Source organism: Aestuariibaculum lutulentum, assembly GCF_032926325.1.
Taxonomy (GTDB): domain Bacteria; phylum Bacteroidota; class Bacteroidia; order Flavobacteriales; family Flavobacteriaceae; genus Aestuariibaculum; species Aestuariibaculum lutulentum.
The window spans coordinates 1,306,274-1,363,944 of the sequence record NZ_CP136709.1 but is presented as its reverse complement, the minus strand read 5'-3'; the positions used below and the strand labels follow the sequence as shown (position 1 = coordinate 1,363,944).

Here is a 57,671-nt window from a genome sequence, read left to right as displayed (position 1 = left end):
TTTAATTGTTGAGGCTTTTTCGAAAATGTCAGATAAGACTTTGATTGTGATTGGAGACGGACCTGAGCTCAAAAAAATCCAATCAAAAATGTCTGCAAATATAATTTTAACTGGGCATATAGAATTGTCAGAGGTCATATCCTATTTCCAGAAAGCAAAAGCTTTTATTTTTGCAGCTGAAGAAGATTTTGGAATTGTTCCTGTTGAAGCTCAGGCTTGTGGAACCCCTGTATTGGCATATGGAAAAGGAGGGGCATTAGAAACTATAGAAGATGGCGTTAGTGGAACTTTTTTTTATGAACAATCTGTTGATGCGATTATAAATGGGGTTGCTAAAATGAATAGTATAAAGTTTGAACCTGAAAGGGTTAGAGATAATGCAGAAAAATTTAGTAAAGAACGATTTGAAAAAGAGTTTAAAGAAACTGTAGAAGAGTTGTATAAAGATTGGAAAGAGAAAAATGGGTAATTTAATTAAAGTAAAAAATATTTGCTGCATAGGAGCTGGTTATGTTGGAGGGCCAACAATGGCGGTTATTGCACAAAAATGCCCACATATAAAAGTTACGGTTGTAGATGTTAACTCATCTAGAATTTCAGCATGGAATGATGAAAATCTTGACAAATTACCGGTATTTGAGCCAGGGCTAGATGCTGTTGTTAGTGAGGCGCGTGGAAGAAATTTGTTTTTCTCTACTGATGTTGATCAAGCGATTGATGAGGCTGATATGATTTTTATTTCGGTTAATACGCCAACCAAAACCTATGGTAAAGGTAAGGGTATGGCTGCCGATTTAAAGTATATTGAATTATGTGCGCGCCAGATTGCTTCTGTTTCGAAATCGAACAAAATAGTCGTTGAGAAATCAACGTTACCAGTGCGTACAGCTTCAGCCATAAAGAATATTTTAGATAATACAGGTAATGGTGTTGAGTTTCAGATACTATCAAATCCGGAATTTTTAGCAGAAGGAACAGCAGTTGAAGATTTATTTGCTCCAGATCGTGTATTGATTGGTGGTGATACATCTGCTAAAGGTCAGGAAGCAATTCAGGCTTTAGTTGACGTTTACGCTAACTGGGTGCCTAAAGAACGCATTTTAACCACGAATGTGTGGTCTTCGGAGTTGTCTAAACTTACCGCAAACGCCTTTTTAGCGCAGCGTGTATCATCTATCAATTCTATGTCTGCCCTTTGTGAAAAAACCGGAGCTGACGTTAATGAAGTAGCCAAGGCCATCGGATTGGACTCTAGGATTGGTTCTAAGTTCTTAAAATCTTCAGTTGGGTTCGGAGGGTCTTGTTTTCAAAAGGATATCCTAAACCTTGTTTATATTGCTAAAACCTACGGCTTGAATGAGGTTGCCGATTATTGGGAACAGGTGATTATCATTAACGATTATCAAAAGAATCGTTTTTCAAATAATATTGTGAGTACGCTTTATAATACGGTTTCAGGAAAAAAAATTACATTTCTTGGTTGGGCATTTAAAAAGGATACGAATGATACGCGTGAATCTGCTGCGATTCAGGTTGCTGATAATTTATTGAATGAGCAAGCACAAATTGAGGTTTATGATCCTAAGGTTATTGAAGAGCGTATTTACGCTGATTTAGATTACCTGAATACACGATCTGAAGACGAAAACAGAAGCTTGTTAAAGGTTAAAAAGGATCCTTATGAGGCGTGTAAAGATAGTCATGCTATTGCTATATTAACCGAATGGGACGAGTTTAAAACTTATGACTGGCAACGTATTTACGATAATATGCTAAAGCCAGCTTTTGTGTTTGACGGACGAGGTATTTTAGACACAAAAGCTCTTGAAAACATTGGTTTCGTTTGCTATTCTATAGGAAAAGGGTCTAATAAATAAATTAAGGATGAAGAGGGTTTTAATAACTGGTGCTGCTGGATTTTTAGGGTCACATTTATGTGATCGGTTTATTAAAGAAGGCTTTTATGTTATTGGCATGGATAATTTTATTACCGGCGACCCAAAAAATCTTGCTCATTTAGAGAATCACTCGAATTTTGAGTTTATTGAACATGATGTTACCGAATTTGTTGAGATTGAAGGAGATTTAGATTACATCCTGCATTTTGCTTCGCCGGCCAGTCCTATAGATTATCTTAAAATTCCAATTCAAACGTTAAAGGTAGGCTCGTTAGGGACACATAATTTATTGGGATTGGCTAAAGCTAAAAAAGCAAGAATATTAATAGCTTCTACATCTGAAGTGTATGGAGATCCTTTAGTGCATCCACAGTCTGAAGATTATTATGGAAACGTCAACACTATTGGACCTCGAGGTGTCTATGATGAAGCAAAACGATTTCAGGAGTCAATTACTATGGCATATCATCGGTTTCATGGTTTAGAAACTCGCATTGTTCGCATATTTAACACCTATGGACCGAGAATGCGATTGAATGACGGACGCGTTATTCCTGCTTTTATGGGGCAGGCTCTTAGAGGGGAAGACCTTACGGTTTTTGGAGATGGTTCGCAAACCAGATCGTTTTGCTATGTTGATGATCAGGTAGAAGGAATTTATAGACTGTTGTTTAGCGATTATGCGTATCCGGTTAATATTGGTAATCCGCATGAAATTACGATTAGAGAGTTTGCAGAAGAAATTATAAAGTTAACAAACACTTCTCAAAAAGTAATATATAAGGAATTACCGGTTGATGACCCTTTACAACGTCAGCCAGATATAAGTTTAGCAAAAGAACTATTACATTGGGAACCGAAAGTAAGTCGCGAGCAGGGTATGAAATGGACGTTTGATTATTTTAAAACTCTATCGAAAGAGGAATTATTTGAGAGTGAACACAAAGATTTTAAACAACATATAAAGAGGTAAATTGAGTATAAAAAAACAAGGCAGATTTTCCAAATTTATCAACCCAATATCGAGGTGTATAGATGTCGGGCTTATTATAGGAACTATTTTCTTATTTCCAATAAACTTCAATCATGTTTATTTGTTCTTGCTATATTCTGTTGTTTTTTGGGAAGCTATAGCCTTTTATAATCATTTTTATGAGGTGCAAAGGCACACACGTTTATTTCAAATTGTGGCTTTGCTATTAAGACAATTTGTGTTGCTTGCTTTTGCTTTATATGCTTACATTGGGTTTTTTAAACAACCAAATATTAGTCGTTTGGCTTTAGGTGAGTATTTGATTTCGGTTTTTCTTTTGGTGTCCTTTTTTAAAATTTTGACGTTTTTTCTGCTAAATAGGTATCGTGCTGTTTTAGGTGGTAACTTAAGAAATGTTATTGTTTTAGGAAATACGGAAAAGTCTAGACAATTAATCAAAATTTTTAACACCAAACTTCATTTTGGTTATAGGTTTAAAAAGCAGTTTATTGTTAAAGATGATGAGTTTTCTCTTAAAAAGTGTTTCGATTATATTATTGAAAATGATATTAATGAGATTTATTTTTCTGTAGCAACATTAACTAATAAGCAGATAAATAAACTTATCGATTTTGCCGATAATAATTTAAGAGAGTTAAAGTTTATTCCCGATAATAAAGATATTTACTCAAGAAAACTTAAATACGAATATTACGATTATATTCCGATCCTTTCCATGAGGGATATCCCTATTCAGGAGCCTGTTAATAAATTTGCAAAGCGAGCTTTCGATATTATTTTTTCGTCCTGCGTTATTGTTTTCTTATTGTCTTGGTTAACACCGATTTTAGCTATTATCATTCGTTTGGAGTCTAAAGGTCCAATATTCTTTAAACAATCAAGAAATGGATTCAACTATAAAGAGTTTGATTGTTATAAATTTAGATCGATGATGCCTAATGAAAATGCTCATTTACATCAAGCAACTAAGGGGGATATGCGTATAACAAAAGTTGGGGCGTTTATTCGTAAAACAAGTATAGATGAGTTGCCACAGTTTTTCAATGTGCTTTTTGGAGATATGTCTGTTGTAGGACCGAGACCTCATATGGTTAGTCATACCAATATGTATGCTCAAAGAGTAGATAAATTTATGGTTCGTCATTTTGTGAAGCCTGGTATTACCGGCTTGGCACAAACCAGTGGTTTTAGAGGTGAGATTGAAACAGATAAGGATATAGTAAACCGCGTAAAGTATGATATTTTTTATATAGAAAACTGGTCGCTATTACTTGATTTAAAAATTGTGATTCAGACATTTCTAAACGCTGTTAAAGGCGAAGAAAAGGCGTACTAATGAATACAATGGTTTCAATAGTAACACCTGCATATAATTCGGAAAAATATATTATTGAAACCATTCAATCTGTTTTAAATCAAACTTATCAAAACTGGGAATGGATTATTGTAGATGATGGTTCGACTGATAATACGGTAAACATTGTAAAGGAATTTATTTCAAAAGATTCAAGAATCAAACTCTTTCAGTTGAAATCTAATTTAGGACCTGCGTTGGCGAGAAATAAAGGAATTGAAGAAGCCAAAGGTGATTTTATTGCTTTCTTAGATTCGGATGATATTTGGAAACCAGATAAATTGGAAAAACAAATTGCTTTTATGAAAACAGAAAAATGCGATGTTTGTTTTTCTTCTTACGATTTAATTGATGAGAAGGGTAGGTTAGTAAATAAGAGAGTTTGTGTTTTAAGCCAGGTGTCTTATAAGAAGCTTTTAAAAAGTAATTATATAGGCAACTTAACAGGGGTATATAATGCCCGAATTTTAGGAAAAATAGTCGTTCCTGATTTACGCAAAAGACAAGATTGGTTATTGTGGTTAGAAGCTTTAAAAAGATCTGGAAAAGATGCTAAAGGCATTAGTGAATCCTTGGCTTATTATAGAGTACATAAACGTGGAATATCGTCTAATAAAATGGCTTTACTAAAGTATAATTATTTGGTTTATAAAAAGGGTTTAGGCTTTTCTGTTTTAAAGTCATTGAAATACTTAGTTTTGTTTTTGTATGAACATTTTTTTGTAAAATCGAAACTAGTAATATCTACAGATAACTTTTAAACTGCTTCAATTTCCCGCTTTTTTCTCTATTTAAGCATTCTTTTCTTTCGAATTGGATATCGAGTCCAAATTCTAAATAGGTTTCGACAGCGGCTTTTATATTTGTTTTGTCTTTTTCATAAAGTGGCGTGTTACTAACATAACTTATTTTAAAGGTATTAATCTGGATTTGTTCAATAATGAATTCCTTTACATTTCCTGAATCTTCAATTACTGTTTTTGTGACGTAATAAAAGGTTAATCCTGCTGCTGTTTTTCCACTAGGAAGGGTAACCAGATCATTAGTACGACCAATTAAATGTTTCAAAACAGGTTTTTTTAAAGTGCTCGATTCAGATAATGTGCCAACATCACCTAAGTCATATCGAACAAAAGGATGTGCTTTGTTATATAGAGAGGTAATAACGATGCGTCCTTCTTTTCCGTAAGGGAGCACCTGATTGTTTTCATCTAAAATTTCAATAAATAGATCTTCACTATTTACTATCCATCTATTTTCTGAATTTTGAAAAGCAATGACACCTAATTCGGCAGCGCCATATTCGTTGATAACAGGAATGCCAAATTGCGTTTCTAAAAGCGTTCTGTCTTCTTGAAAAAGCATTTCCGAAGTCACTATGCAAACTTTCAGAGTAGGGCAAACATCTTTTAAAACAAGATTTTTATTTTTAAGAAACTTAGCAAACTGAACAATTGAACTTGTGTATCCGTTGAGATATTCAAATGTTGTGGATTTAAATTTAGTGATGCACTTTTCAAATTCAAAATCACTTAAATCAAAAACAGAGAATCGATATCTGTTACCTAAAGCATCTTTTAAGCGTTCTTTGTAATAGCCTTTTTTATCTAAAGGAATACCATAAAATCGGGCTTGTTTTGATGTGTTCAGGTTAATGTCATACCAACTATAGCGGTCAAAAATCCCCGACCAGGTTAGAGCATGACAAAATTTATCTTTGGCAAAAATAAAGGGATCTCCCGAAGAACCTGAGGTCTTATTTACAAACGAATTTTTTTTAGAAAATCCCTCAGAAAGCCTGTTTGATAAGGGTTGCTGTAAATCCCGTTTAGTCATCACTGGAATGCTATTCCAATTATTCGGATTGGCATTTTTAGCAAATGTCTTATAAAACGGATTATGTTTTAAATGGAAGGCAATAATCGCCTGTTTCTGTTCATTTAGATAATCAGCGTATTTATCCTCACTTATGCTTTGAATCTGATGTAAAAGACGGTTGGTTTCCTGGATTGGAAAGCCTTTTAGTTTTAGTGATAGGTTAAATAAATTCAACAAGAAGCATAATTTTTGTAAAGTAAATAAAAAAAAGTCGTGAATTCGAGGCATTAATTTTATTTTTGCAGACGGAAAAAACAGTTTTAGTGCTCGGCATTAAAAAACAATAAACTGAAATCCCCAAAAAGGGAAATCTAAAAATATCTAAACAATGAATATATTAGTTCTTGGTTCAGGAGGAAGAGAACATGCTTTCGCTTGGAAAATCGCTCAAAGCCCGTTATGTAATGAATTGTATGTAGCACCTGGAAACTCAGGTACTGCAAATGTAGCGACCAATGTAAATATTGGTGTAACCGATTTTGAAGCAATTAAAGAATTAGTATTAGAGAAAGGGATTGATTTGGTTGTAGTAGGGCCGGAAGATCCTTTAGTACAAGGGGTTCACGATTTCTTTTTAAAGGATGATGCTATTAAGCATGTTTCAGTTATCGGGCCACAAAAGGAGGCTGCTGAATTAGAAGGAAGTAAAGAATTCGCTAAAGAATTTTTATACCGTCATAACATTCCAACAGCTGCTTACGAAAGTTTTACTGCCGAAACTGTTGAGAAAGGATATGCGTTTTTAGAAACTTTGAATGCGCCGTATGTGCTTAAAGCCGATGGTTTAGCTGCTGGAAAAGGGGTTGTTATTTTAAATGATTTAGACGAAGCTAAAGCGGAATTAAAAAGCATGTTAGTCGATGCTAAATTCGGACAGGCGAGTACTAAAGTGGTGATTGAAGAGTTTTTAGATGGTATCGAGTTAAGCTGTTTCGTGTTAACCGATGGTGAAAACTATAAAATTTTACCAACCGCTAAAGATTACAAACGTATTGGAGAAGGTGATACCGGATTAAATACGGGTGGTATGGGAGCTGTTTCTCCAGTACCTTTCGCTACAGATGAGTTTTTAAATAAAATTGAAGAGCGTATTGTTAAGCCAACTATCGAAGGGTTTAAGAAAGATAAATTACCTTATGTAGGTTTCGTATTTATCGGGTTAATTAAAGTAGGTGACGACCCTAAAGTAATAGAATATAACGTACGTATGGGAGATCCGGAAACGGAAGTTGTTTTACCAAGATTGAAGAATGACTTTGTTGAGGTTCTTCAGGCTATGGCAAACGGAACACTTAACGAAATTAACATCGAAATCGATGAGCGTGCAGCTACAACCATTATGATGGTGTCTGGAGGTTATCCTGAAGCTTACGAAAAAGGTAAAGAAATTACAGGTTTAGATGCTGTGGAAGATTCTATTCCTTTTCATGCAGGGGCACAGTTAAAAGATGGGAAAGTGGTAACAACAGGAGGACGTGTTATTGCAATTACCTCTTACGGAGAAACCTACCAGGAGGCCATAAAAAAATCTTACCAAAGCATAGATAAACTAAACTTTGATAAGATGTATTATCGTAAAGATATAGGATTCGATTTATAAAAACGAGTGCGAAGAAACAGTTTTGTCTTCTTCGTTGTTGTCGTTAAACTTTTTAAGTTGTAACATCCAGTACACGATAGCTACTAGACAGATAACAACAAAAATCCAAGAAATGGCGCTTGCTGCGAACCAGTTTTCAAGTTCTAAAGCACGTAAAGCATCTAAAGGTTTAAAAAGAACATTAACGAATAAATCCTGTATCGCGTAAAAAAAGTCTTTCATGAGTGTGTTATATTAATTTTTAAAGGCTCATGTCACATTCAATATTTATAATTTCAAAAGAGAAATAAATAAATATATCAGTTTCATAGTTAGTATATTTACGTAGCAAAAATACAAAAACGGTTAATGATAGCAAGTCTTTTTAGTAAATCTAAGCCAATAAATTTCGTCGTAGTACTTTTTATTACGCTTTTGTCTTTTACTGTGGCTAGAATTCCGTTGTTTAATCAACCAATGACTGTGGCTTTAATTTTCAAGCAGTCATTGGTTTTTTTATTGTGTTGTATTACAATTTTGGTGGTCAATTTTATTATTTCAAAGAATAATTTAACCAAAAAAAACAACTACGATGTATTATTGTATAGTGTGTTTTTACTCACTTTTGTACAAACTACAGACGATGTCAATATACTGTTTGCTAATTTCTTTTTCCTTCTAGGATTGAGGCGAATAATGAGCTTACGAACAGAAAAGAGTATTAAAAAAAAACTGTTTGATGCTGCTTTTTGGATAGCCATTGCATCACTATTTTATTTTTGGGCAATTCTGTTTTTTGTGTTGATAATTGTGAGTTTGTTATTGTATTCCGATAACGATTTACGTCATTGGATAATACCTTATACAGGGGTAGCTACCGTGTTTATATTGTCGGTTTGCACATCCATAGTTGTTACCGGAGATTATTTCGATTTACTTCATATTAATCCACAAATAGGAGCTGATTTTACAGCATATAATTCGGTGAAATATTTAGTAGGAATTACGATGTTATTGTCTTTTGGAATCTGGGCCTCCATGTTCTATTTGAAGAATTTAAAAAGTAAAAAGAAGTCGTTTCGCGCGTCTTTTCAAATTATAATTATAGCCTTTTTGGTTGCCGCGTTAGTGATTGCCATGGCACCAAATAAAACAGGTAGTGAATTCTTATTTGCCTTTGCTCCTTTGGCTATTATCATTACCAATTACCTGGAAACCATCGATGAAAATTGGTTTAAAGAAGTATTTTTATCTATTCTCGTGGTGGTACCTTTTATTATGTTATTGCTGTAATTTTTGTCCGAAAGCTAAATCACCGGCATCACCTAATCCGGGAACGATATAGCTATTTTCGTCGAGTTTTTCATCAATAGTTGCAATCCATAAATGGGTGTTTTCATTAAAATGTTTGTCGACAAATTCTACGCCTTCAGGTGCACCTATTAAACTTACTAAATGTACTTCTTTTGGCGTTCCAAAGGGTTTTAACGCTTCGTAGGTTGCAATCATAGATTGTCCAGTGGCTAGCATAGGGTCCGCGAGAATTAGGGTTTTTCCTTCTAAACTAGGGCAGGCTAAATATTCAACAATAATCTCAAAACTTTCAGGGTTGTGTTTGTGATGTCTGTAAGCTGAAATAAAGGCATTTTCAGCTTTATCGAAATAATTTAATAAACCATTATGCAAAGGAACGCCGGCTCTTAAAATGGAGCATAAAACGATGTTGTTTTTAATTAAATTCATTTTACTTATGCCTAAAGGAGTGGTAATTTCCTGAGTTGAATAGTTTAGGGTTTTACTCATTTCGTAACCTAAAATTTCACCAATACGTTCAATATTTCGTCTGAAACGCATGCTGTCTTTTTGAATGTTTACATCTCGCATCTCGGCAATAAAGCTATTCAGGATTGAATTTTCAGTTGAGATATTGTGGATTTTCATGCGTTCAATTTTAGAATTCAACAATAAAGTTAATTAATTAGACTTATATTTGTGCTCCTAAATATTAATACATCATGTTTACAGATAAAGCCAATAAAATATTTCAAGAGGTTATTGCAAAATACCACGTTGTAGATTCAGTAGATCAACCATTCGAAAACGCTTATCCAGAGAGCGATTTAATCGAGCATTTATTATACAGAAAATGTTGGATTGATACCGTACAATGGCATTACGAAGATATTATTCGCGATCCGCAAATCGATCCGGTAGCGGCTTTAAAATTAAAACGTCAGATTGATGCTTCTAATCAGGACAGAACTGATATGGTGGAATACATTGATAGCTACTTTTTAGATACATATAAAGATGTTGAAGCTAAAGCTGAAGCGACAATCAATACGGAGAGTCCTGCTTGGGGTGTTGACAGATTATCAATTCTTGCTTTAAAAATTTACCACATGAATGAAGAAGCAACACGTACTGATGCATCAAATGAACACAGAGCGGCATGCCAAAAGAAATTAGACGTGTTATTAGAGCAACGTGTAGATTTAAGTACAGCTATTGATACTTTGCTAAACGATATCGAAAATGGCGATAAGTACATGAAAGTGTACAAACAAATGAAAATGTACAACGACGACGAGCTTAACCCGGTTTTAAGAGGTCAAAAGTAATCTGTTGTTTAAATAATTTACATGCCAAAATCACCTGAACATATTCTTGTTATTCGCCTTTCGGCAATGGGTGATGTGGCTATGACGGTGCCTGTGCTTCGGGCATTTACAAAACAATATCCTCTGGTTAAAGTCACGGTTTTAACCAGAGGTTTTTTTATGCCTTTTTTTAAAGGAATTTCTAATGTTAATGTGTTTCCTGCCGATTTAAAAGGAAAACATAAAGGTGTTTTCGGCTTGCATAAATTATCTAAAGAATTAAAAGCTTTAGGTGTTACTCAGGTTGCCGATTTACACAATGTGCTTAGAACAAATATTCTAAAAACTTTCTTTTTTGGAACCAAAGTTGTTCAGATTGATAAAGGTCGATCAGAGAAAAAAGCATTGGTTTCGGGAGACATTTTTCAGCAACTAAAAACCACGCATCAGCGTTATGCCGACGTGTTTAATGCTTTAGGTTATCCGGTAGATTTAAGCAATCCAATATTTCCAAAACCAAGTGAGTTAACTATAAATGGCTTTGAAAATAAATCTGAAAAATGGATTGGAATAGCGCCTTTCGCGGCGCATGAAGGAAAAATGTATCCTTTAGTGCTGATGAAAGAAGTTATCGCTGAATTATCAAATGATTATCGCATTATTTTATTTGGTGGTGGAACGGAAGAAGCTCAAATTCTTGATGGTATCGCTCAAAGTTTTGATAATGTAATTAATACAGCAGGACAGTTAAAATTTGACGAAGAATTAGCTGTAATTTCTAATTTAGATGTCATGTTGGCTATGGATTCCGGTAATGCACACATGGCTGCTATGCAAGGTGTAAAAGTGATTACCATTTGGGGAGTAACGCATCCTTATGCTGGTTTTGCACCGTTTAATCAACCTGAAGATTACGCTTTGGTGGCCGATAGAAATCAATTTCCTTTAGTGCCAACTTCTATTTACGGAAATAAATATCCAGAAGGTTATGAGAAGGCTTCAGCGAGTATTTCATCTCAAAGAATTATAGAAAAAATAAAGGCCGTCATCTAATTCGATAACAGCCTTTTTATATTTAAACTTCAAATTCAGTTTTTATTAAACGTCATCGTAGTCTACAGTAATGGTTGCTGTGGTTGGATGTGCCTGACAGGTTAATATTAAACCTTCAGCAACTTCCTGCTCGGTTAGAATGCTGTTTTGACGCATTGTGGCAGCACCTTCTTTTACGCGTGCCAAACAACTACTACAAATACCACCCTGACAAGAATATGGCGCATCTAAATCTTCATCGATAGCCGCTTCAAGAATGGTTTGTTTTTGAGACATTTCAATAACGGTTTCTTCATCGTCAACAATAATTGTAGCCTTAGTTATTCCGTTGGCAGTAGACGCAGCGGGAGTTACAATATCCTCAGTTTTTGCAGCTTTAAATAGTTCGTAATGAATGCGGTCTGCATCAGCACCATTAGCCGTTAAAACATCTTTAACCGTGTGAATCATGGCTTCGGGTCCACATAAGTAGTACGCATCAACATCAATATGTTTGTGCTTGTTTTTCATCACGTAGTTTACCGTGCTTTTCTCGATACGACCAAAAATAGCGTTGTCTTGGTCGGCCTGGCTAAATACAAACTGAATAGAGAAACGGTCTTTATATTCATGCTGAAGTTCTAAAAGTTCATTTAAGAACATGGTGTCTTCAGTGGTTTTGTTTCCGTATACTAAAATCACATGGCTGTGTACTTCTTCTTCCAATGCACATTTAATAATGCTTAAAACTGGTGTGATACCACTACCTGCTGCAAAAAGTGCTATGTTTTTAGTGATAGAATCGTTTGGTTCAAATGTAAAACGTCCCTTTGGAGGTGCAACTTCTAAAACATCACCTGCTCTTAATTCTGCATTCGCATATGCCGAAAACGTTCCGTCTTTAACTTCCTTAATAGCCACTTTTAATTCACCACTTTTTGGTGATGAACAAAGGGAGTAATCACGACGAACTTCATTTCCGTTAACGGTTGCTCTTAACGTAATGTATTGTCCGGCTTTAAATGAAAATGTATCGGTTAAAGCTTCAGGAACATCGAAAGTTATACTAATGGCTTTAGATGTCTCTCGCTCTATATTTTTAATGGTAAGATTGTGAAATGATGACATGTGTAAATTTTTGACAAAAATAGTGAACTTGACGTGGAAAAATTAAATTTGTTAGAAACAATTGGGCTAAAAAAAATATTAATTCGTAGAATTGTGTAAGAATAACCCTGAAATTAATTATCTAAAAATCAGTAAAAATGAAAAACCTTTTATTTGCTTGCTTATTTGTTGTGGGAACCGTGGGGCAGGTTTTTGCTCAAGACAATTCCGAATTTAAAAATGAAACCATCAATTTTATTAAACTTACAGGGTCTACAACGGCATTCGAAACGGCTATTTCTCAAATAGGAAGTATGGTTTCTGAAGATAAAAAGGAGGTTTATATGGAAGAAGCTAAAGGGACTTTAGATGGTTTGTACCAGAAAATGGCCGGGTTGTATATGGCTGAATTTACACGTGAGGAAATTCAGGAGTTAACCGCATTTTATAAAACCGATTTGGGTAAAAAACTTGCTAATAAACAATATGGTTTAGCTCAAAAAGCGATGATGTTTGGTCAGAGCTGGGGTATGGAAGTGCAGGCTATCGCTCAAAAATATATGTAAATACGTCTATTGGCTTTCTTAAAGCGAGTTTTGCAAGTCATTTCATCGCATAATCAAAAAAGATGTTTATTTTTACCTGCTTACATAATATAAGTAAGAGTTTATAGTTATTTAATTAGACTAAAAATACCAACATTGAAAGCATCATTTAAGGTTCCATCTGTCATTGCATGTTCCATTCTTTTGGTTGTAGGTTGTTCCAGAAAAAAGGACAAGTTTATCAGCCGAAATTTTCATGCTGTTACGGCAGAATTCAATACACTTTACAATGGTTACAATGCTTTAGAGCAGGGTCGAGCAAGTCTTAATGAAAGTTATACTGATAATTACTGGGATATACTGCCAATTGAACGCTTAGAAGTATTTGATGACGTGATACTTCCTGGGCAATCTAAAAATGAAAGTTTCGGAACGGCTGAAGAAAAAGCTGTAAAGGCTATTCAAAAGCACAGTATGAACATTGGCGGAAAGGAGAAAAACCCGCAAATGGATGAGGCTTACTTATTGTTAGGGAAAGCCCGTTACTTCGATCAGCGTTTTGTGCCGGCTTTAGAGGCTTTTAATTATATTCTTTATAAATACGCAGCCAGCGATAAAATAAATCAGGCAAGAATTTGGCGAGAGAAAACCAATATTCGTTTAGAGAATAATGAGCTTGCCATTAAAAATCTAAAACGTTTACTGGAGCAGGAAGAATTGGAAGATCAGGATTTAGCTGATGCGACATCTATGTTAGCCCAGGCATATTTGAATACAAAATCCATTGATAGTGCTATTACACAACTTGAAGTTGCTTCTAACGCTACAAAGAGTAACGATGAGCGTGGCAGGTATCGTTTTATCCAGGGACAGTTATATAATGAATTAGGCTATAAGGACAGTGCGAACATTGCTTTCGATAAGGTGATTGAGCTGAATAGAAAGACGCCAAGAATTTATATGATTAGCGCCCATCTCGAAAAGATGAAAAATTTCGATTACGAGCATGGCGATAAAATGGCGCAATTGGAATTGTTAACAGAGTTAGAAGAGAATCGTGAAAATCGTCCGTATCTCGATAAAATTTATTTCCAGAAAGGACAATATTATCAAAATACAAACGCTGAAGCTTTAGCTATTGAATATTACAATAAATCGCTTCGCACCAATTCCAGAGATCGTTTATTAAAAGCTAAAAATTACGAGATTTTAGGAGATATCGATTTCGATAATTCGGTGTATAAAGAAGCGGGAAATTATTATGATAGTACCTTAACCAATCTTGAAGAAAATTCGAAACCTTACCGTTTAATAAAACGTAAGCGCGATAATTTAGAAGATGTTATTTATTACGAGGGCATAGCAAAAACTAACGATAGTATTTTGCGACTGGTACGTTTACCGGAAGCAGAGCGCGTAGCTTATTTTCAGGAATTTATAGACGCTTTAAAGGTTAAAGCTGAAGAAGAAAAGGAAAAAGCTGAGGCTATAGAACGAAATAAAGGTATAGCTACGGTTAATGCGGGAAGTAGACAAGCGGCACCATTTCAAGGAGTAGGTGCACCGGCGCAGGCGACATTCTATTTTTACAACCCAACAACTGTGGCATATGGTAAAAATGAATTCATAAAAAAATGGGGTAACAGAGCTTTGGAAGATAACTGGCGTTGGTCTAGCAAAGGTATTGTAGGTAATGTTGGTGGTGCGGCAGGAACAGATATTGTAGCAGCTGCAACCGAAGAAGAATTATACGATCCGCAATACTACATCTCTAAAATTCCAACCGAACAGAAAGCCATTGATAGTATTTCTAAAGACAGAAACTATGCTTATTATCAATTAGGGTTGATTTATAAGGAGAAGTTCAAGGAATATGAGCTGGCAAAAGATAAATTTCAGGATTTGTTAGAGAGCAATCCTGAAGAGCGTTTAATATTACCTTCTAAATACAATCTTTATAAAATTTACGAGCTTTTAGGTGAAACTGGTGAAGCATCTATTGCTAAAAACGATATTATTACTAATTATCCAGATACACGTTACGCAACAATTTTGAGTAATCCGGATATGGTTTCTGAGGAAGATGAAAACAGTCCTGAAAATTTATATCAGGCGCTGTATGCGAAATATGAAAACCAAGAGTATGCAGAGGTTATTGCTAAAAGTGAAGATTATATTAATCGATTTGAAGGAGATGCCATTGTGCCGAAGTTCGAATTATTAAAAGCTACAGCGACTGGACGATTATATGGTTTCGATGCTTACAGCAAGGCCATCAATTTTATTAGCGTTACTTATGCGAATAAACCAGAAGGTAAGGAAGCACAACATATCGAAACCAATGTATTGCCTGTTTTGGCAAATAAAGATTTTGTTAAGGACAACGATAGTATTAGACAGCAATATAAAGTTGTCTATGCTTTTAAAGATGCAAAAAGAGAGCAATTAGAAGGATTTAAAACCGAATTAGATACCGTTTTAAGTCATATTAAATATTACAAACTTCAATCTTCAGTTGATGTTTACGACACAAATACTAATTTTGTAGTTGTTCATGGTTTAACCAATAAGCAGGTGGCTCATACTTTTGAACAGTTGTTTGCTAAAGAAGATAAAAAGAAAATTAAAGAACCCCATTTCGAAATATCGTCTGCGAATTATCAAATTATTCAGATTCACAAGAACCTAAACGATTTTTTAAACGTAGATACTAATTAAAATTAATAGCAATTATGTTTTCCGAAAACAAAAAAGAAAAAAAGATGACAGAAGGACCTACTAGTCAGAATATTTCTCAAGGCACCACATTAATTGGCGACATGAGTAGTGAAGGCGATTTTAGAATTGAAGGAACCGTTGAAGGTAATGTAGTTACCAAAGGTAAAGTTGTGGTTGGAAAAACCGGTTTTATAAAAGGAACATTACAAGGAACCGATGCGTATTTTGAAGGTAAATTTTCAGGTAAGTTAACCTTATCAGGAACCTTAACTTTAAAAGATTCTGCAGTTATAGAAGGCGAGGTTTCTGTAGCTAAGCTAGCTGTAGAGCCAGGGGCAGCATTCAACGTAACCTGTTTAATGAAAGGTGCTGTAAAAGAAATTAACAGTGGACAAAAATCAAAGACAGCTTAATAAGTATGTAAGGTTTACATCTATTGCACTTCAAATGGGGTTAACCATATATTTGGGGAGTAAATTAGGCGAGTGGTTAGATTATAAATTTGACAACTCCGATCAGTTATATTATAAAATAGTAACATTGCTAGCGGTTTTCCTGGCAATGTTTTCTGTTATTAGGCAAGTACTTAATATTACCAATAACGATAAAAATGATTAAAAGAATACTGGTTTTCACACTAGTTGTAGTTTTACTTTTTGCAATTGCTTTAACCATACATCAGCAATTTATTTCTCAGCCGCTATCATTTCCATTATGGCAGGTGTATTTATTTCACGCTATTGCATCTTTAATAGTGTATGCGAGTATTGAGGGTATTTGTAGCATTATGCCTAATAATGCGGGTTATGCTTATTTGGCATTTATGTTTTTAAAAATAGGTTTGTTCTTGTTGATTTTTAAAAATGCCGTGTTCGAAAATGACAGTTTAACTCAGGCAGAACGCTACGCTTTAGTGCTGCCATTATTCTTGTTTTTAACCACCGAAGCTATTGCTGTAGGAAAGTTGCTAAACAGCAAATAGTTAAAGAAAAATTTAGCTAAAATTTGATAATTCAGCATCATAAAAAAAACTAACTAAAAAAAGGGTTTGGGTTTTTAAATTATTGTGTACATTTGCACAAAATTTTAGAGAGCGTAATTTCATTAGTTTAGAAAATATGATGGTAGCAAAAAAATCTATCAAATTTATTGCAATTTTAGTTTTAATGATGACTTCGGTTTTTGCCTTTGCAAACGAAGGAGAGCATGATAATCAGCATCATGAAGGAGGAAATAAAATTGATACTCCAGAAGAGATTAAAGAATACATTGCACATCACTTAAAAGATTCTCACGATTTTCATTTATATACTAATAACGAAACAGGAACTCACGTAAGTTTCCCGTTACCTGTTATTGTATGGACTAGTGAAGGTTTAAGAACATTTATGTCTTCAGAATTTCACCACGACGATAACGGTCACGTTGTTGTAGAAAAGGGTGGTGTTAAGTTAACAAAGATTCACAGTAAAATATACGAATTAGAAGCTGGAGCAGATGAAGTTGTTTTTGACGATCACCACCACGCTGAAAATGCACACAAAGTATTAGACTTCTCTATTACTAAAAGTGTATTCGGTATGTTATTAGCAGGGCTTTTAATGATTTTAGGATTTGGAGCTTTAGCTAAAGGATACAAAAAAGGAGCAATTCCAACTGGTTTTGGTCGTGCTTTAGAGCCTTTAGTAATTTATGTGCGTGACGAAATTGCACGTCCGAATATTGGTGAGAAAAAATACAGAAAGTTCATGTCGTTCTTATTAACTGTATTCTTCTTTATTTGGATCTTAAACTTATTAGGTTTAACGCCACTTGGATTTAACGTAACAGGTCAGATTGCAGTAACCTTCTGTTTAGCAATTTTTACTGTTGTTATCTATTTATTTAGCGGAAGTAAAGATTTCTGGGGGCACACCTTATGGATGCCAGGAGTACCTTACATCTTAAGACCTATCTTAGCAGTAATAGAATTAATTGGTTTTGTATTAATTAAGCCATTCTCTCTGTTAGTGCGTTTATTTGCTAACATGACTGCAGGACACTTTGTGGTTATGAGCTTAATAGCATTAGTTATTACAATGAAAGAAGCCTTTGGTCCGGTAGCATCAACAGGTGTTTCATTAGCACTAGCATTATTTATCTCGGTTATCGAAATTCTGGTAGCCTTTTTACAAGCGTTTATTTTCACGATGTTATCATCGTTATTTATAGGAATGGCTGTTGAAGAACACGACCATCACTAATTAAGAATTTGTTTAATTAATATTTAAAATCAATTAGTATGTACAATTTAATTGGAGCAGGATTAATCGTAATCGGAGCTGGATTAGGTTTAGGTAAAATTGGTGGTAGCGCTATGGAAGCTATCGCTCGTCAACCAGAAGCTGCTGGAAAAATCCAAACAGCAATGATTATCATCGGAGCTTTATTAGAAGGTTTAGCATTCGGTGCATTAATCTTAGGAAAATAATTCCTAAAAGAAACAAAATAGAAATAGCATTCTGCAACGGTTGGTTGCAGAAGCTGTTTTTAAAAAATTAAACAAAACACAGAAGTAAAACTTATTATATAGTTACATATGGATCAGTTATTAAATGATTTTTCACCAGGATTGTTTTTTATGCAAGCCATCATCTTATTAATCTTAATTGTATTAATGAGAAAATTTGCTTGGAAACCTATTTTAGAGTCGTTACAAACTCGTGAAGACGGGATTAAAGATGCATTAGATTCAGCTGAAAAAGCAAGATTAGAAATGCAAAATCTTCAAGCAGATAATAAGAAATTATTAAACGAGGCTAGAGCAGAAAGAGAAGCGATGCTTAAAGAAGCACGTGAGATGAAGGATAAAATGATTGAAGCTGCAAAAACTGAAGCTGAGACACAAGCAAACACAATTATCGAGCAAGCGCACGCTGCTATCGAAAGCGAAAAGAAAGCTGCTATTGCAGAATTGAAAAGTCACGTTGCTGGTTTATCTATCGAAATCGCTGAGAAAGTGTTACGCGACGAACTTTCAGATAATAGTAAACAACAAAAATTAGTAGATTCTTTAATTGGAGAAGCTACATTAAGTTAATATTACTATGGCAGGAGAAAGAGCAGCAATACGTTACGCAAAAGCGGTTTTAAGTTTAGCATCAGATAAAAATGCAGCCGAGGCTGTTAATGCTGATATGACTTTAATTGCTAACACCATTGCAGAAAGTAAAGAATTAAACGGTGTGCTTCAAAATCCTATCGTAAGATCATCTATTAAAAAATCAGTAATCGAAGAAGTGTTTAAAAACACTAACGAATTAACTGGAAATTTAGTAGACACTTTAATTAGCAACAAAAGAATTGCTTTAATTGGCGAAGTAGCAAAACAATACAGTGTGTTATTCGACCAGTTAAAAGGAACTCAAATAGCTAAAGTAACTACCGCAGTGCCATTAACAGCAGAATTAAATGCTAAGGTATTAGCTAAGGTTAAAGAACTTACAGGAAAAGAAGTAGAAGTTCAAAACATTGTAGACGAAAACATCTTAGGAGGTTTCGTATTACGTGTTGGCGATGTGCAGTATGATGCAAGTATCGCTAACAAATTAAACAAGTTAAAAAGAGAATTTACATTAAACTAAAGATAGTTTTATCTTAAATAAACAATAAGATGGCAGAAGTTAAACCAGCTGAGATATCAGCAATCTTAAAACAACAACTTTCAGGTTTTGAAGCAGGAGCTTCATTAGACGAAGTAGGAACAGTATTAACTGTAGGTGATGGTATTGCACGTGCTTACGGACTTTCTAATGCACAATACGGTGAGTTAGTAGAGTTTGAAGGAGGATTAGAGGGTATCGTATTAAACCTTGAAGAAGATAACGTAGGTGTGGTATTATTAGGTCCTTCTAAAGAAGTAAAAGAAGGTTCTACAGTAAAACGTACAGGACGTATTGCTTCTATTAATGTAGGAGAAGGTATTGTTGGTCGTGTTGTTGATACTTTAGGTAACCCTATCGATGGTAAAGGTGCTATTGCAGGACAAACTTACCAAATGCCTTTAGAGCGTAAAGCTCCAGGTGTTGTTTTCCGTGAGCCTGTAACTGAGCCATTACAAACTGGTATCAAGTCTATCGACGCGATGATCCCTGTTGGTAGAGGACAACGTGAGTTGGTAATTGGAGACCGTCAAACTGGTAAAACTACCGTTTGTATCGATGCTATCTTAAATCAAAAAGAATTTTACGATGCTGGGAACCCAGTATACTGTATATATGTTGCTGTTGGACAAAAAGCTTCAACTGTAGCAAACATAGCTAAAACATTAGAAGAGAAAGGTGCTTTAGCTTATACAACTATCGTAGCTGCTAATGCTTCAGATCCAGCTCCAATGCAGGTTTACGCTCCTATGGCGGGTGCTGCAATTGGTGAGTACTTTAGAGATACTGGTCGTCCTGCTTTAATCGTATTCGATGATTTATCGAAACAAGCAGTTGCTTACCGTGAGGTATCTTTATTATTACGTCGTCCACCAGGACGTGAGGCGTACCCTGGAGACGTTTTCTACTTACACTCTCGTTTATTAGAGCGTTCTGCTAAAATCATCAACGATGATGAGATCGCAAAAGGAATGAACGACTTACCAGATTCATTAAAATCTGTTGTAAAAGGTGGTGGTTCGTTAACAGCTTTACCAATCATTGAAACTCAAGCAGGTGACGTATCGGCTTATATTCCAACAAACGTAATTTCTATTACAGACGGACAGATTTTCTTAGATGGTGATTTATTTAACTCTGGTGTACGTCCTGCAATTAACGTAGGTATTTCTGTATCTCGTGTTGGTGGTAACGCACAGATTAAATCAATGAAAAAAGTATCTGGTACTTTAAAATTAGACCAGGCTCAATTCCGTGAGTTAGAAGCATTCGCGAAATTCGGTTCAGATTTAGATGCTGTTACTTTAAACGTAATTGAGAAAGGTAAGCGTAACGTTGAGATCTTAAAGCAAGCTCAAAACGATCCATTTACTGTTGAAGATCAGGTTGCAATTATCTACGCTGGTTCTAAAAACTTATTAAAAGACGTTCCTGTAGAAAAAGTAAAAGAATTCGAAAGAGATTACTTAGAATTCTTAAGAGCAAAACACAGCGATGTATTAGCGACTTTAAAAGCAGGTAAATTAACTGATGAAGTTACAGATACATTAGCTACTGTAGCAAAAGAATTATCAGGAAAATATAGAGCATAATTAATATTCCTGCTTCGGCAGGAGTCTTATTTCATATTTTAAAATATGGCGAATTTAAAAGAAATACGTAACAGAATAACATCGGTATCTTCAACGATGCAGATTACCAGTGCCATGAAAATGGTATCTGCTGCAAAGTTAAAGAAGGCACAAGATGCTATTACAGCAATGCGTCCTTATGCAGATAAGTTAACTGAGCTTCTACAAAGCTTAAGTGCAACTTTAGACGAAAATACAGGAAGCAAATACTCTACACAACGTGAGGTAAACAAAGTACTTATTGTAGCTATTACTTCAAACAGAGGTTTATGTGGGGCATTTAATTCTAACATCATTAAGGCTGTAAATAGATTAACTACTGAGACGTATGCTAATCAGGAAGTATCTTATTTAGTTATTGGTAAAAAAGCAAATGACGCTTTTAAGAAGACCAATAAAATTATTGCTAATAAGAGTGCAATCTTTGATGACTTAACTTTTGATAATGTTGCTGAAGTAGCCCAAATGTTAATGGATAAGTTTGTTGCCGGGGAGTTCGATAAAATTGAAATCGTATACAACAAATTTAAAAATGCTGCGACTCAGGAAGTAATGACTGAGCAGTTTTTACCAATCGTTCCAGTTTCAACTGAAGCGAATGTAAACTTAGATTATATTTTCGAACCTTCGAAAGTTGAAATCGTTGAAGCATTAATTCCTAAGTCATTAAAAACGCAACTGTATAAAGGTATTAGAGATTCTTATGCTTCTGAGCACGGTGCCCGTATGACGGCTATGCACAAAGCAACAGATAATGCTAAAGAATTAAGAGATCAGCTTAAATTAACTTACAACAAAGCACGTCAGGCTGCTATTACCAATGAAATCCTTGAGATCGTTGGTGGAGCCGAGGCTTTAAATAGCTAAGTTTCGATTTAGATTTCTTAAAATCATAATATTTAAAACCTCTCAAATTTTGAGAGGTTTTTTTATGCGCTAATAAATTATCTTGGTAGGGGACAAGACCACGAGGAATTTAAGGGAATAAAGTTTGATTTCGATGTATATCTCGGAGCATTTTTTAAATCTCGATTATCGAGTAAAGTGCTAAAACTATATTAAAAGCTTTAGGAAGGCTTAAGGTTTTCATAATTTTCGGGAATATTAAAACTCAATCAATGAAAAAACTATTAATCATCCTGTTATGTCTGCAAGCATTCGGATGTAAAACATCTCAACAAGAAAGTCAGTCAACAGAGCGGCAAATTTTCGACCAAATTATTTTCTATAATGGCTACGGAAAAACGGTTGATGAACCAGTTGATGAATATGTTATAAGACTAAAGAATTCTAGCTATGTAAAACAACTTACTGAAGACGATTTAAATGCCATTAGCGACAGGTTGAATCTTCAAGTCACCCTTCATGCCAGATGTGATAATTATGACCGTTTAGGTCACGTTGCGCTTAATTTTGTAAAAAAGGGAAAGCCTTATGTCGAAAAAAATGTGGTTATATCACAGGAAATAGCACGTTTCGTTACTCCCTTTATGAATAAAAATAAGATGCCTAATAGTGTCGATTATTTGTATGAAATAAACAACATAGGACGCTTGTTAAACAATAAGGAACTTCGAAAAACCTACGATTTCTGGATTCAGTTTGATTTGTTTGGCACGCCGGATGCTGCACAAAAACAGGTTGAAGGTTGCGAAGGTCGCGGTGATGTTTATGGAGGAAGTATTAAGCTTATTTCTTCATCTAAGCCATATTCGAACAAAGTTGACAAATTAGTACACTTATATTCTCGTGATAAGCTTGATAATTATAAACATACCAATGTTGAAGGGGAAACGATTAAGTTTAATGAGTTTGTTTTAGACAGGCCATTAAAAAATGCTAGATTGTATGTTATAACCTCAAATCATGGTGCTAATAAAGGAGGTGAAGAATACATTCGTCGTGAGCATGTGGTGTATTTTGACGGAGAAGAGATAGCTAAATATACACCGGGTGGTGAAAGCTGCGAAGAGTATCGTGTTCTAAATACACAGAGTAACGGTATATATGGTAAAAAAACTAAGAAACCAGAAGACTGGGCACGTTGGAACAATTGGTGCCCAGGGAATAAAATTCCCATTAGAATTTATGATTTAGGTGATTTGAAAACTGGAAAACATCAGTTTAAAATGGACGTACCAGAGGCCGAATTTAAAGATCAAAAAGGATATATTCCTTTAACGGCGTATATTCAAGGGGAAGAATAGTAAATTTCAAAAGCCTCATATTGTTATTAGGCTTGTTTATGGCATCAATTTTGAAAATACTTATTTAAATAACAGTAAAATTGAAATCAAATGAATGCTTTAAAACATATAATATACCCTATTATGTCGATGCTATTAGCTTTAAGTTTATATCAATGTGCAGGAGCTAAGCAATCTGAATTAATGAAACCTTTAGATATTGAAGCCGTTTATTATAAAGAATTAGATTCTATAAATAGGGAAATATATGTTGTTGTTAAATTGAATTCTATTCCATTAGACCATATGTATTTTCATGGGAAAAAAATTAGTTTAAGTAAGCAAAATGATATTTTGTATTCGGGTGTTTATCAAAAGAAAGAGTTGGTAAAAGAAGATTTTATTATGAGTGATAAACCTTTTGCTTAATATGGGAATAAGCTACCTGTTTTAACAGAAAAAATACCTTTCATTTTAAAAGAAAATGAATGTATGATTGGTTATAAACTAGATGATGAGTACCAGTATTTTAAGTATTCGAAAGTGATACGTAAATAGAATTTATAACAAATTAAGCTTCAAACAGGTTTCTTTGGTTTGCGTTGGGTAAAAGCGTATTTTTAGCCATAAATTTTAAGGATTGGGTACATTAAAAAGATTTTTTAAAGACACCATTATTTACGGGATTGCAGCTATCCTGCCAAGGGCTATAAATATTTTTTTAGTACGCCTACATACAGATGTGTTTGGTGCAGAAAAATATGCAATAAACACAGACTATTATGTATATGCAGCTTATTTAAATGCCATACTTACTTATGGACTAGAGACTGCTTTTTTTAGATTTTTTAGCAAGGAAAAGGAAAAAGGAAAGGTTGTCTCTACATCTTTTATATCCCTTTTAATAACAACATGTTTATTTTTAGTTGTTGCTTTATTCTTTGCAGATAACATTGCCAGTATCTTTGGTTTTGAAAGCATTTTGCACGTAAAAATATTAATCTGGACTGTTTTTTTTGATACAATTGTTGTTATACCATTTGCTTATTTGAGAGTAACAAATCAGCCCATAAAATTTACGGGTATTAAGATTTTTAATATTTCTGTATTTGCGATTTTAAATGTTCTGTTTTTGTGGATTATACCAAATGGAATATTATCAGAAGACATTTTACCTAAAATATTGCATTTCTATGAAGCCGGTCAACCTCAGGTTATTTATATCTTCTTAGCAAATGTTATTGCGAGTTTTTTCACGTTCGTATTACTGATTCCTATTTTATTTAAAATGAAATGGACTTTAAACCCTGAAATTTTAAAAAAACTTTTAATGTATGGACTTCCTATTATGGTTGGCAGTTTAGCTTATGTAACTAATGAAAATGTAGATAAGTTGTTTTTAGGGGATTTAATAGGTAAGAAGGAAATGGGTATTTATGCAGCTTGTTACAAATTGGGCGTATTTATGACGCTTTATATTTTTGCTTTTCGCTTAGGAGCAGAGCCTTTCTTTTTTAATCATGCGAAAGAGGTTAATGCAAAAGAAAATTATGCCACAATACTTAAATGGTTTACCATTTTGGGAGCTATTTTTATGCTGATTGTGGTTTGTTATATCGATTTATTCTCTAGTATTTTATTAGGTCAAAAAGAATATTTTGAAGCGCTGAGTATTGTCCCCATTATTTTATTGGCCAACCTGTGTTTAGGTATATACAATAATTTAGCAATATGGTACAAACTTACCGATAGAACTAGTTATGGTATGTATATTTCAATATTAGGGGCAATAATTACTGTTGTTTTTAATTTGACTATGATTCCAAAAATTGGGTTTATGGCATCAGCTTGGGCAACATTAGCGGCTTATGGAACCATGATGTTAATATCATATTTTATAGGGAAAAAATATTACCCTGTACCTTATGATTTAAAACGTATAGGTGGTTATCTGATTTTGTCAACTTTAATAAGTTTTATTTCTTTTCAACAAGGATTAAGGGGCGATTATTTAATAAATACAGGCCTAGTTTTAGTATTTTTGACCATCATTTATATTTCAGAGAAAAAACAAATCAAACAGCTTTTAAAAAGATAATATGCAAATTAAAATCATCAATAAATCCAGTCACGACTTACCTAACTACGAAACGATTGCTTCCGCAGGTATGGATTTACGAGCTAATTTATCAGAACCACGAATTTTAAAACCATTAGAACGTAGTATTGTTGGTACGGGGTTATTCATAGAATTACCAATTGGTTATGAAGCTCAGGTACGCCCAAGAAGTGGTCTCGCAGCAAAAAAAGGAATAACTGTTTTAAATGCTCCGGGAACTGTAGATGCCGATTATAGAGGAGAAGTGGGAGTAATTTTAGTCAACTTGTCTAACGAGGAGTTTGTAATTAATAATGGCGAGCGTATTGCTCAGTTAGTTATTGCTAAACACGAACGTGCAGAGTGGGTTGAAGTTGAAGCTTTATCAGAAACCGATAGAGGAGAAGGTGGTTTTGGAAGCACCGGTGTAAAATAAATAGTATAATGAAAAAAGATACCCGTTTTCGCGGGCAGTGATATGAAAATTATAGTACCCATGGCAGGTCGAGGTTCTCGTCTGCGTCCACATAGTTTAACAGTACCTAAACCGTTAATTCCTGTTGCTGGTCAGCCTATTGTTCACCGATTGGTTAAAGACATCGCAAAGGTGTTAAAGCAACCAATTGAAGAAGTGGCTTTTGTATTAGGAGATCCGGCTTGGTTTGGTGACGACGTTGTAGAAAGTTTAGAAGCACTTGCCCAAAGTTTAGGAGCTAAAGCATCTATTTATCGTCAGGATTTACCTTTAGGTACGGGGCACGCCATTATGTGTGCCAAAGAGTCGCTTTCAGGTCCGGCAGTAATTGCCTATGCCGATACGTTAATTCGTGCTGAATTTGATTTGGACCCAACTGCAGATAGTGTTATTTGGACTAAAGAAGTTGAAAATCCAGAGGCTTACGGCGTAGTAAAACTTAATGATAAACAAGAGATTGTTGAGTTGGTTGAGAAACCACAAACCTTTGTGAGTAATCAGGCGGTAATTGGTATTTATTACTTTAAAGATGTAGCTATATTAAAAGATAAATTACAGGAAGTTTTAGATGAAAACGTAACCAATGGTGGTGAGTACCAGATAAACGATGGTATTAAACGCATGATGGCAGACGGCAAAATATTTAAAACAGGAACGGTTGATGAATGGATGGACTGCGGAAACAAAGCCATAACCGTCGAAACCAATGGTAAAATGCTTCAGTTTTTAAAAGCCGATGGCGATGAGCAAATGGTAGCATCATCAGTAAAATTAGAAAATGCAGAAATTATAGAACCGTGTTTTATTGGTGAGAACGTTATCATTACAGATTCTATTATCGGTCCTAATGTATCTATAGGGAACGATTGTATTGTAGATAATTCAATTATTAAAAATAGCTTAATACAAAACCATACAAGCATAAAAAATGCTAATTTAGATGAAGCTATGATAGGTAACCATGTAAAATATAATGGTAACTTTACAAGTGTGAGTATTGGTGATTATGCCGTTTTGGAATAGAACTAAAAGATAATTGTAGCCGGATAAAAATGTATATTGTGTTGTATTCGTTTGAAGTTAAGCAAGATCAGGAAGCTGAATTTATAACAGCCTGGACTAACTTAACCAATTTAATTTACGAGTACGAAGGTAGTTTAGGTTCAAAATTACATAAAGGTGAAGGGCAGTCATTTATTGCTTATGCACAGTGGCCAAGTCAGGAAAAATTTGAACAAGCAGGAGATAATCTGCCTGAAGAAGCAAATAAATATCGTGATACCATGCGAGCCTCTTGTGAAAAAATAGAGGTGTTGCAAAAAATGGAAGTGGTTAAAGATGTATTAAAACAAACCCCCAATGTCTAAATTCATAAAGAACATACGATTCGTTATATGTATCTTCGGAATAGCGATATTACCGCAGGTGCATTACGCCCAGGTCGATTTTAATAAACGACCCGATGACGATTTGGGGAATGTTGAAGATAAATTTCAGGAAAACTTCTATGAAGCTTTAAAGCAAAAGAGCATTGAGAATTACGATCGATCTGTAGAGGCTTTATTGAAGTGTGTTGAATTAGATAATTCAGTGCCGGTGTTGTATTTTGAGCTGGGGAAGAATTACATGCAGCTTAAAAATTTTGGCGCAGCCGAAGATGCTTTTAAAAAAGCAGTAAGTAAAGCACCTGATAACGAATGGTTTTTAGATGAGTTATATGGATATTATATAGTTCAAAATGATTATGATAAAGCCATAAAGACGGTAAAGCAACTGGTTAGATTTCACACCGATTACAAAGAAGATTTAGCCTCGTTGTATGTTAGAAATAAAGACTATAAAGAAGCCCTTAAAATTCTTGATGAACTGGACGCAGAACTTGGTATTTCGGCACGTCGTGATGTGATGCGTAATCAAATTTATAGTGCGACCGGGAAAAAGAACGATCAGATAAAGAATTTAGAAGCTCGTGTTGAAAATAACCCTGATCGCGAAGCAGATTATCTGGCGTTAATCTTCCGCTACAGCGAAAACAACGAAAAGGAAAAAGCTTTTGAAACCGCAAAGGAACTTCTTAAAGTGAATCCGAATTCGCAATTGGTACATCTGGCTTTGTACAAGTTTTATTTAGATGATAATAATGCTGAAAAGGCCATTGAATCCATGAAAATTGTGGTGAAAAGCAGCGAGATAAAACCGGAAGCCAAATTAAAAGTTTTAACCGATTTTGTTCAGTTTGTAGGTGAGCATCCCGAATATGAGGACGACTTGGTTGAAGCTACTGCACTGGTAGGCGATACCAACAATAGTAAAACACTTGCCGAACTGGGGCAGTATTATTTATCTAAAAATGATAAGGCTAAGGCTTTAGAATATTTTGAAGCCTCTTTAAAAATAAATTCAGAAAACTTTAATGTTCTTCGTAATACGTTGTTACTTTATATAGATTTGCAACAGTATGCCAAGGCAGAACAAAAAAGTAGCGAGGTACTTTTAAAATACCCATCACAGCCCTTGTTTTATTTAGTAAATGGTGTGGCTTTAAATGAATTAAACCAGCCTAAAAAGGCGGTTAATAGTTTAGAAATGGGATTAGATTATATTATTGATGACTCTAAAATGGAGCACGATTTTTATAGTCAGTTAAGTAAAGCTTATACCTTGTTAAACAATACCGCTAAGGCAAAAACGTTTAGTGATAAAGCAAAACAATTAGAAACCTCGAATTAAATGAACAAACTTAAATACATCGTCTTAGCCCTGGCCCTGGGTTTGATGTTTAATTGTAAGTCTTCAAAACGTGTTACTGGTAACGATGCCAATTTAAGGCTTTCAACGCGCCAGCTAATTAAAGAAAATGCCAAGCAGGTTGCTAATTTTAAAACCATTCAGTCTAAGCTTAAAATCAATTATCAGGAAGGCGATAAGTCGCAGACGTATTCGGTGAGTTTCCGAGCAGAAAAGGATAAGGCGATTTGGATGAGCGCAGCGTTTTCTGTGGTTAAAGTATTAATAACTCCTGAAAAAGTGAGTTTCTATAATAAGTTGGATAACACTTATTTTGAAGGCGATTTCACCTATTTAAGTAATTTATTAGGAACCGAATTAGATTTCCAAAAAGTTCAGAATTTACTTTACGGTGAGACTATTTACAACCTGTTTGATAGTGACTATACTTCGCAAGTTGATGATAATATGTATGTGGTTCAACCAAAAAATCAGCGCGAACTTTTCGAAATTTTCTTCTTGTTAGATCCTGTGAAATTCAAGGTGCAATCGCAACAAATATCGCAACCAAAAGCATTCAGACACTTACAAATAGATTATTTATCTTATCAGAATATAGGTAAACAATTACTTCCGGAAAACATAAAAGTGATTGCTGTTGAGGCTAATGAAGAGTTAATTGTTAATCTGGAATTTAGAAATGTAAGTCTGAACGAAGATTTAAAATTTCCGTTTAAAATACCATCTGGTTTTAAAGAAATTCAACTTTAATGAGCTACAAAAGGTCTGCATATAAACTGTTTTTTATTCTTGCTTTAACTTTAAGCAGTACACTGGTATGGGCACAAAGCAACAAACAAAAGGAACTGGAAACACGCAGACAGGAGTTACGTCGTGAAATTCAAAAAATCAATCAGCTTCGCGCTGAAAATAAGTCTAAAGAGAAGTCGGAGTTATCGTTAATTGAAGGCTTTAATTATAAAATTAATGTGCTCGACAATTTAATTAAGGTTACCAATCAGCAGGCGAATTATTTAACACGTCAAATTAATACAAATCAGAAAAAAATTACTGATTTACGAGATGAATTAAAGGTGTTGAAGGAAGATTATGCTGCCATGATAGTTAAGTCTTATAAAAGTAAAAATCAGCAAAGTCGCATCATGTTTTTACTGTCTTCAAATAATTTTAAACAGGCGTATAAACGCTTGCAATATATGAAGCAGTATGCCGATCATCAAAAGCAACAGGGAGAAACCATAAAGTTAAAAACGGTAGAACTCCAGGAAACAAACACCAAGTTGTTAGCGCAACAGGAAGAAAAGAAAAAGTTGATTGCGGAGAATAAGGAAGTTCAGCGTTCGCTTGAAGCTGAAAGAAAGCAGCACCACGAGCTTATGAAAATCATAAAGAGTAACTTAAATCTTTATGCCGCTCAAATAAAAAAGAAGCAACAGGAAGCCGATAGAATTGACGCAGAAATAGATCGTATTATTAAAGAAGCTATTGCGAAATCTAACAAAAAAGCGGGTAAGCCTACCACATCATCCAGTTTTGCGCTTACAGCTGAAGAAAAGGTGCTTGCAGCAAGTTTTGTGTCGAATAGAGGTAAGTTGCCATGGCCGGTTGAAAAAGGCTATGTAACGCTTCGTTATGGTTCACAGCCACACCCTTTAGATAAATCGTTAACTATTAAGAGCAACGGTGTGCGTATTGCTACTGAAAAGGGCTCTGAAGTACGAGCTATTTTTAATGGAGAAGTAATCGCTATTGTTACCATGAAAAACGTAAATCCAATTGTTATGGTGAAGCATGGTAATTATATTTCGGCGTATAAAAATTTAGGAAAAGTTTACGTAAAGACAGGTGATAAAGTATCTACAAAACAATCTATAGGTCAGGTATTTACCAATCCAAGTAATGGAGAGAGTATTTTAACCTTTTCAATTTTAAAAGGAACAAGTACTGAAAACCCGGCATCGTGGATTTATAAAATGTAAAATCCCGACTGAAGTCAGGATTTTATAATATATGTTTTAGTTCATAGAAGCATTATTCTTCCATAAAGAAGGCTTTTAACTCAGTAGCTTCACTTGGTTTCATTTTACCTGAAAGTAATAAGCTTAATTGTTTACGACGTAAAGCGGCATCGTAACGCGCTTTTTCTAATTCCGTTTCTGGTAATAATTCAGGAATTCTAACTGGGCGTCCGGTTTCATCTACAGCAACAAACGTGTAAATACCTTCGTTAGCTTTAGTGCGATCTCCCGACTGACGATCTTCAATCCATGCATCGATAAATACTTCCATAGAAGTTGTGAAAGCACGAGAAACTTTAGCTTCTACAGTAACAACACTATCTAATGGAACGGCTTTATTAAATGCCACATGATTAACCGAGGCTGTTACTACAAAACGAGCACTATGGCGTCTGGCAGCAATAGCCGCACAACGATCCATACGCGCCAATAATTCACCTCCAAACAAATTGTTTAAGGGGTTGGTTTCACCGGGTAAAACCAGGTCGGTCATGATTGTTTTCGATTCTTCAGGAGTCTTTCCCTTCATTGCGTTTAGTTTAATTTTGCCGCAAAGGTAAAAGGATTTTAGAAATCAGAAGGAATTAAAAAGTTAAAGAATGCTTAATCTAAGACTCTTACATCTAACCAGGCATCTTTATTATGCTCAGATTTAATAGTTCTTAAAGCTTTTAAAGCTTCAAGTCTGTCTTCATAACTGGCATAAACCACTTCGTGTAAACCAAAACGGTTAACACCAATTTTACGAGCACTAAACCCTAAAGCTTTTAATTCGGCTATTTTAGCATCGCAGTTGTCTTCAACTCTAAAAGCACCCGCAACAATATGGTATTTACCGGTTTGCTTAGTGACTTTTAAGTTAGCTGCCGGAAGCGGATTTAAACTAAAAGTTGCCTGTTGTATTTTGTTGTCTAATTGTTGAGCTGCTTCTTGTTGAGCGATTTGATTGTGTTGCTCAATTTCATTCACATACATGTTTGAAGCTACGTAACCACCAAGTGTTAAGGCTATAACGGCAATAGCAGCATACTTAAAGTAAGGTCTGTTCTTACGTTTTTCAGAACTAATGGTTAATGGAATAACTTTTTCAACGGCTTCAATTTGTTCTTTATAAACCTCACGAGTAACAGATGGTGAAACAAATTGCGATAAACCAAAAGCATCGGTTAAGTAGTTAACCTGATACGATGGTTCGAACATCATTTTGCTTTCACTATTAAAAACAAGTGTTCCAATGTTTTTAAAGTTAAGCGTTTCGCCTTGTGTTAAGTTTGCTTTTAAAACGTTTACACGTTTCGCAATTTTCTTGTTTGCAGCTTCGAAAGAAATCTGCTCTACATCGGCAATATAATGCGCTAATAAGCCGTCATTTTTTTGAATTTGCTCATTAAACGATAAGATTTTCTTTGGCGGAAAAAACGCATTCGAAGTTTCATCTATCGTTGCAGATACGCGTTGTGTTAAAAATGAACCAAATTCAGGAACGGTAACACATTCATATCTATATAGTAAATCGCTTATGTAAGTTTCTAATTGCATATTAACAAAGTTAAAAAATTATGCTTTCGATGAAAATTTACTTCTATATTTTTTTTAAGAGTACGAAAATTCTTTTATTGTAGTTTGAAAATCAGAAGTATACTATGAACGAACATCAGTTGTTGTACACCTTGGCTTTGCAGCATGTACCGAATATTGGCGATATAATTGCCAAACGACTGATTGCGCATTGTGGTAGTGCAGAGGCGGTTTTAAAGGAAAAGCAACAGTATTTACTTAAAATTGATGGTGTTGGTACAGTAACTTTAAAGCATTTGTTTGAAGTTGAACATTTAAAAGCTGCTGAAGAAGAGCTGAAGTTTATAGAGGAGAATCAAATCAAAGTATCCTACTTTGAAGAAGAGGAATATCCAACCAGATTAAAGCATTGTATTGATGCACCTATTTTGTTATTTGAAACGGGTAATATCAATTTGAAACAGCAACGGGTAATTAGCATTGTTGGAACCCGAAAAATAACCACCAACGGTATTGCCTTTTGCGAACAATTGATTGAACAATTAACTGTTTATAATCCGGTAATTGTTTCCGGATTTGCCTACGGCACCGACATTACGGCACATAAGGTGGCTTTAAAACATAATCTGCAAACTATTGGCTGCTTAGCGCACGGTTTAAATCAGATTTATCCTAAAGTTCATAAAAAATATATGGTTGAGGTCGAACAAAACGGTGGGTTTTTCACTGATTTTTGGAGTAGCGATGCCTTCGATAGAAATAACTTTTTAAAGCGGAATCGGATTATTGCCGGATTAAGCGAGGCGACTATTGTTATAGAATCCGCAGAGAAGGGCGGGAGTCTGGTAACCGCGGATATAGCCAATTCCTACAACCGTGATGTTTTTGCCGTACCCGGACGAACAACCGATATACAAAGCGTGGGCTGTAATAATTTAATAAAGAAGCAGCAAGCGCATATGTTATCTACACCTTTAGATGTGCCCTATATACTTAACTGGCAATTGGAAGAAGAAACTAAACCGGTAATTCAAAAGCAATTATTCGTAGAACTAGATGAAACAGAAAAAGTAATATATAATTGTCTGAAAGCTGAAGATAAACAACAGCTAGATATGATTGCAATTAACTGTAATTTACCCATTTTTAAGGTCGCCAGTATTTTATTGAATATGGAGTTAAAAGGTGTTGTGAGACCACTACCCGGAAAGCTTTTCGAACTTATCTAATAATTTATTTTCGCAACCCAAAGTCCTTTAAAATAATCTTCTTGAGAGAGTTTTTCCTTTTCAATGAAAATTGGGTAAGGATTAGAGTTGCTTTGTATATAAACGTAATACCAATTGTTTTCAGGGTTTATATAGTAATTGGGACGATATCCTTTTTCATTTAAAAAAGTTATCCAGTTGGTGGTATGAATTTTATTTTTGAATACGTTAGTCACCAGATAATACCCTTTTTCCAAATTTGGCACAGTCACTGGAGTTGAGGCATTAATCTTTTTATCAATTTCCAATTTTTTAGCTTCCGATATATCAGTCGAATATGTAAGTGTTTCTGGTGTTTCAGAAATTGTGTTTTCACTGATATTAGAGCTAACCGTATCGAACGTATTTATAGGTGTGTTTTCGGTAGAAGCAATAAAATTGTTTTGTTTTGATAGGTAATAATCCGTGCTGATTTCAGTTTCAAAAGCAATAAAAAACGGATAATAACGATCGACTTTTGTTGAAAGTTGAATGGCTGTTTCTGTACTATTAGGTTTTAAAATAGCGTTGTTTTCGTTTGGGACATCTATTTTTACTAAATCGAAACCAAGTGTGTTTGTACTATTCGGATTTCTTGAAATATCCGTTTCAGAATTGATTGTAATACTGCTGTTAAAAAAGTTATTCTCTTCACGGTCGTTACTTTTTAGATTAATAAAGTTATTGGAGTCCGAATCCAAAATGGCGCAGTAATCCGACGTAATACGTCGGTCGCCCTCAAGAGTTGCGATAGATAAACTCGTTTTTATATTACCTTTTGCAGGTGTTTTAAAGTTGTTAAAGTAAATAGTAGCAGGGTCGCTTTCTACTCCAATAAGTCCATTATAAGTAGTAAAGTATTTCGGCGTTTCGGTTTCAGATTTATAAATTACATAAAGCAACCAGCCTCCCGATGAACCGCCTGAAATATACCCTTGGGCAGCCTTTATATTGGCGACCGTGTATGTGCCGTTTACCTGAGAAGTTTCTTGTAGTAATTTGGTAACATCGGCATAGCAAACATAAGGCGTATTGTATTTAAAAATGTCTTGTTCGTAACTATCGAAAATAATCCCTCCCGTTATTGGAAGATAAGTATTTGAAGTCGGTGTTTTTAGTAAAACAGAATTAATGTTTTGGTCCCTATTAGGATCTCCCTGGTAAATGATTTCGTGATTCGATTTTTTCTTTTCTCCAAATTCAAAGGGATAGGTTGCACTCCAATACAAAGCCGCATAGGCTATTTTAGAGTTTTTTTCGAAAAGTAAATCGGCACTACTCGAACTAAACGTTGTACTATCTTGGTCAATATCTATATAGACAAGACTAAAGCTATCGTTAATTTCTGTTGTATCGTGATAGGGATTTTGAGCGTCGACACCCAAAATGGTATTGCCTGTAAGAGCCGAATTTCCTTTTAAGTAAAATTGTTTGTTGGGATGAAACTCCAGCCCAACCTGAGAAAAGATGAGGTTGCCACAAAAAAGGATTGCTATTTTTAGACAGATAAGTTGTTTCATCCATCTAAAAATAGCAATTATATTTAATATCCTACTTTTTTGCGAACCTTATTTAGTACTTTATCAGCAACTTGTTTTGCTTTTTCAGCACCTAAAGCCAAAGCTTTGTCTAGTTCGTTAAGGTTGTTCATGTAATAATTGTAACGTTCGCGTTCTGTGGCAAACTTTTCAACGATTAATTCAAATAACGCTTGTTTAGCATGACCGTAACCGTAATTACCATTTTCGTAGTTGGCTTTCATGGTTGCTATTTGCTCGTCGTTTGCCAATAAATTATACAGAGCGAAACAGTTACAGGTCGACCAGTCTTTTGGTTCTTCCAAAGGTGTGCTATCGGTTTTAATAGCCATAATTTGCTTGCGAAGCTTCTTATCGGTTTCAAAAATATTGATGAAGTTATTGCGAGATTTACTCATTTTTTCTCCATCGGTACCAGGAATAAGCATGGTGTTTTCCTGAATTTTTCCTTCAGGCAACACAAAAACGTCTCCCATTTTAGCATGAAAACGCGACGCCACATCACGCGTCATTTCAATATGTTGTAACTGGTCTTTTCCAACCGGAATAATCTCGGCATCATAAAGTAAAATATCGGCAGCCATTAACATCGGGTATGTAAACAACCCTGAGTTTACATCTTCTAAACGGTCGGCTTTATCTTTAAAACTGTGTGCTAATGTTAAACGTTGGTAAGGGAAAAAGCAGCTTAAATACCATGATAACTCGGTTACCTGAGGAATATCGCTTTGTCTGTAAAAAACCGTTTTTTCAATATCAAGACCAAAGGCAAGCCAGGTTGCAGCTACAGAATAAGTGTTGTAACGTAATTCTTCAGCATCTTTAATTTGCGTTAAAGTGTGCAAATTAGCGATAAATAAAAAGGAATCATTTTCAGGTTGTTCAGCCATTTTAATAGCTGGAATTATTGCTCCTAAAATGTTTCCTAAATGTGGTGTTCCTGTACTTTGTATACCTGTTAATACTCTAGCCATAATTGTTATTTCCGCTATGGCGGAAATGGTTTAAATTAAACGAAAGAGCAAATGTAATTATACTTAGTAACATAAAAAAGCAATTCTGAATCGCCCTTTTAGCTAAACGAAAATATTATCTAATTTTAAATCAAACAGAAAACCTGTTGCCAATTTTTTAAAAATTAACCAGCATTAAATAGAATCAATTTAATAGTCTATTTTTGTTTGTATGAGAGTCTTTAAATATCTGTTCTGGATTTTATACCGCATTTGGTTTTATGTGCTTGTGGCATTGCCTATTGTGTTGTTGTTTCCATTGCTTTTTGTTTCAATTTTAAAGGAAAAATGGTATCCATTCTTTTTTAAACTGGCTCGAATCTGGGCGAAGTTTATATTGATAGGTATGGGCTTTTATTTTAAGATTGAACGAGAAGAAACTCCTGAATATGGCAAAAGTTATATGTTGATAGCGAATCATACGTCCATGGCAGATATTATGCTCATGCTGGTAACGGTGAGTAATCCGTTTGTGTTTGTAGGTAAGAAAGAATTGGCTAATATCCCTCTATTCGGGTTTTTCTATAAGCGTACCTGTATTCTGGTAGATCGCAGTTCGGCAAAAAGCAGACAAGCAGTATTTTTAAGAGCGCAACGTCGTTTAAAATCCGGATTAAGTATTTGTATTTTTCCTGAAGGTGGTGTTCCGAATGAAGACATTCTGCTCGATGAGTTTAAAGATGGTGCTTTTCGTTTGGCTATTAACCATGATATTCCGGTGGTGCCCATAACCTTTGCCGATAATAAGAAGCGCTTTTCGTATACCTTTTTTAGTGGAGGACCAGGTGTTATGCGTGTTAAGATTCACGCCTTTTTACCAACCAATCATTTGAATATAGAGCATACCAAAAGCCTTAATGAAACATCAAGATCTATTATCCTTAATCAGTTGAAAAGTTTCGGGTGAAAAGTTTAATTATTAAAATGTAAAAGGCTGCTCTGGGCACGGAGCAGCCTTTGTATGATATTGATTTAGGGCACATTAAAATCAATATCCAGATTTAACCAAAAAATCTAAAATTTAATCGAGAATCCACTGTAAACTCCTATAAAATAAGGTTTGAAATCTCCGGAGGTATTCTCGAATGTGTTAATCTGGTACTTGAACATAGGTTCTAAGTTCAGGTCTAATTTTTTAGTGACTTTATAATTTAGTCCCAATCCGAAATTGGCACTGTAACTTACATTGTTTATGTTTACTGCCTCGCCAATATAGGTTTTTGAACCATTAACAGGTTGAGAGTAGACTTCATTGTTATTTAAAAATAGTGAGCTAAATCCTCCAATAACGTTTATGCCTAGTTTTTTATTGGTAATGGCATATTCAATTTCTAAAGGCACTTCAATAAACCCAAAAGATTGGTTTAAAGAGGTGTTGAAACTTTTAAAAGTTTCTGGAGCTTTACTGGCTTCGGCAATATTATTTGAACTAATTACCGCAATAGTACTTTCGCTAGCTTTAGAGCCGCCCGTACTAATGTTTTTCATACTGTTGGAACTGCTGCTAAAAGCCGCAGATTCGTAAACGACAACATCATTCGTATTGTAGCCTAAATTAACACGGTTAATCCCTGAGCGAATACTTATTTTATCGTTAAGTGCATAACTGGCATTAATACCATAACTCATATTAACTTCTCCTGTTTTGGAGTTTTTTACAAACTGTTGATCTAATGAAGACCCTTCTCCTAAAGAATTGAAATAAACGGGTGCTACATTTGGTGCAATACTCCAGCGGTTTAATTTACTTTTATTTTCGGTTATGGCTTTGCTGTTTTCTATCGCTTCTTCAATAGTTAAATTGTTTTTTTGTTCTTCTTGAGATTTCGTTTCGGCAATAGTATTTTCTATGTGGGTTTCGCCAATATTTTGAGTGTTATTGGCGATTTGATCCTCTGTTGCTTCAATAGAATTTACAAGAGACTTGTCATTAATTAATGTGTTGGTATTGTCTTCTGAAGTATTTTGAGCAATACTATTGAAAGTTGAAGTGGTATTTGAATCTCCACTTTCTGAACCTTTGTATTTAGTTAATGTAACAGAAGTGTTACTGTTTGTTTGAACAGGATTCTGAATTTCTGATTGTAGATTCTTAGTATTGTCTTCAGAATTTATAAAGTCATTGTTTTCTGAAGTGATAGTACTTTCATTATTATCTGAAGATTCTAAAGTCGAATTAGTATCCACAATTATTGGGACATCAACAGGAGTCGAGCCATCATTGAAAAACTGATTACCTAAGGTTAGTAATAGTAATAATGCTGCCGCCACACCTGCATAGCGCCACCAGATTGGAATGACTCTTTTACTTTTCTTCTGCCCAAGCTGAGATTCAATATTTCTCCATACAGCATCTTTAGGAGTCACTTCAAAGTCTTTAAAGCGTTCCTGAAATAGTCTGTCTATATGTTTTTTATCGCTCATTATTATAATGATTGTAAATTTTGTGATGCCAGATACAATTCTATAGTTTGTTTTAAAATCTGCCTGGCTCGAGCCAGATTGGATTTTGATGTACCTATGTTAATCTCCAGCATGTCTGCTATATCTTTATGCGAATAACCATCAAGAACATAAAGGTTAAAAACCAATCTATACCTGTCTGGCAATTCCTGTATAATTTGTAATAGATAGTCAATAGACACGCGGTCTTCATCAACTTCTACCTCTACATCTTCAATGTTATCGTCATGAGCAATTTCAAAAACTTTTTCTTTTCTATATTGCTGTAAAACGGTGTTTACTGTAATGCGTTTTAACCAACCTTCAAACGATCCTTTGTTTTCGTACTGATCTATTTTTCTGAAGATGGTTAAAAAAGCATCTTGTAAATTATCTTCGGCTTCGGTGTAATTACGCGAGTATTTTAAGCACAAACCAAACAGTTTACCCGAAAAGAGAGTGTACAGTTCGCTTTGTGCTTTAATGTCATTGTTCTTGCACTGTTCTATGAGTTGATTTAAACTCAAATTCGCCGAATTAGTTTATACTTACTTAGTTTTATTCTACTACTGGAACTTCAAAGGTTAAATATATGTCTTCACCATTATCATCTTCCCCCTGCCAAAATTTAAACACATAAGAACCATTGCTTGTCACGATAAAGTTAAAGGTAACATCTTCTTCAAATTCTACCAAAGGTTGACAATTATTATTGTCGTAAACCGTCATGATAGGTGCAACTGTTCTCTGGTTGTTTTCTTTAGCGTAGTATAAGTTTCTGTAAACATAACAAGACGAAGGCTTTTCGTAAGTAACCGTAATAGGGTAGGTTTCTCCCATAACAAACTCCTCCGGAATGTCTACGCTTTTTACAGGTAAAATCTCAAAGTAGTAGTTGTCGTAGTCATCGTCTGTGTTACATGAAACAAAGAGTAATAAACTTAAACTAAATAATAGTAACTTTTTCATAATAAATTAAATAACTTTTCTTTTATGCTTTTTGTTACTAAGATGCAATCCTGTTTAAAAGGTTGCGTATGGAAATAAAAAAATCCCGAATTAATCGGGATTTAAATGCTTTAAAGTTTAATTTGAAATCAAACGTTATTTTTTATTCACCTTCTGAAGCGGCTTTGGCTACAGCTCTCACTTTAACCTCTAGCTCTTCCATAAGTTCAGGGTTGTCTTTTATCAGCGATTTTACGGCATCGCGACCTTGACCAAGTTTCGTGTCTTCGTAGCTAAACCAAGAACCACTTTTCTTAATGATTTCGTTTTCTACTGCGATATCTAAAATCTCACCTACTTTACTTACACCTTCTCCGTACATGATGTCGAATTCAGCAGTTTTAAATGGAGGTGCTACTTTATTTTTAACCACCTTAACACGGGTTTTGTTACCGGCAACACTTCCGTCGGTTTCTTTAATTTGAGTTGAACGACGAATATCTAAACGAACCGATGCGTAGAATTTTAAAGCGTTACCACCAGTAGTGGTTTCCGGGTTACCAAACATAACACCAATTTTTTCACGTAACTGGTTAATGAAAATAACTGTACAGTTTGTTTTGCTGATAGATGCAGTAAGCTTTCTTAATGCCTGAGACATTAAACGGGCGTGTAATCCCATTTTAGAATCACCCATTTCACCTTCAATCTCACTCTTAGGCGTTAATGCCGCAACCGAATCTATTACAACAATATCAATAGCACCTGAGCGGATTAAGTTATCGGCGATTTCCAGAGCCTGCTCACCGTTATCTGGTTGAGAGATGATTAAGTTTTCTAAATCGACACCTAATTTTTCAGCATAAAATCTATCGAAGGCATGCTCGGCATCAATAAAAGCCGCAATTCCACCTGCTTTTTGAGCTTCTGCAATGGCATGTAATGTAAGGGTTGTTTTACCCGAAGATTCTGGTCCGTAAATTTCAATGATTCGTCCGCGAGGATATCCACCAACACCTAAAGCAATATCTAAGCCTAATGAACCCGACGGGATAGCATCAACATCTACAACTGCTTGGTCGCTCATTTTCATTACAGTACCTTTTCCGTAGGCCTTATCTAATTTGTCTAATGTAAGTTTTAGCGCTTTTAATTTCGCTTCTTTTTCGTTGCTCATTTCGTAATCTATTTTTATCTGAAATTGTACGCTAAAATACTATAACTTTTATCATCATACAATTTTATGACGCAACCTTTTTGAACATTTTGCATCTAGTAGTAAACTAGGGAAATTATTGCTATGAAATTTACCAGTGAAACATTTTAAGTAGACTAACTCGAAATGATTTGAAAAGCGCTTCATCTATACCATGAGCGCTTTTTTTATGTGCTTTGGTGTTGTGTTTAAATTGTTTACCTTTGCCGCATTAAAATATAATCTTTAACCTTAAAACATTAGTATAGCATGCAACTGTACAATAAATTAAGTGCTAAAGAGAGAGCAGAATTAATCGATCAGGCAGGGAAAAATCGATTAACGCTTTCTTTTTACCAATACGCAAAAATTCAAAATCCTCAGGAATTTAGAAATCAATTATTTATTGTCTGGGACAAATTAGAAGTCTTAGGTAGAATTTATGTCGCTCATGAAGGGATTAACGGCCAATTATCACTTCCAGCCGATCGTTTCAATGAGTTCAAAACTCATTTAGATACGATTGATTTCTTAAAAGACATCCGTTTAAATGTGGCTGTAGAACAAGACAACAAATCGTTCCTGAAACTGAAAGTTAAAGTACGTGAGAAAATTGTGGCCGACGGATTAAACGACGACACTTTCGATGTAACGAACATTGGAGTTCACTTAAAAGCGGAAGATTTCAATAGATTTATTGAAGACGAAAATACTGTATTGGTCGATATGCGTAACCATTACGAGAGTGAGATTGGTCATTTTAAAAATGCCGTAACACCAGATGTTGATACGTTTAGAGAATCGTTAGATATTATTGAAGACGATTTAAAAGAACATAAAGAAGATAAAAATCTGGTTATGTATTGTACGGGAGGTATTCGTTGTGAAAAAGCCAGTGCATACTTCAAACATAAAGGGTTTAAAAATGTTTACCAACTTGAAGGCGGTATTATTGAATACACCCGTCAGGTAAAAGAACAAAACTTAGAAAATAAGTTTTTAGGACAGAATTTCGTGTTCGACGAACGTCGTGCCGAGCGAATTAGTGACGATGTTATTGCACAGTGTCACCAATGTGGTGAGCCGTTCGATGTCCATACCAACTGTGCTAACGATGCTTGCCATTTGCTGTTTATCCAGTGTCCGAAATGTCAGGAAGAAATGGAAAACTGTTGTTCTACAACTTGTATGGAGATTAACCGTTTGCCTTATGAAGAGCAAAAGGCCATGCGTAAAGGACAAGGAAACAGTAACGATATTTTTAAAAAAGGTCGTGCCGAACACTTGCCTTATAAAAAGGATTTAAGAAACATTTTCGAGCATTTTAAACAAGAAGAAGCCTAATTAGTTATGCAAAAGATTGAATTAATGGCGCCTGCAGGGAATTTTGAATCACTGCAAGCAGCTCTGGATAATGGTGCAGATTCTGTTTATTTTGGTGTAGAGCAGCTTAATATGCGTGCCAGAGCCTCTATAAATTTTACTTTAGATGATCTGTCTGAGATTGCCGAGCGTTGTCAGGCAAAAAATGTTAGAACCTATTTAACCTTAAATACCATTATTTACGATCACGATTTATCGATTGTAAAAACGCTTATTCAAAAGGCTAAAGATGCTAATATCACAGCGGTAATTGCTATGGATCAGGCGGTCATTATGGCGGCTCGTGAGATTGGGATGGAAGTACATATTTCTACGCAAATTAATATCACCAATATAGAAACCGTAAAGTTTTACGCTATGTTTGCCGATACTATGGTATTGAGTCGTGAGCTGAGTTTACGCCAGGTGAAAAAAATTACGGAGCAAATTGAAAAGGAGCAGGTTAAAGGCCCTTCGGGAAATTTGGTTGAAATTGAAATATTTGGTCACGGAGCGCTTTGTATGGCGGTTTCAGGAAAGTGTTATTTAAGTTTACACTCACATAATTCTTCAGCAAATCGTGGTGCTTGCAAACAAAACTGCAGAAAAAAATATACGGTTATTGATCAGGAATCTGGTTTCGAAATAGAACTGGATAACGAATACATGATGTCTCCAAAAGATTTATGTACCATCGATATTTTAGATCAGGTGGCCGATGCAGGAATAAAAGTATTGAAGATTGAAGGTCGTGGACGCGCACCGGAGTATGTAGCAAATGTTATTAAATGCTACCGCGAAGCTATTGATAGCTTAGAAAATAACACCTTCGAAAAGGAGAAAGTAGTGTCTTGGATGCAAGACTTAGAAAAGGTTTACAACCGCGGATTCTGGAATGGCTATTACTTAGGACAGAAATTAGGAGAATGGAGTGTCGGATCTGGGTCGCATGCTACTCAGAAGAAAGTGTATATTGGTAAAGGACAACACTATTTTCCAAAAGCACAGATTGGAGAGTTTAAAATTGAAGCCTTCGATTTATCGGTAGGTGATACTATTTTAGTAACGGGGCCAACTACAGGAGCTAAAGAAGTTGAGGTGGCACAAATGCTGGTAAACGACGAGCAACTTGATAAAGCTTCAAAAGGCGATTTGGTTACCATTCCGTTAGGATTCAGAATACGTCCTTCAGATAAATTATACAAAATCGTAGAAAATAAAGTAGAAGCTTAATGGTTGTTGTTACCTTACAGCGAAATAAATGTATTGGGTGTAATTACTGCGTCGAGTTGGCACCCAATCAGTTTCAAATGTCGAAGAAAGATGGGAAGTCGGTGTTGTTGAAAAGTGTCGATAAGAAAGGCTTTTTCACCATTAAATCTAACGACCACATGATTTTAGAAGACTGCGAAAATGCTGCAAAAGCATGCCCGGTAAAGATAATTGATGTAAAAAATATTTAATTTTTTATCGATTTAGATAGTCTATATAATAATCTTATCTTTACCTTTTGGAAATAATATGAACATTCATTCGCAATAGTTTAAATATTAGCGAATTCAATATATAGAAATTTATGGCTTGTAACAGTTGTTCAACTGGTAAAGACGGTCAACCAAAAGGATGTAAAAATAATGGCACCTGCGGAACAGATAGTTGTAATAAATTAACGGTTTTCGATTGGTTGTCTAATATGTCTCTTCCAAGTGGTGAGAAACCGTTTGACTGGGTTGAGGTTCGCTTTAAAAACGGAAGAAAAGATTACTACAAAAATACAGAGCATTTAACGCTTAGCATTGGGGATGTTGTGGCTACACAGGCAGCAACAGGCCACGATATTGGTATGGTAACCCTTACGGGGGAATTGGTGCGTATTCAAATGAAACGTAAAAGTATTTCTGAAACACCCGACGAAGAACTTAAAATATACCGAAAAGCCAATCAAAAAGATATAGATATTTGGCAAGCTGCACGCGATCGTGAAGAGCCAATGAAGGTGAAAGCAAGACAGTTTGCAATAGATTTGAAACTGGAAATGAAAATTTCCGATATCGAGTTTCAGGGCGATGCCAGCAAAGCAACGTTTTACTATACAGCCGAAGAGCGTGTCGATTTCCGTGAGTTAATTAAAGTATTTGCTCGAGAGTTTAAAACACGTATCGAGATGAAACAGGTAGGGTTCCGTCAGGAAGCTGCCCGACTAGGAGGCATTGGGTCTTGTGGTCGTGAGCTGTGTTGTTCGACCTGGTTAACCGATTTCCGTTCGGTAAGTACTTCGGCAGCACGCTATCAGCAATTGTCATTAAATCCTCAAAAATTAGCCGGACAATGTGGTAAATTGAAGTGTTGTTTAAATTACGAGTTAGACACGTACTTAGATGCGCTTAAAGATTTTCCTAAATCTGAAATAAAACTACAAACCGAAAAAGGCGTTGCCATTTGCCAGAAAACCGATATTTTTAAAGGTCACATGTGGTATGCTTATGAAGGAGAATGGATTAACTGGCATAAGATAACTGCCGATCAGGCGAATGAAATTATTGCTTTAAATAAGAAGAATAAAAAGGTGGCAAGCCTTGAAGAATATGCTTCAGATCTTATTGAAGATACTAAAACTGAGTTTGAAAACGTTGTAGGTCAGGATAGTTTAACACGATTCGATAGTCCAAAACCTAATAAAAAACGTAAAAATAGTAGAAATAAGAATAACCGAAATCAGAATTCGAAAGCCAAAGGCGGAGCAAATAGTAATGTAACAGAAACAAAACCTTCTGCGCCAGCGTCTGATAAAGGAGCGAATAATAATACCAGAACAAGAGCCAAAAATCCTAAAGCTAAAGGAACTGAAGCCGGAAATAATGTTGCAGATCCTAAAACTACTGGAGGGAATAAAAACAGAAACCGAAACAACAATCGTTCTAGAAATAAAAAGAAACCGCAGAATCAGAACCCAAATCCAAACCAAAACCAAAACCAAAGTCAAAAGAATAAGGATGTTACGAAATAATACGTTAGTATTTTTAGCGATATGTTCATTAGTATTTGTGTCTTGCGATTCAAATCGAGTTTTCGACGAGTATAAATCGGTTCCTAATAAATGGCATAAAGATTCTATAGTTAGTTTTGATATAACACCTCCAGATTCTACTAAGGCTTATAATTTGTTTGTCAACCTTAGGAATACAAATGCCTATAAATACAACAATTTGTTTTTAATTGTTGAAATGGTTTTTCCGCATGGAAAGACAATAAAAGATACCTTAGAGTACCGGATGGCCGATCCAACAGGAAAGTTGTTAGGTACTGGGGTGACCGATACAAAAGAAAATAAACTTTGGTATAAAGAAGGAGTTGTGTTTAAAGAAGCTGGTAATTATAAGGTAAATATTCAGCAAGCCATGAGAGAAAATGGTAAGGTTAATGGTGTCGTAGAGCTTGAAGGTATAACCGATGTTGGTTTTAGAATAGAACACATAAACAGTAACAACTAACTATTTCATCTATAGAATGTAATCTATAGATCCCATTCAAATCGTATTTATAAATAAAAGTACATGGCAACAAAAAAACAAGAAGCAGAACCTACAACAAACTTCTCTAAATACATACGTTGGTTTTGGATGCTATTTACCGCAGGAGTTCTGGCCGTAGTCTTTATATTTTTATTGGCATCATGGGGTGCTTTTGGCGAAATGCCCGATCATACCGTATTAGAAAACCCAAGAACGAATTTAGCAACTGAGATTATTTCTTCAGACGGACAAACTTTAGGAAAATTTTACTTTAACGATAACAGAACACCTGTTGGTTACGAAGATTTACCACAGGATTTGGTGAATGCCTTAATTGCAACTGAAGATGCGCGTTTCGAACAACATTCTGGAGTGGATGCTATTGGTACATTAAGAGCTGTAGTTAAGTTAGGAAGTGGTGGAGGAGCCAGTACCATTTCGCAGCAGTTAGCCAAACAGTTATTTCATGGTGAAGGTTCTAAAAACATTGTGGAACGTATACTTCAGAAAGTAAAAGAGTGGATTATAGCTATTCGTTTGGAGCGTCAATACACCAAAGAAGAAATTATTGCACAGTATTTTAATATTTACGATTTCTTAAACAATGCCGATGGTATTCGTAGTGCTGCCAGAATATACTTCGGTAAGGAACCAAAGGATTTAACGCTTAAAGAATCTGCCATGTTGGTGGGGATGTTTAAAAACTCGGCTTTATATAATCCGTTAAGAAATGCTGAAGGGGTAAAAAACCGAAGAAATACGGTATTATCTCAAATGGAAAAGTATGGGTATATAACTGAAACGGTTAAAGATTCACTTCAAAAAACCGAACTTGATGTAAAATACACTCCCGAATCACATCGTGAAGGTATCGCAACATATTTTAGAGGGTATCTGGACTCCTTTATGAAAGAGTGGATTAAAGACAATCCGAAACCAGATGGAACCAAATGGAATTTGTATAACGATGGATTAAAAATTTATACAACAATAGATTCCAGAATGCAGCAGTACGCCGAAGATGCAGTACAAAAGCATATGGCAAAACTTCAGAAAGAGTTTTTCCACCAGAATACACCCGATAGAAATCCTACGGCACCGTTTTTAGATTTATCAAAAGAAGAGATTGATGCGCTTTTGAGAAACTCTATGCGTCAATCAGAGCGTTGGAGACATATGAAATACGATTTAGGAAAATCTAATAAAGAGATTGAGGAATCGTTTCAAAAGCCAATTCAAATGTCGGTATTTGCATGGAAGGAAGGGAAACCTTCAGAAATTGATACGATTATGAAACCAATCGATTCTATACGTTATTATAAAACGTTTTTACGTACCGGTATGATGTCTATGGATCCGCAAACGGGTCATGTGAAAGCATGGGTTGGAGGGATGAATTATCGTCATTTCCAATACGATATGGTAAAACAAGGAAAACGTCAGGTAGGTTCAACATTCAAGCCGTTTGTTTATGCTACCGCTGTAGATCAGTTACATCTGTCTCCTTGTGACGAATTCCCGAATACACCATTCTGTATAGAAAAGGATAAATACGGGAATATAGAAGACTGGTGTCCTAAAAATTCAGATGGGAAGTATGGTGGAAATCTAACTTTGAAAAATGCGTTAGCGAATTCCGTAAATACGGTAACGGCACGTTTAATGGATAAAGTAGGGCCGGAAACCGTTATTGAGTTAGTTGATAAATTAGGAGTCGATTCTGAGATTCCTCCGGTACCATCTATCGCCTTAGGAACAGCCGATTTAAGTGTTTACGAGATGGTCGGGGCTTATTCAACTTTTGCAAATAAAGGCGTGTATACAAAGCCAGTAATGGTAACGACTATTGAAGATAAAAACGGAACTATTTTATATCAGTTTAAGCCAGAGACACGTGATGTGGTGGGTGAAGAAACCGCATATGTAACCGTAAAACTTTTAGAAGGTGTTACTCGTGGTGGTTCTGGTACCAGATTACGTGGTAACTGGGGTGTTAATAATCAGGTTTACAAGGAAGTTATTACTGGTTATCCATATGAATTTGAGAATCCAATAGCCGGTAAAACCGGAACAACACAAAACCAGAGTGACGGGTGGTTTATGGGTATGGTACCTAATTTAGTAACCGGAGTCTGGGTTGGTGGTGAAGACCGCTCGGTACACTTTAGAACCATTACTTATGGTCAGGGAGCCACCATGGCATTACCAATATGGGGTATGTATATGAAGAGTTGTTATGCCGATGAAACACTTAATATTTCTAAGGCAGATTTTGAAGCCCCTGAAAATTTATCTATTCGTGTAGATTGTGATAGTCCTGCTGATAATGATAACGTTATTCAGGAAGAAAAAGAAACACCAGATGATTTAGAATTCTAAATTGATTAAGAATCAATATTGAAAACCCGTTCATAAATTGAACGGGTTTTTTATTTCTCGATATTTTGTAGTTATCATTTTGTTATTCGTAAATTTATATTGCTAAAACTAATAATAATGATAAATAAGAAAGTAGCTAATATAAGTGAAGCTTTACAAGGGGTTACCGATAATATGACCCTTATGGTTGGTGGTTTCGGTTTAAGTGGTATTCCTGAAAACGCTATTGCCGAATTGGTTAATCTTGGAGTAAAAGGATTAACCTGTATTTCCAATAATGCCGGTGTAGATGATTTTGGTCTGGGGTTATTACTTCAAAATCGCCAGATAAAAAAAATGATTTCTTCTTATGTAGGTGAAAACGATGAGTTCGAACGTCAGATGTTATCTGGCGAATTGGAAGTAGAACTTATTCCGCAAGGGACTTTGGCAGAACGTTGCCGTGCAGCTCAGGCTGGTATTCCTGCATTTTATACGCCAGCTGGTTACGGTACAGAAGTCGCCGAAGGTAAAGAATCCCGAGAATTTAATGATAAAATGTATATCCTGGAACATGCCTTTAAAGCCGATTTCGCTTTTGTTAAAGCCTGGAAGGGGGATGCGGCAGGGAATTTAATATTTAAAGGAACCGCTCGAAATTTTAATCCGGTAATGTGCGGAGCAGCTAAAATTACGGTAGCTGAGGTTGAAGAATTAGTACCTCTCGGAGAACTGGATCCTAACCAGATTCATATTCCTGGCATATTTGTGCAACGTATTCTAAGGGGCGAACGTTACGAAAAACGAATTGAACAACGAACTGTAAGACAAAGAAGTTAATTATGTTAGATAAAGTAGGTATAGCTAAGCGTATTGCTAAAGAAGTTAAGGATGGTTACTATGTAAACCTTGGTATTGGTATTCCAACTTTGGTTGCTAATTATGTGCGTAATGATATTGAAGTAGAATTTCAAAGTGAAAATGGCGTTTTAGGTATGGGGCCTTTTCCGTTTGAAGGCGAAGAAGATGCCGATGTGATTAACGCCGGAAAACAAACCATAACCACGTTGCCGGGTGCAAGTTTTTTTGATTCTGCCTTAAGTTTCTCCATGATTCGTGGACAGCATGTCGATTTAACGATTTTAGGAGCCATGGAGGTTGCTGAAAATGGAGACATTGCCAACTGGAAAATTCCGGGTAAGATGGTTAAAGGTATGGGAGGCGCTATGGATTTGGTTGCCAGTGCAGAAAATATTATTGTAGCTATGATGCATACCAATAGAGAAGGGGAGTCTAAATTACTAAAAAGATGTTCCTTGCCTTTAACGGGCGTTGGGTGTGTTAAAAAGATTGTAACCAACTTGGCAGTGGTTGAGGTTACACCAAATGGCTTTAAATTATTAGAGCGTGCTCCCGGAGTTTCTGTTGAGGAGATTCAAAAAGCAACTGAAGGGACATTAACTGTTGAAGGAGATATTCCTGAAATGATTCTTTAGTTGTAAGAAGATATAGTTATTTTGTAGGTTAAATTCGGTAAAATGTTAAAAATAATTGCATTTCATCGAATTTATATGTTTTTTGACGATGATATTGAAAATCAATTGTATCTTAGTAATCCCCAAAGAAACCAAATTATTAATCAGATTTACCTAAATCTATCATAAACTTAACGCTTATGAATTTTGCAACAAATCTACCTGACCAACCTACATTGACGGAGAATAAATTCAAAGAAACAATGCGTGAAAACCTAAGGTTTTTAAAGAGTTTATTCTATTTAACTAAAAAAGTGTTCATGTTATAATCCCTTCGGGATAGCCTTTATTAATTTTTTAGTGTATGCAGAATTGGGTGTGCTGTAAATGGTGTCAGCATCACCCAATTCTTCTATTTTACCCTGATTCATAACCAATAATTGATCCGACATGTATTTCACCACAGCTAAATCGTGTGAGATAAATATATATGTAAATCCGAAACTTTCCTTAAGCTCATTCAGCAGATTTAAAACCTGTGCCTGAACCGAAATATCCAATGCCGAAACCGATTCGTCGCAAACAATCAACTTAGGTTGTAAGGCAATCGTTCTGGCAATACCAATACGTTGGCGTTGCCCTCCTGAAAACTCATGAGGATAACGGTTAAAATAGTCTTCAGACAATCCTACACGCTCCAGTATGTCAATCACTTTGGCTTTTCGTTCTTTATTGGAATTATAAAGCTTATGTACCTGCATGGGTTCCATAATGGCTTCACCAACAGGAATTCTTGGGTTTAAAGATGAATACGGATCCTGAAATATAATCTGAATCTCTTTTCTAAGGGTTTTTATTGCTTTATTTGATAGTTTGGTAATATCGGTGCCTTTGTATAAAATCTGTCCTGTAGTGGCTTTATCAAGCTGAAGTATGGCATTTCCTAAAGTCGATTTTCCACAGCCAGATTCACCTACCAAACCTAAAGTTTCGCCTTCGAATAATTTAAAACTAACATTATTTACGGCCTTAAATGAATTAGGAGAACTAAACCATCCGCTTTTAGAAATATATTCCTTTTCAACATTAATTACTTCCAATAAAGGTGGTTTGCTGTAAATAGTGTTGTGTTTTTGTTTTCGGTCTTCGGTAGTAATAATGCTATGTTTGGTTGTGCCTTCAAGGTAATCCTTAATGGTTGGCAAAACTTTTAGTCGGGTGTCTAACGATGGGCGAGCATTAATTAATGCTTTGGTGTAGGTGTGTTGCGGTGTATGAAAAATGCTATGCGCATCACCTTGTTCAACAATGTCGCCTTTATACATCACTAGAACACGGTTGGCTATTTCAGAGATTAAAGACAAATCGTGCGTGATGAAAATGACACTCATTTTCGTTTCTACTTGAAGCTCTTTAAGTAATTTGATGATTTCTTTTTGAACCGTAACATCTAGAGCCGTCGTCGGTTCGTCGGCAATTAAAACATCGGGTTTACAACTTATCGCCATAGCAATCATAACCCGTTGCTTTTGTCCGCCGGAAATCTCATGCGGATAAGCATCATAAACGCGGGAGGGATTCGGAAGTTTTACCTTTTCAAAAAGGGCAATGGTTTCTGCTTTAGCTTCCTGTTTAGATAAATGGGTATGCTGAAGCAGAATTTCCTGAACCTGTTTTCCGCAGGTCATAGACGGGTTTAAAGAACTCATGGGTTCCTGAAAAATCATGGCTATTTTTTTGCCACGAATATTTTGTAATTCCTTTGAAGATAACGGGATTAAATCTTCATTATTAAATAGAATTTGCCCTGAAGTAATCTTAGAAATTTTCTTTGGTAGTAAACCTAAAACGGCTAACGATGAAACCGATTTTCCAGAACCTGATTCACCAACAATACCCAGAATTTCATTCTGATTTAAATGATAGGATATATTGTGAATAACTTCATTATTTCCAAAGGCAATGGCTAAGTTTTTTATGTTTAAAATTGGGGAGTTCTGCATTTATATGTGAATAATTTCATCGTTGGTTAATAGCTCGTCACCACGTAATCGCAAAAATATTTGTGCAACGGCAATGGTATCTTTTTCGCAATAAATTACAATGCGATCTATTTCGTTTTCTTCGTAATATACGCGATACACTTCACTACCGTCAATGTCATCTTTAGGCGAAGGCACACCTAAAACATTGGTGAGTAGTTTTAGCGATGTGTAACTTTTAAAATCTCCGAATTTCCAAAGTTCTAAGGTATCTATGTGCGGGACTTCCCAAGGCTTTTTACCAAATAAATTGAGCTTATGCGGAAGTTCAATGCCATTTATAATCATACGGCGGGCAATATAAGGAAAGTCGAATTCCTTAGCGTTATGTCCGCAAAGCAAATGATTAGGGTGGTTGAAATGTGTATTTAGTAAATTTTTAAAATCCTTTAAAAGTTTGGCTTCATCACCAAAGAATGAAGTCACTCTGAAGGAACGAATGTCGCCTTTAAAAGCAAAATACCCCACCGAAATACATACAATTTTTCCAAATTCGGCCCAGATACCGGCGCGATCGTAAAATTCTTCGGCGGTGTAATCGTCTTTACGCTGGTACTGCGATTTTTGTTCCCATAAGGCCTGCTTGGTTTCATCTAAATCGGTGAAATGCTGAACCTCAGGAACGGTTTCAATATCTAAAAATAATATGTTTTCTAAGTTAATTTTAGAGATCATATCCTAACATGTTATAAGCTTCTTCAATATAAACGGTAATATCTTGTGTGAATTGGCCAATGCCTTCGTCAGGCGATTTTCTATGTCCTAAACGTACAATGATAAGGTTGTCTTCTGGCTCAACAATAACATATTGTCCTAGATGTCCACGCATCATAAAAAAGTGTTTGCTTCCAACATCTTTCATCCACCAGCCATAGCCGTACTCTGGGCTTTCGGTAAAACGAGGCGTCACACTTTTTACAGCATAAGCCGAGTCTAAAAGTTGTTTGCCGTTCCATTTTCCGTAATCTTTGTATAATTTTCCGAAACGGGCAAAATCTCTTGCATTGCTGGAAATACAGCAAAAGGCTTTGGCTAATTTATGTTTACTATCATCTAGCTGCCAAAGCGCATCATCTGTAGCTCCCATAGGTTCCCAAAAGCTTTCAGATAAGTAACTTGATAATGATTTTCCTGATGCTTTTTCTATAATCATCCCTAGTAACTGAGTGTTGCCACTTAAGTACTTAAATGATTTTCCTGGTTCCTCTATCACTTTTTGGTCAAGAATAGTTTCGGCTAAATCATCGTCGTAATTGGCTCTTGCGGTTACCGAAAACGGACTCGTGTAATGCTCAACCCAATCTAAACCTGAGGCCATTGAAGCTAAATCGCCAACTGTAGTTTTAGCCTCATTATATTGCGGATAAAAATCACTAACAGGTTGGTCTAAGCTCTCTATATAGCCATCCATAATAGCTTTTCCCAGTAAAGTAGTGGTGATACTTTTAGCCATTGAAAACGAATTGGTTTTTGAGTGTTCATCGAAGTTTTCATAATAATTCTCAAACCAAATACTATCGTTTTTAATGATAACATATGCAATGGTACCCCAGTCTTTGTTGACTTTAGTTAGTTTTTCGGTTGGTTCAATTGAATTATAATTTTTGTGAATAGGCCAAGGTTGAGCATCTGTTCCTTTTTTTATAGTATCGTTTTCGAAATACGGATAATCATCAATAAATGCCGTATTATGACCTGTGAAGTAAACGATTTTGGCACCACGAATAATATAACCGTAATCGAAGAGGTAAAGTAAAGTAATAAGTAGCGCTATGGTTATTACAGTCCATTTAAGTAGCTTTTTGAGGAATTTCATACTATTAGGTTTAGTTGAATTAAATATAGGAAATATTTTAAGGATTTAAAGATTGGGTTAAAACTAAAAGCGAAACTAAAATAAGCTTTGTTGTTTGTTAGGGCTTTCGTGTTCTAATAACCATTGCTTACGATGTAAGCCGCCAGCATAACCGGTTAAGCTGCCATCGGTTCCAATAACGCGGTGGCAGGGAACAATAATCCAAAGTGGGTTTTTGCCATTAGCGTTTGCCACAGCACGTATGGCTTTAACATCGCCTAATTGTTTTGAGAGTTCCAGATAAGATAGGCTTTTTCCGTAGGGAATTTGCTGTAACAATTTCCAAACCGATTTTTGAAAATCTGTCCCATTCGGATTGAGTTTTAAGTTAAATTCTTTACGCTTGCCTTCAAAATATTCATTTAATTGATTGACACAATCTTTCAAAGTTTCCGGAATGATTTCAGTAACTATTTCCTCAGAATTTAAAACGGTAACCGATGCAATTCCTATGTCATCACCAATTATTTCTGTGAATCCTAAAGGTGATTTGATGATACAGGTATCCATGATTATTGTTCAGAATCTTCAATTATACCCAAGCGTTTTGCTCTCGCTTCCCAGCTTTTTCGTGCCAAATGTTGTAAATCAGAAACGTTATCACTTTCATCCATAATTTCTAAACCAAGCAAAGTTTCAATAACGTCCTCAACGGTTACAATACCACTTACCGAACCGTATTCGTCAACAACCAAAGCCATGTGATTTCTACTTTCAATAAGTTTTTCGAAAAGAATAGGGATAGGCATGTTTCGGGTAACGACAATAATATTTCTTTTAAGTTCAGATAACTTTTTTTTGTTGTTATCTAAAGCCATTTGTTTATAAACATCGTCTTTTAGTACTAAGCCTACAATATTGTCTTGGTCGTTTGCGTAAACAGGAATTCGTGAAAATCGAAGGTTTAAATTTTTCTTGAAAAAGGCTTCAACGGTTGTTTCTTCATCTTCAATTTTCATAACAGTTCTCGGCGTCATAATATCTTTGGCGAACACTTCTTTAAAGGTAAGCAGGTTTTTTATGACCTTACTTTCATTTTCATGAAAAACACCTTCTTCATGTGCAATATCCGTCATGGCCATAAAACTTTCTCTGCTTAATACACTGCCATGTTCCTTGCCTCCTATAAGTTTTGTAGTAAGTTGTAATAGCCAAAGAATTCCGGTCCATTTTAAAGGAAAAATTAAAATGTTAAGTGTGGTTGCGGTGAAACCAGCTAATTTTTTCCAATAGGTTGCGCCGATGGTTTTCGGAATGATTTCAGATGCAATCAAAATCAATAAAGTCATGATTGCTGAAACGACACCTACTGTATTGATTCCAAAAAGTTCAATTTTATATGGTAGTTTCTCGGCCTGAATTCCTACCATCATGGCACCCAGAGTGTGTGCGATAGTATTAAGAGTTAAAATAGAAATAAGAGGTTTATCAACATCCTTTTTGAGAGCTTCCAAAGTAAATGCAAAGTCTTTACCTTCTTGTTTTTTCAGGTTGATAAAGGTGGGTGTTACACTTAGTAATACCGCTTCGAGTATGGAACATAAAAAGGAAAAGAAGATAGAAATTGTTGCCCAAAAAATTAATGCGCTCATATATAGGATATCGTTTTTTACGAAGTTACGAAATCTGATTTACTCCTATAATAAAAAAGCATACTCCGAAATTGAATAAACTCGGAATATGCTTTAAAAAAAATCTTTACATGTATTTTTTAAGAAATCAATTTTACCACATCTTTAGCAAAGTATGATGCTATAATGTCTCCACCTGCACGTTTAATAGCAGTAACTTGTTCCATCATTACAGCATCGTGGTCTAACCAGCCTTTTTCAGCAGCAGCTTTAATCATGGCATATTCACCAGAAACCTGATAAACAGCAACAGGAACATCAACTGCATTTTTAATATCGCGAACAATATCTAAATAACATAAGCCCGGTTTTACCATAACAATATCGGCACCTTCATCAATATCCATTTCGGTTTCACGAATGGCTTCAATGCGGTTTGAATAATCCATTTGGTAGGTTTTTTTGTCCTTTGGAATATCGACCATATCAACCGGAGCAGAATCTAGAGCATCACGGAAAGGTCCGTAAAAAGCCGAAGCATATTTTGCTGAGTAACTCATAATTCCGGTATTGGTGAAGCCTTCATCTTCCAACAACTCGCGCATTTGAATAATGCGCCCGTCCATCATGTCACTTGGCGCTACAAAATCGGCGCCAGCCTGAGCATGAGATAAAGCCATTTCAGAAAGCACTTGAGACGTCGGGTCGTTTAATATGATGCCATTTTCTATAATACCGTCATGTCCGTAAGCCGAATAAGGATCTAAAGCCACATCGGTCATTACTAACATCTCAGGACACACATTTTTAACGGTTTTAATAGCACGTTGCATCAATCCGTTGGGGTTTAAAGCTTCTGTTCCTTTATTGTCTTTTAAATTATCTGGTACTTTAACAAATAGCAATACCGATTTTAAGCCCATGCTCCAAAGTTCTTTAACTTCCTTTTCCAGTAAATCTAAACTGTAACGGAAGTAGTTTGGCATCGACGCGATTTCTTCTTTTACACCCGAGCCTTCAACAACAAATAGTGGTACTAAAAAATCGTTTGGAGTAATTATAGTTTCTCTTACAAGACTTCTAATGGCCTCGTTTGCTCTTAATCGTCTATTTCTTCTTAATGGATACATAATATAAAGTTTTGTATTTTAAGCCATATTGTTTATTGACTTAATCCTAAGTATTTCCAAATGTTATTTTCTTTTACAAAAGCTGATTTTTCGTGAATGACATCTACTTTTCCGTTTTCAAAAAAATAGGCATCAAAGGTTACGGTGCCTTCATTGTCGGTAGCCATACCTTTTGAGGTTTCTTGTACTTCTAGCTTTATCCACTGTACCGATTTGGCCCAGTTTACAATGGCTTTTTTTTCTTTTACAGGTCGTGTTGAACTATGATGACTAAGCATTAAATAGTCACCGTTAGCCAATGCAAAAGCACTGTATCGTGAACGCATAAGTTGCTCAGCAGTTTCTGTTTTTCCACCGTTTTTATGAAATACTTCGCAGCATGTGCTGTAGGTTTTGTTATTTCCGCAGTAGCAATTCATGTTACACCCAGTCTACAGGATTTTGTAAAACGTTAACTAGTTTTTCCTCCTCGCTACCAGTTTCAGGTTGATGGTCGTAAACCCATTGCACATGTGGTGGTAAACTCATTAAAATACTTTCTATTCGACCGTTGGTTTTTAACCCAAACATGGTGCCTTTATCGTGTACTAAATTGAATTCTACATAACGCCCACGACGAATTTCTTGCCAGGTACGGTTAGCTTCAGTATAAGGTACAACTTTACGTTTTTCAACAATAGGCACGTAAGCTTCAAGGAAACTGTCACCAACTTCGGTTACAAAGTTATACCAGTCTTCCATACTGGTGTCTTTGGTTGCTTTACAATAATCGAAAAATAAACCACCTATACCACGACCTTCGTTACGGTGAGAATTATAAAAATACTCGTCGCAACGTTTTTTATAAGTTGGGTAAAATTCCGGATTGTGCTTGTCGCAGGCTGTTTTACAGATTTGATGAAAATGAATGGCGTCTTCTTCAAACAGGTAGTAGGGCGTTAAATCTTGTCCGCCACCAAACCATTGGTCTACAATTTTTCCGTCTTTATCATACATTTCAAAATAGCGCCAGTTGGCATGAACTGTTGGCACCATTGGACTCTTCGGGTGAAGCACTAAACTTAAACCACAGGCAAAAAAATCGGCGTCTTCAACTCCAAAATAGGCTTGCATGGTATCTGGTAATTTACCGTGAACACCAGAAATGTTTACGCCACCTTTTTCAAATACATTGCCGTTTTGAATCACACGGGTTCTACCACCACCGCCTTCAGGACGTTCCCAAAGATCTTGCTGAAACGTGGCTTTGCCATCAATAGCTTCCAGTTTAGAAGTGATGGTGTCTTGGAGTTGTTGTATGTATTCGTAAAATTTATTTTTCATAATGACTTTCTAATTGAAGGGCTTCAATGGTTTTTACCGAAGCTGCCGTTACCGATAGCGGTAATACCAAAATAACTCCGATAAACGGAATTAATAAAAACAATATAAATATGATACCGTTACCAATAGCTAATCCGCGATTTCGTTTTACAAAGTTAAGGCTTTCGTTGTATTTATAGTGGCGTTCTAAGGTATAATCCATGTTACTAAAACCAGCGTAATAGGCCTGAATAAAGAAAATAAGTATGGTGAACAGAATACCTATTACAGGAATAAAACTTAAGATTAAAAGCGGAATCGTGATAAGCAATTCCATAAATAGGTTTCTAACGTTAATGCGAATAGCACGCCAAAGTTGCTCTGTAAAAGAGGTAATTCTATAAGTTTTATCGGAACCAAGAAGATGCGTTTCAATTTTCTCGGAAACCGGACTCATAAACGGCGCCGATAAGGCCATAATAACGTGCTTGTAGAGAATGAGCCCAAGAATGATTATAATAATACCACCAATAATATTTCCAATAGTTGTAAACGTTTCTTTGCCCCATTCCCAAATCCAGAGTTTAGAGATGAAATCGCCTATGTTATCGGAAAGTCCGTAAGCTGAAACACCAATAACCACAGCCGTAATAAAACTTAT

General features: G+C 35.4%; 60 protein-coding genes (2 of these 60 running past the window's edge). 39 read left to right on the top strand and 21 right to left on the bottom strand.

Going from position 1 to position 57,671, the window contains the following annotated elements; genetic code table 11:
- The 5 genes in view from R1X58_RS05835 to R1X58_RS05815 are tightly spaced (at most 7 nt apart) and all read left to right on the top strand, a layout consistent with a single transcriptional unit that may run on beyond the window.
- Positions 1-469, top strand: the 3' portion of a protein-coding gene (locus tag R1X58_RS05835) for a glycosyltransferase (protein ID WP_240572420.1). The gene continues 653 nt to the left of window position 1, outside the view; only the last 469 of its 1,122 coding nucleotides appear in the window; its start codon lies beyond the left edge, outside the window; it ends in the stop codon at positions 467-469.
- Positions 470-473: 4 nt separating this feature from the next.
- Positions 474-1,877 (top strand): UDP-glucose 6-dehydrogenase, encoded by a 1,404-nt coding sequence (locus tag R1X58_RS05830; RefSeq protein ID WP_240572683.1) that lies wholly within the window; start codon positions 474-476, stop codon positions 1,875-1,877.
- A gap of 7 nt (positions 1,878-1,884) precedes the next feature.
- On the top strand, positions 1,885-2,871 hold the full coding sequence (locus tag R1X58_RS05825) for a UDP-glucuronic acid decarboxylase family protein (protein ID WP_240572419.1): 987 nt from the start codon (positions 1,885-1,887) through the stop codon (positions 2,869-2,871).
- Between the two features lies 1 nt (position 2,872).
- Positions 2,873-4,228 carry an exopolysaccharide biosynthesis polyprenyl glycosylphosphotransferase gene (locus R1X58_RS05820; protein ID WP_240572418.1) on the top strand — a complete coding sequence of 452 codons (1,356 nt, stop codon included), beginning with the start codon at positions 2,873-2,875 and terminating at the stop codon, positions 4,226-4,228.
- A complete protein-coding gene (locus R1X58_RS05815; protein WP_240572417.1) occupies positions 4,228-5,007 on the top strand; it encodes a glycosyltransferase family 2 protein in 780 nt (259 codons plus the stop codon). Before R1X58_RS05820 ends, R1X58_RS05815 begins: the two co-directional genes overlap by 1 nt.
- Here the strand turns inward: R1X58_RS05815 and R1X58_RS05810 are convergent.
- Complete coding sequence (locus R1X58_RS05810) at positions 4,991-6,298, bottom strand: phenylacetate--CoA ligase family protein (protein ID WP_240572682.1); 1,308 nt, start codon at positions 6,296-6,298, stop codon at positions 4,991-4,993. The two genes, R1X58_RS05815 and R1X58_RS05810, sit on opposite strands and share 17 nt — an antisense overlap.
- A 154-nt stretch (positions 6,299-6,452) precedes the next feature.
- Here R1X58_RS05810 and purD point away from each other — a divergent pair, with 154 nt between their 5' ends.
- Positions 6,453-7,724 carry a phosphoribosylamine--glycine ligase gene (gene purD / locus R1X58_RS05805; RefSeq protein ID WP_240572416.1) on the top strand — a complete coding sequence of 424 codons (1,272 nt, stop codon included), beginning with the start codon at positions 6,453-6,455 and terminating at the stop codon, positions 7,722-7,724.
- On the opposite strand, the gene R1X58_RS05800 is transcribed toward purD, so the two are convergent.
- Entirely contained in the window at positions 7,719-7,946 is a 228-nt protein-coding gene (locus R1X58_RS05800) for a DUF6341 family protein (protein WP_240572415.1), read from the bottom strand. The genes purD and R1X58_RS05800 overlap by 6 nt on opposite strands.
- 126 nt (positions 7,947-8,072) lie before the next feature.
- On the opposite strand from R1X58_RS05800, the gene R1X58_RS05795 reads away from it, so the two are divergent.
- Positions 8,073-8,996: a DUF6427 family protein gene (locus R1X58_RS05795; protein ID WP_240572414.1), complete on the top strand. Its 924-nt coding sequence runs from the start codon at positions 8,073-8,075 to the stop codon at positions 8,994-8,996.
- Here the strand turns inward: R1X58_RS05795 and upp are convergent.
- A complete protein-coding gene (upp, locus tag R1X58_RS05790) occupies positions 8,985-9,644 on the bottom strand; it encodes a uracil phosphoribosyltransferase (protein ID WP_240572413.1) in 660 nt (219 codons plus the stop codon). The genes R1X58_RS05795 and upp overlap by 12 nt on opposite strands.
- 74 nt (positions 9,645-9,718) lie before the next feature.
- On the opposite strand from upp, the gene R1X58_RS05785 reads away from it, so the two are divergent.
- Complete coding sequence (locus R1X58_RS05785) at positions 9,719-10,324, top strand: DUF4254 domain-containing protein (protein ID WP_240572411.1); 606 nt, start codon at positions 9,719-9,721, stop codon at positions 10,322-10,324.
- 21 nt (positions 10,325-10,345) lie between these two features.
- Positions 10,346-11,356: a glycosyltransferase family 9 protein gene (locus R1X58_RS05780; protein WP_240572410.1), complete on the top strand. Its 1,011-nt coding sequence runs from the start codon at positions 10,346-10,348 to the stop codon at positions 11,354-11,356.
- 45 nt (positions 11,357-11,401) lie between these two features.
- Here R1X58_RS05780 and R1X58_RS05775 read toward each other — a convergent pair whose 3' ends face one another.
- On the bottom strand, positions 11,402-12,463 hold the full coding sequence (locus R1X58_RS05775) for a ferredoxin--NADP reductase (protein WP_240572409.1): 1,062 nt from the start codon (positions 12,461-12,463) through the stop codon (positions 11,402-11,404).
- A gap of 137 nt (positions 12,464-12,600) precedes the next feature.
- On the opposite strand from R1X58_RS05775, the gene R1X58_RS05770 reads away from it, so the two are divergent.
- The 20 genes from R1X58_RS05770 (at position 12,601) to R1X58_RS05675 (ending at position 30,463) form a co-directional block, all read left to right on the top strand.
- Positions 12,601-13,008: a DUF2059 domain-containing protein gene (locus tag R1X58_RS05770; RefSeq protein WP_240572408.1), complete on the top strand. Its 408-nt coding sequence runs from the start codon at positions 12,601-12,603 to the stop codon at positions 13,006-13,008.
- A gap of 135 nt (positions 13,009-13,143) precedes the next feature.
- Positions 13,144-15,705 (top strand): type IX secretion system periplasmic lipoprotein PorW/SprE, encoded by a 2,562-nt coding sequence (porW, locus tag R1X58_RS05765; protein WP_240572407.1) that lies wholly within the window; start codon positions 13,144-13,146, stop codon positions 15,703-15,705.
- Between the two features lie 14 nt (positions 15,706-15,719).
- Complete coding sequence (locus R1X58_RS05760; RefSeq protein WP_240572406.1) at positions 15,720-16,118, top strand: bactofilin family protein; 399 nt, start codon at positions 15,720-15,722, stop codon at positions 16,116-16,118.
- Positions 16,093-16,323, top strand: a complete 231-nt coding sequence (locus tag R1X58_RS05755) for an AtpZ/AtpI family protein (protein ID WP_317293010.1) — start codon at positions 16,093-16,095, stop codon at positions 16,321-16,323. Before R1X58_RS05760 ends, R1X58_RS05755 begins: the two co-directional genes overlap by 26 nt.
- Positions 16,316-16,687: a DUF6168 family protein gene (locus R1X58_RS05750; RefSeq protein ID WP_240572405.1), complete on the top strand. Its 372-nt coding sequence runs from the start codon at positions 16,316-16,318 to the stop codon at positions 16,685-16,687. Before R1X58_RS05755 ends, R1X58_RS05750 begins: the two co-directional genes overlap by 8 nt.
- 136 nt (positions 16,688-16,823) lie before the next feature.
- On the top strand, positions 16,824-17,948 hold the full coding sequence (gene atpB, locus R1X58_RS05745; RefSeq protein ID WP_240572403.1) for a F0F1 ATP synthase subunit A: 1,125 nt from the start codon (positions 16,824-16,826) through the stop codon (positions 17,946-17,948).
- A 38-nt stretch (positions 17,949-17,986) separates the two neighbouring features.
- Complete coding sequence (gene atpE, locus R1X58_RS05740) at positions 17,987-18,175, top strand: ATP synthase F0 subunit C (RefSeq protein ID WP_057782517.1); 189 nt, start codon at positions 17,987-17,989, stop codon at positions 18,173-18,175.
- A gap of 108 nt (positions 18,176-18,283) precedes the next feature.
- Positions 18,284-18,784: a F0F1 ATP synthase subunit B gene (locus tag R1X58_RS05735; RefSeq protein ID WP_240572402.1), complete on the top strand. Its 501-nt coding sequence runs from the start codon at positions 18,284-18,286 to the stop codon at positions 18,782-18,784.
- 7 nt (positions 18,785-18,791) lie between these two features.
- Positions 18,792-19,328 (top strand): ATP synthase F1 subunit delta, encoded by a 537-nt coding sequence (atpH, locus tag R1X58_RS05730; protein ID WP_240572401.1) that lies wholly within the window; start codon positions 18,792-18,794, stop codon positions 19,326-19,328.
- Positions 19,329-19,357: 29 nt separating this feature from the next.
- The gene (atpA, locus tag R1X58_RS05725; protein ID WP_240572400.1) at positions 19,358-20,938 is read left to right on the top strand and encodes a F0F1 ATP synthase subunit alpha; all 1,581 of its coding nucleotides are present in this window, start codon (positions 19,358-19,360) and stop codon (positions 20,936-20,938) included.
- Positions 20,939-20,983: 45 nt separating this feature from the next.
- Positions 20,984-21,844, top strand: coding sequence for an ATP synthase F1 subunit gamma (atpG, locus tag R1X58_RS05720; protein WP_240572399.1), 861 nt, complete (start codon positions 20,984-20,986; stop codon positions 21,842-21,844).
- Positions 21,845-22,095: 251 nt separating this feature from the next.
- Positions 22,096-23,184, top strand: a complete 1,089-nt coding sequence (locus R1X58_RS05715) for a peptide-N-glycosidase F-related protein (protein WP_240572398.1) — start codon at positions 22,096-22,098, stop codon at positions 23,182-23,184.
- A 123-nt stretch (positions 23,185-23,307) separates the two neighbouring features.
- Complete coding sequence (locus R1X58_RS05710) at positions 23,308-23,592, top strand: hypothetical protein (RefSeq protein ID WP_240572397.1); 285 nt, start codon at positions 23,308-23,310, stop codon at positions 23,590-23,592.
- A gap of 211 nt (positions 23,593-23,803) precedes the next feature.
- Positions 23,804-25,261 (top strand): oligosaccharide flippase family protein, encoded by a 1,458-nt coding sequence (locus R1X58_RS05705; RefSeq protein ID WP_240572396.1) that lies wholly within the window; start codon positions 23,804-23,806, stop codon positions 25,259-25,261.
- 1 nt (position 25,262) lies between these two features.
- Positions 25,263-25,697 carry a dUTP diphosphatase gene (gene dut, locus R1X58_RS05700; RefSeq protein ID WP_240572395.1) on the top strand — a complete coding sequence of 145 codons (435 nt, stop codon included), beginning with the start codon at positions 25,263-25,265 and terminating at the stop codon, positions 25,695-25,697.
- 42 nt (positions 25,698-25,739) lie between these two features.
- Complete coding sequence (locus R1X58_RS05695; protein WP_240572394.1) at positions 25,740-26,759, top strand: sugar phosphate nucleotidyltransferase; 1,020 nt, start codon at positions 25,740-25,742, stop codon at positions 26,757-26,759.
- A 38-nt stretch (positions 26,760-26,797) separates the two neighbouring features.
- Entirely contained in the window at positions 26,798-27,103 is a 306-nt protein-coding gene (locus tag R1X58_RS05690) for an antibiotic biosynthesis monooxygenase family protein (protein ID WP_240572393.1), read from the top strand.
- Positions 27,096-28,466, top strand: coding sequence for a tetratricopeptide repeat protein (locus R1X58_RS05685; RefSeq protein ID WP_240572392.1), 1,371 nt, complete (start codon positions 27,096-27,098; stop codon positions 28,464-28,466). The genes R1X58_RS05690 and R1X58_RS05685 overlap by 8 nt, the downstream gene beginning before the upstream one ends.
- On the top strand, positions 28,467-29,234 hold the full coding sequence (locus R1X58_RS05680) for a DUF4292 domain-containing protein (protein WP_240572391.1): 768 nt from the start codon (positions 28,467-28,469) through the stop codon (positions 29,232-29,234).
- Positions 29,234-30,463: a murein hydrolase activator EnvC family protein gene (locus R1X58_RS05675; RefSeq protein WP_240572390.1), complete on the top strand. Its 1,230-nt coding sequence runs from the start codon at positions 29,234-29,236 to the stop codon at positions 30,461-30,463. Before R1X58_RS05680 ends, R1X58_RS05675 begins: the two co-directional genes overlap by 1 nt.
- A 52-nt stretch (positions 30,464-30,515) precedes the next feature.
- Here R1X58_RS05675 and R1X58_RS05670 read toward each other — a convergent pair whose 3' ends face one another.
- Together R1X58_RS05670 and R1X58_RS05665 are read right to left on the bottom strand one after the other, a co-directional pair.
- Positions 30,516-31,031 carry an acyl-CoA thioesterase gene (locus R1X58_RS05670; protein ID WP_240572389.1) on the bottom strand — a complete coding sequence of 172 codons (516 nt, stop codon included), beginning with the start codon at positions 31,029-31,031 and terminating at the stop codon, positions 30,516-30,518.
- Between the two features lie 74 nt (positions 31,032-31,105).
- Complete coding sequence (locus R1X58_RS05665; protein ID WP_240572388.1) at positions 31,106-32,041, bottom strand: HU domain-containing protein; 936 nt, start codon at positions 32,039-32,041, stop codon at positions 31,106-31,108.
- Positions 32,042-32,145: 104 nt separating this feature from the next.
- Here R1X58_RS05665 and dprA point away from each other — a divergent pair, with 104 nt between their 5' ends.
- Entirely contained in the window at positions 32,146-33,249 is a 1,104-nt protein-coding gene (gene dprA / locus R1X58_RS05660) for a DNA-processing protein DprA (protein WP_240572387.1), read from the top strand.
- Here dprA and R1X58_RS05655 read toward each other — a convergent pair.
- Together R1X58_RS05655 and trpS are read right to left on the bottom strand one after the other, a co-directional pair.
- Positions 33,246-34,787 carry a hypothetical protein gene (locus R1X58_RS05655; protein ID WP_240572386.1) on the bottom strand — a complete coding sequence of 514 codons (1,542 nt, stop codon included), beginning with the start codon at positions 34,785-34,787 and terminating at the stop codon, positions 33,246-33,248. The genes dprA and R1X58_RS05655 overlap by 4 nt on opposite strands.
- A gap of 23 nt (positions 34,788-34,810) precedes the next feature.
- Positions 34,811-35,779, bottom strand: coding sequence for a tryptophan--tRNA ligase (trpS, locus tag R1X58_RS05650; RefSeq protein ID WP_240572385.1), 969 nt, complete (start codon positions 35,777-35,779; stop codon positions 34,811-34,813).
- 211 nt (positions 35,780-35,990) lie between these two features.
- Here trpS and R1X58_RS05645 point away from each other — a divergent pair, with 211 nt between their 5' ends.
- On the top strand, positions 35,991-36,725 hold the full coding sequence (locus tag R1X58_RS05645; protein ID WP_240572384.1) for a lysophospholipid acyltransferase family protein: 735 nt from the start codon (positions 35,991-35,993) through the stop codon (positions 36,723-36,725).
- A 107-nt stretch (positions 36,726-36,832) separates the two neighbouring features.
- On the opposite strand, the gene R1X58_RS05640 is transcribed toward R1X58_RS05645, so the two are convergent.
- From R1X58_RS05640 to recA, 4 genes are all read right to left on the bottom strand, one after another.
- Positions 36,833-38,242, bottom strand: a complete 1,410-nt coding sequence (locus tag R1X58_RS05640) for a hypothetical protein (protein ID WP_240572383.1) — start codon at positions 38,240-38,242, stop codon at positions 36,833-36,835.
- Positions 38,243-38,244: 2 nt separating this feature from the next.
- The gene (locus R1X58_RS05635; protein WP_240572382.1) at positions 38,245-38,787 is read right to left on the bottom strand and encodes an RNA polymerase sigma factor; all 543 of its coding nucleotides are present in this window, start codon (positions 38,785-38,787) and stop codon (positions 38,245-38,247) included.
- Positions 38,788-38,818: 31 nt separating this feature from the next.
- Positions 38,819-39,229: a hypothetical protein gene (locus R1X58_RS05630; RefSeq protein WP_240572381.1), complete on the bottom strand. Its 411-nt coding sequence runs from the start codon at positions 39,227-39,229 to the stop codon at positions 38,819-38,821.
- Positions 39,230-39,371: 142 nt separating this feature from the next.
- Positions 39,372-40,385 carry a recombinase RecA gene (gene recA / locus R1X58_RS05625; protein ID WP_240572380.1) on the bottom strand — a complete coding sequence of 338 codons (1,014 nt, stop codon included), beginning with the start codon at positions 40,383-40,385 and terminating at the stop codon, positions 39,372-39,374.
- A 288-nt stretch (positions 40,386-40,673) separates the two neighbouring features.
- Between recA and trhO the strand changes: the two genes are divergently transcribed.
- From trhO to R1X58_RS05585, 8 genes are all read left to right on the top strand, one after another.
- Positions 40,674-41,747 (top strand): oxygen-dependent tRNA uridine(34) hydroxylase TrhO, encoded by a 1,074-nt coding sequence (gene trhO, locus R1X58_RS05620; protein ID WP_240572379.1) that lies wholly within the window; start codon positions 40,674-40,676, stop codon positions 41,745-41,747.
- A 6-nt stretch (positions 41,748-41,753) separates the two neighbouring features.
- Complete coding sequence (locus tag R1X58_RS05615) at positions 41,754-42,998, top strand: peptidase U32 family protein (protein WP_240572378.1); 1,245 nt, start codon at positions 41,754-41,756, stop codon at positions 42,996-42,998.
- Entirely contained in the window at positions 42,998-43,228 is a 231-nt protein-coding gene (locus R1X58_RS05610; RefSeq protein ID WP_240572377.1) for a ferredoxin, read from the top strand. The genes R1X58_RS05615 and R1X58_RS05610 overlap by 1 nt, the downstream gene beginning before the upstream one ends.
- Positions 43,229-43,341: 113 nt before the next feature.
- The gene (locus R1X58_RS05605; RefSeq protein ID WP_240572376.1) at positions 43,342-44,772 is read left to right on the top strand and encodes a PSP1 domain-containing protein; all 1,431 of its coding nucleotides are present in this window, start codon (positions 43,342-43,344) and stop codon (positions 44,770-44,772) included.
- The gene (locus R1X58_RS05600) at positions 44,759-45,256 is read left to right on the top strand and encodes a gliding motility lipoprotein GldH (RefSeq protein ID WP_240572375.1); all 498 of its coding nucleotides are present in this window, start codon (positions 44,759-44,761) and stop codon (positions 45,254-45,256) included. Before R1X58_RS05605 ends, R1X58_RS05600 begins: the two co-directional genes overlap by 14 nt.
- Positions 45,257-45,319: 63 nt before the next feature.
- Positions 45,320-47,656 (top strand): penicillin-binding protein 1A, encoded by a 2,337-nt coding sequence (locus R1X58_RS05595; protein WP_240572374.1) that lies wholly within the window; start codon positions 45,320-45,322, stop codon positions 47,654-47,656.
- 117 nt (positions 47,657-47,773) lie between these two features.
- Positions 47,774-48,475 (top strand): CoA transferase subunit A, encoded by a 702-nt coding sequence (locus tag R1X58_RS05590; RefSeq protein WP_240572373.1) that lies wholly within the window; start codon positions 47,774-47,776, stop codon positions 48,473-48,475.
- A gap of 2 nt (positions 48,476-48,477) precedes the next feature.
- Positions 48,478-49,131 (top strand): 3-oxoacid CoA-transferase subunit B, encoded by a 654-nt coding sequence (locus R1X58_RS05585; protein WP_240572372.1) that lies wholly within the window; start codon positions 48,478-48,480, stop codon positions 49,129-49,131.
- Between the two features lie 302 nt (positions 49,132-49,433).
- Here the strand turns inward: R1X58_RS05585 and R1X58_RS05580 are convergent, their stop codons facing one another.
- The 9 genes from R1X58_RS05580 to R1X58_RS05540 all read right to left on the bottom strand — a co-directional run.
- Positions 49,434-51,113, bottom strand: coding sequence for an ABC transporter ATP-binding protein (locus R1X58_RS05580; protein WP_240572371.1), 1,680 nt, complete (start codon positions 51,111-51,113; stop codon positions 49,434-49,436).
- On the bottom strand, positions 51,114-51,827 hold the full coding sequence (locus tag R1X58_RS05575; protein ID WP_240572370.1) for a 3'-5' exonuclease: 714 nt from the start codon (positions 51,825-51,827) through the stop codon (positions 51,114-51,116).
- Positions 51,817-52,968 (bottom strand): serine hydrolase domain-containing protein, encoded by a 1,152-nt coding sequence (locus R1X58_RS05570; protein ID WP_240572369.1) that lies wholly within the window; start codon positions 52,966-52,968, stop codon positions 51,817-51,819. Before R1X58_RS05570 ends, R1X58_RS05575 begins: the two co-directional genes overlap by 11 nt.
- Positions 52,969-53,043: 75 nt before the next feature.
- Complete coding sequence (locus R1X58_RS05565) at positions 53,044-53,517, bottom strand: methylated-DNA--[protein]-cysteine S-methyltransferase (RefSeq protein ID WP_240572368.1); 474 nt, start codon at positions 53,515-53,517, stop codon at positions 53,044-53,046.
- A 2-nt stretch (positions 53,518-53,519) separates the two neighbouring features.
- Entirely contained in the window at positions 53,520-54,599 is a 1,080-nt protein-coding gene (locus R1X58_RS05560) for a CNNM domain-containing protein (protein WP_240572367.1), read from the bottom strand.
- A gap of 119 nt (positions 54,600-54,718) precedes the next feature.
- A complete protein-coding gene (gene hemB / locus R1X58_RS05555; protein WP_240572366.1) occupies positions 54,719-55,708 on the bottom strand; it encodes a porphobilinogen synthase in 990 nt (329 codons plus the stop codon).
- Between the two features lie 32 nt (positions 55,709-55,740).
- Complete coding sequence (locus tag R1X58_RS05550) at positions 55,741-56,127, bottom strand: YchJ family protein (protein WP_240572365.1); 387 nt, start codon at positions 56,125-56,127, stop codon at positions 55,741-55,743.
- A 1-nt stretch (position 56,128) separates the two neighbouring features.
- Complete coding sequence (gene hemF / locus R1X58_RS05545) at positions 56,129-57,031, bottom strand: oxygen-dependent coproporphyrinogen oxidase (protein WP_240572364.1); 903 nt, start codon at positions 57,029-57,031, stop codon at positions 56,129-56,131.
- Positions 57,021-57,671, bottom strand: the 3' portion of a protein-coding gene (locus R1X58_RS05540) for an EI24 domain-containing protein (RefSeq protein ID WP_240572363.1). 99 nt of this gene lie beyond the right edge of the window; 651 of the gene's 750 nt are visible here — the last part of the coding sequence; the start codon falls outside the window, past its right edge; its stop codon occupies positions 57,021-57,023. The genes hemF and R1X58_RS05540 overlap by 11 nt, the downstream gene beginning before the upstream one ends.

Coding starts and splice junctions, on each gene's coding strand:
- R1X58_RS05825 (WP_240572419.1), top strand. CDS start 1,885: ATGAAGAGGGTTTTAATAACTGGTGCTGCTGGATTTTTAGGGTCACAT.
- R1X58_RS05815 (WP_240572417.1), top strand. CDS start 4,228: ATGAATACAATGGTTTCAATAGTAACACCTGCATATAATTCGGAAAAA.
- purD (WP_240572416.1), top strand. CDS start 6,453: ATGAATATATTAGTTCTTGGTTCAGGAGGAAGAGAACATGCTTTCGCT.
- R1X58_RS05800 (WP_240572415.1), bottom strand. CDS start 7,946: ATGAAAGACTTTTTTTACGCGATACAGGATTTATTCGTTAATGTTCTT.
- R1X58_RS05795 (WP_240572414.1), top strand. CDS start 8,073: ATGATAGCAAGTCTTTTTAGTAAATCTAAGCCAATAAATTTCGTCGTA.
- upp (WP_240572413.1), bottom strand. CDS start 9,644: ATGAAAATCCACAATATCTCAACTGAAAATTCAATCCTGAATAGCTTT.
- R1X58_RS05785 (WP_240572411.1), top strand. CDS start 9,719: ATGTTTACAGATAAAGCCAATAAAATATTTCAAGAGGTTATTGCAAAA.
- R1X58_RS05780 (WP_240572410.1), top strand. CDS start 10,346: ATGCCAAAATCACCTGAACATATTCTTGTTATTCGCCTTTCGGCAATG.
- R1X58_RS05775 (WP_240572409.1), bottom strand. CDS start 12,463: ATGTCATCATTTCACAATCTTACCATTAAAAATATAGAGCGAGAGACA.
- R1X58_RS05770 (WP_240572408.1), top strand. CDS start 12,601: ATGAAAAACCTTTTATTTGCTTGCTTATTTGTTGTGGGAACCGTGGGG.
- R1X58_RS05760 (WP_240572406.1), top strand. CDS start 15,720: ATGTTTTCCGAAAACAAAAAAGAAAAAAAGATGACAGAAGGACCTACT.
- R1X58_RS05750 (WP_240572405.1), top strand. CDS start 16,316: ATGATTAAAAGAATACTGGTTTTCACACTAGTTGTAGTTTTACTTTTT.
- atpB (WP_240572403.1), top strand. CDS start 16,824: ATGATGGTAGCAAAAAAATCTATCAAATTTATTGCAATTTTAGTTTTA.
- atpE (WP_057782517.1), top strand. CDS start 17,987: ATGTACAATTTAATTGGAGCAGGATTAATCGTAATCGGAGCTGGATTA.
- R1X58_RS05735 (WP_240572402.1), top strand. CDS start 18,284: ATGGATCAGTTATTAAATGATTTTTCACCAGGATTGTTTTTTATGCAA.
- atpH (WP_240572401.1), top strand. CDS start 18,792: ATGGCAGGAGAAAGAGCAGCAATACGTTACGCAAAAGCGGTTTTAAGT.
- atpA (WP_240572400.1), top strand. CDS start 19,358: ATGGCAGAAGTTAAACCAGCTGAGATATCAGCAATCTTAAAACAACAA.
- atpG (WP_240572399.1), top strand. CDS start 20,984: ATGGCGAATTTAAAAGAAATACGTAACAGAATAACATCGGTATCTTCA.
- R1X58_RS05715 (WP_240572398.1), top strand. CDS start 22,096: ATGAAAAAACTATTAATCATCCTGTTATGTCTGCAAGCATTCGGATGT.
- R1X58_RS05710 (WP_240572397.1), top strand. CDS start 23,308: ATGTCGATGCTATTAGCTTTAAGTTTATATCAATGTGCAGGAGCTAAG.
- dut (WP_240572395.1), top strand. CDS start 25,263: ATGCAAATTAAAATCATCAATAAATCCAGTCACGACTTACCTAACTAC.
- R1X58_RS05695 (WP_240572394.1), top strand. CDS start 25,740: ATGAAAATTATAGTACCCATGGCAGGTCGAGGTTCTCGTCTGCGTCCA.
- R1X58_RS05685 (WP_240572392.1), top strand. CDS start 27,096: ATGTCTAAATTCATAAAGAACATACGATTCGTTATATGTATCTTCGGA.
- R1X58_RS05680 (WP_240572391.1), top strand. CDS start 28,467: ATGAACAAACTTAAATACATCGTCTTAGCCCTGGCCCTGGGTTTGATG.
- R1X58_RS05675 (WP_240572390.1), top strand. CDS start 29,234: ATGAGCTACAAAAGGTCTGCATATAAACTGTTTTTTATTCTTGCTTTA.
- R1X58_RS05670 (WP_240572389.1), bottom strand. CDS start 31,031: ATGAAGGGAAAGACTCCTGAAGAATCGAAAACAATCATGACCGACCTG.
- R1X58_RS05665 (WP_240572388.1), bottom strand. CDS start 32,041: ATGCAATTAGAAACTTACATAAGCGATTTACTATATAGATATGAATGT.
- dprA (WP_240572387.1), top strand. CDS start 32,146: ATGAACGAACATCAGTTGTTGTACACCTTGGCTTTGCAGCATGTACCG.
- R1X58_RS05655 (WP_240572386.1), bottom strand. CDS start 34,787: ATGAAACAACTTATCTGTCTAAAAATAGCAATCCTTTTTTGTGGCAAC.
- trpS (WP_240572385.1), bottom strand. CDS start 35,779: ATGGCTAGAGTATTAACAGGTATACAAAGTACAGGAACACCACATTTA.
- R1X58_RS05645 (WP_240572384.1), top strand. CDS start 35,991: ATGAGAGTCTTTAAATATCTGTTCTGGATTTTATACCGCATTTGGTTT.
- R1X58_RS05640 (WP_240572383.1), bottom strand. CDS start 38,242: ATGAGCGATAAAAAACATATAGACAGACTATTTCAGGAACGCTTTAAA.
- R1X58_RS05630 (WP_240572381.1), bottom strand. CDS start 39,229: ATGAAAAAGTTACTATTATTTAGTTTAAGTTTATTACTCTTTGTTTCA.
- recA (WP_240572380.1), bottom strand. CDS start 40,385: ATGAGCAACGAAAAAGAAGCGAAATTAAAAGCGCTAAAACTTACATTA.
- trhO (WP_240572379.1), top strand. CDS start 40,674: ATGCAACTGTACAATAAATTAAGTGCTAAAGAGAGAGCAGAATTAATC.
- R1X58_RS05615 (WP_240572378.1), top strand. CDS start 41,754: ATGCAAAAGATTGAATTAATGGCGCCTGCAGGGAATTTTGAATCACTG.
- R1X58_RS05610 (WP_240572377.1), top strand. CDS start 42,998: ATGGTTGTTGTTACCTTACAGCGAAATAAATGTATTGGGTGTAATTAC.
- R1X58_RS05605 (WP_240572376.1), top strand. CDS start 43,342: ATGGCTTGTAACAGTTGTTCAACTGGTAAAGACGGTCAACCAAAAGGA.
- R1X58_RS05600 (WP_240572375.1), top strand. CDS start 44,759: ATGTTACGAAATAATACGTTAGTATTTTTAGCGATATGTTCATTAGTA.
- R1X58_RS05595 (WP_240572374.1), top strand. CDS start 45,320: ATGGCAACAAAAAAACAAGAAGCAGAACCTACAACAAACTTCTCTAAA.
- R1X58_RS05590 (WP_240572373.1), top strand. CDS start 47,774: ATGATAAATAAGAAAGTAGCTAATATAAGTGAAGCTTTACAAGGGGTT.
- R1X58_RS05585 (WP_240572372.1), top strand. CDS start 48,478: ATGTTAGATAAAGTAGGTATAGCTAAGCGTATTGCTAAAGAAGTTAAG.
- R1X58_RS05580 (WP_240572371.1), bottom strand. CDS start 51,113: ATGCAGAACTCCCCAATTTTAAACATAAAAAACTTAGCCATTGCCTTT.
- R1X58_RS05575 (WP_240572370.1), bottom strand. CDS start 51,827: ATGATCTCTAAAATTAACTTAGAAAACATATTATTTTTAGATATTGAA.
- R1X58_RS05570 (WP_240572369.1), bottom strand. CDS start 52,968: ATGAAATTCCTCAAAAAGCTACTTAAATGGACTGTAATAACCATAGCG.
- R1X58_RS05565 (WP_240572368.1), bottom strand. CDS start 53,517: ATGGATACCTGTATCATCAAATCACCTTTAGGATTCACAGAAATAATT.
- R1X58_RS05560 (WP_240572367.1), bottom strand. CDS start 54,599: ATGAGCGCATTAATTTTTTGGGCAACAATTTCTATCTTCTTTTCCTTT.
- hemB (WP_240572366.1), bottom strand. CDS start 55,708: ATGTATCCATTAAGAAGAAATAGACGATTAAGAGCAAACGAGGCCATT.
- R1X58_RS05550 (WP_240572365.1), bottom strand. CDS start 56,127: ATGAATTGCTACTGCGGAAATAACAAAACCTACAGCACATGCTGCGAA.
- hemF (WP_240572364.1), bottom strand. CDS start 57,031: ATGAAAAATAAATTTTACGAATACATACAACAACTCCAAGACACCATC.